This is a genomic window from Actinomyces sp. AC-20-1 (genome assembly GCF_023369555.1).
In the GTDB taxonomy this organism is placed as follows: Bacteria; Actinomycetota; Actinomycetes; order Actinomycetales; family Actinomycetaceae; genus Actinomyces.
The window spans coordinates 1-57,671 of sequence record NZ_JACJVC010000007.1; the positions used below are offsets into that span (position 1 = coordinate 1).

47 protein-coding genes are annotated in these 57,671 nt (G+C 71.0%); 22 read left to right on the plus strand and 25 right to left on the minus strand.

Going from position 1 to position 57,671, the window contains the following annotated elements; all coding sequences use genetic code 11:
• Positions 1-267: 267 nt before the first annotated feature.
• A complete protein-coding gene (locus tag H6X67_RS05535; protein WP_249367341.1) occupies positions 268-1,452 on the minus strand; it encodes an acetate/propionate family kinase in 1,185 nt (394 codons plus the stop codon).
• Positions 1,453-1,553: 101 nt separating this feature from the next.
• Positions 1,554-3,608 carry a phosphate acetyltransferase gene (pta, locus tag H6X67_RS05540; RefSeq protein WP_249367340.1) on the minus strand — a complete coding sequence of 685 codons (2,055 nt, stop codon included), beginning with the start codon at positions 3,606-3,608 and terminating at the stop codon, positions 1,554-1,556.
• A 256-nt stretch (positions 3,609-3,864) separates the two neighbouring features.
• On the opposite strand from pta, the gene H6X67_RS05545 reads away from it, so the two are divergent.
• Positions 3,865-4,881: a LacI family DNA-binding transcriptional regulator gene (locus tag H6X67_RS05545; protein WP_249367339.1), complete on the plus strand. Its 1,017-nt coding sequence runs from the start codon at positions 3,865-3,867 to the stop codon at positions 4,879-4,881.
• A 111-nt stretch (positions 4,882-4,992) separates the two neighbouring features.
• Here H6X67_RS05545 and H6X67_RS05550 read toward each other — a convergent pair whose 3' ends face one another.
• A complete protein-coding gene (locus tag H6X67_RS05550; protein ID WP_249367338.1) occupies positions 4,993-5,991 on the minus strand; it encodes a sugar phosphate isomerase/epimerase family protein in 999 nt (332 codons plus the stop codon).
• A gap of 43 nt (positions 5,992-6,034) precedes the next feature.
• Entirely contained in the window at positions 6,035-7,240 is a 1,206-nt protein-coding gene (locus H6X67_RS05555) for a Gfo/Idh/MocA family protein (RefSeq protein WP_249367337.1), read from the minus strand.
• 240 nt (positions 7,241-7,480) lie between these two features.
• Here H6X67_RS05555 and H6X67_RS05560 point away from each other — a divergent pair, with 240 nt between their 5' ends.
• Positions 7,481-8,500, plus strand: a complete 1,020-nt coding sequence (locus H6X67_RS05560) for a LacI family DNA-binding transcriptional regulator (protein ID WP_249367336.1) — start codon at positions 7,481-7,483, stop codon at positions 8,498-8,500.
• A gap of 67 nt (positions 8,501-8,567) precedes the next feature.
• Here H6X67_RS05560 and iolG read toward each other — a convergent pair whose 3' ends face one another.
• The 3 genes from iolG to H6X67_RS05575 all read right to left on the minus strand — a co-directional run bounded on the left by iolG (position 8,568) and on the right by H6X67_RS05575 (position 11,611).
• Complete coding sequence (gene iolG, locus H6X67_RS05565) at positions 8,568-9,557, minus strand: inositol 2-dehydrogenase (RefSeq protein WP_249367335.1); 990 nt, start codon at positions 9,555-9,557, stop codon at positions 8,568-8,570.
• Between the two features lie 68 nt (positions 9,558-9,625).
• A complete protein-coding gene (locus H6X67_RS05570) occupies positions 9,626-10,702 on the minus strand; it encodes a transaldolase family protein (RefSeq protein ID WP_249367334.1) in 1,077 nt (358 codons plus the stop codon).
• A gap of 132 nt (positions 10,703-10,834) precedes the next feature.
• Positions 10,835-11,611, minus strand: a complete 777-nt coding sequence (locus H6X67_RS05575; protein ID WP_249367333.1) for a GntR family transcriptional regulator — start codon at positions 11,609-11,611, stop codon at positions 10,835-10,837.
• A 229-nt stretch (positions 11,612-11,840) separates the two neighbouring features.
• Between H6X67_RS05575 and iolC the strand changes: the two genes are divergently transcribed.
• The 9 genes from iolC (at position 11,841) to H6X67_RS05620 (ending at position 23,349) form a co-directional block, all read left to right on the plus strand.
• Positions 11,841-12,830 carry a 5-dehydro-2-deoxygluconokinase gene (iolC, locus tag H6X67_RS05580; RefSeq protein ID WP_249367332.1) on the plus strand — a complete coding sequence of 330 codons (990 nt, stop codon included), beginning with the start codon at positions 11,841-11,843 and terminating at the stop codon, positions 12,828-12,830.
• 6 nt (positions 12,831-12,836) lie between these two features.
• A complete protein-coding gene (locus H6X67_RS05585; RefSeq protein WP_249375306.1) occupies positions 12,837-13,715 on the plus strand; it encodes a Cgl0159 family (beta/alpha)8-fold protein in 879 nt (292 codons plus the stop codon).
• Positions 13,712-14,581 (plus strand): 5-deoxy-glucuronate isomerase, encoded by an 870-nt coding sequence (iolB, locus tag H6X67_RS05590; RefSeq protein ID WP_249367330.1) that lies wholly within the window; start codon positions 13,712-13,714, stop codon positions 14,579-14,581. The genes H6X67_RS05585 and iolB overlap by 4 nt, the downstream gene beginning before the upstream one ends.
• A 109-nt stretch (positions 14,582-14,690) precedes the next feature.
• Positions 14,691-16,598, plus strand: coding sequence for a 3D-(3,5/4)-trihydroxycyclohexane-1,2-dione acylhydrolase (decyclizing) (gene iolD / locus H6X67_RS05595; protein WP_249367329.1), 1,908 nt, complete (start codon positions 14,691-14,693; stop codon positions 16,596-16,598).
• A gap of 291 nt (positions 16,599-16,889) precedes the next feature.
• Entirely contained in the window at positions 16,890-18,383 is a 1,494-nt protein-coding gene (locus H6X67_RS05600) for a CoA-acylating methylmalonate-semialdehyde dehydrogenase (RefSeq protein ID WP_249367327.1), read from the plus strand.
• Positions 18,384-18,588: 205 nt separating this feature from the next.
• The gene (locus H6X67_RS05605) at positions 18,589-19,518 is read left to right on the plus strand and encodes a sugar phosphate isomerase/epimerase family protein (RefSeq protein WP_249367325.1); all 930 of its coding nucleotides are present in this window, start codon (positions 18,589-18,591) and stop codon (positions 19,516-19,518) included.
• 34 nt (positions 19,519-19,552) lie between these two features.
• Positions 19,553-20,560 carry a Gfo/Idh/MocA family protein gene (locus tag H6X67_RS05610; RefSeq protein ID WP_249367324.1) on the plus strand — a complete coding sequence of 336 codons (1,008 nt, stop codon included), beginning with the start codon at positions 19,553-19,555 and terminating at the stop codon, positions 20,558-20,560.
• Between the two features lie 183 nt (positions 20,561-20,743).
• The gene (locus tag H6X67_RS05615) at positions 20,744-21,616 is read left to right on the plus strand and encodes a sugar phosphate isomerase/epimerase family protein (protein WP_249367323.1); all 873 of its coding nucleotides are present in this window, start codon (positions 20,744-20,746) and stop codon (positions 21,614-21,616) included.
• A 146-nt stretch (positions 21,617-21,762) separates the two neighbouring features.
• On the plus strand, positions 21,763-23,349 hold the full coding sequence (locus tag H6X67_RS05620) for an MFS transporter (protein WP_249367321.1): 1,587 nt from the start codon (positions 21,763-21,765) through the stop codon (positions 23,347-23,349).
• A 241-nt stretch (positions 23,350-23,590) separates the two neighbouring features.
• On the opposite strand, the gene H6X67_RS05625 is transcribed toward H6X67_RS05620, so the two are convergent.
• Positions 23,591-25,228 carry an MFS transporter gene (locus H6X67_RS05625; RefSeq protein WP_249367319.1) on the minus strand — a complete coding sequence of 546 codons (1,638 nt, stop codon included), beginning with the start codon at positions 25,226-25,228 and terminating at the stop codon, positions 23,591-23,593.
• A 304-nt stretch (positions 25,229-25,532) separates the two neighbouring features.
• On the opposite strand from H6X67_RS05625, the gene H6X67_RS05630 reads away from it, so the two are divergent.
• Entirely contained in the window at positions 25,533-26,678 is a 1,146-nt protein-coding gene (locus tag H6X67_RS05630; RefSeq protein ID WP_249367317.1) for a zinc-binding dehydrogenase, read from the plus strand.
• A 175-nt stretch (positions 26,679-26,853) separates the two neighbouring features.
• Here the strand turns inward: H6X67_RS05630 and iolE are convergent, their stop codons facing one another.
• The 4 genes from iolE to H6X67_RS05650 form a co-directional block, all read right to left on the minus strand.
• The gene (gene iolE, locus H6X67_RS05635) at positions 26,854-27,780 is read right to left on the minus strand and encodes a myo-inosose-2 dehydratase (protein ID WP_249367316.1); all 927 of its coding nucleotides are present in this window, start codon (positions 27,778-27,780) and stop codon (positions 26,854-26,856) included.
• 165 nt (positions 27,781-27,945) lie between these two features.
• A complete protein-coding gene (locus H6X67_RS05640) occupies positions 27,946-29,601 on the minus strand; it encodes an MFS transporter (RefSeq protein ID WP_249367315.1) in 1,656 nt (551 codons plus the stop codon).
• 47 nt (positions 29,602-29,648) lie between these two features.
• Positions 29,649-30,845, minus strand: coding sequence for a Gfo/Idh/MocA family protein (locus tag H6X67_RS05645; protein WP_249367314.1), 1,197 nt, complete (start codon positions 30,843-30,845; stop codon positions 29,649-29,651).
• Positions 30,846-31,129: 284 nt separating this feature from the next.
• A complete protein-coding gene (locus H6X67_RS05650) occupies positions 31,130-32,131 on the minus strand; it encodes a LacI family DNA-binding transcriptional regulator (RefSeq protein ID WP_249367313.1) in 1,002 nt (333 codons plus the stop codon).
• A 310-nt stretch (positions 32,132-32,441) separates the two neighbouring features.
• Here H6X67_RS05650 and H6X67_RS05655 point away from each other — a divergent pair, with 310 nt between their 5' ends.
• Complete coding sequence (locus tag H6X67_RS05655) at positions 32,442-33,803, plus strand: MFS transporter (protein WP_249367312.1); 1,362 nt, start codon at positions 32,442-32,444, stop codon at positions 33,801-33,803.
• Positions 33,804-33,979: 176 nt separating this feature from the next.
• On the opposite strand, the gene H6X67_RS05660 is transcribed toward H6X67_RS05655, so the two are convergent.
• Positions 33,980-34,231: a mandelate racemase gene (locus H6X67_RS05660; protein WP_249367311.1), complete on the minus strand. Its 252-nt coding sequence runs from the start codon at positions 34,229-34,231 to the stop codon at positions 33,980-33,982.
• A 296-nt stretch (positions 34,232-34,527) separates the two neighbouring features.
• Here H6X67_RS05660 and guaA (H6X67_RS05665) point away from each other — a divergent pair, with 296 nt between their 5' ends.
• Positions 34,528-36,147: a glutamine-hydrolyzing GMP synthase gene (gene guaA, locus H6X67_RS05665; protein ID WP_368736110.1), complete on the plus strand. Its 1,620-nt coding sequence runs from the start codon at positions 34,528-34,530 to the stop codon at positions 36,145-36,147.
• On the opposite strand, the gene H6X67_RS05670 is transcribed toward guaA (H6X67_RS05665), so the two are convergent.
• The 4 genes from H6X67_RS05670 to H6X67_RS05685 form a co-directional block, all read right to left on the minus strand.
• A complete protein-coding gene (locus H6X67_RS05670) occupies positions 36,110-36,598 on the minus strand; it encodes a hypothetical protein (RefSeq protein WP_249375308.1) in 489 nt (162 codons plus the stop codon). The genes guaA (H6X67_RS05665) and H6X67_RS05670 overlap by 38 nt on opposite strands.
• A 154-nt stretch (positions 36,599-36,752) precedes the next feature.
• Positions 36,753-37,601: an SDR family oxidoreductase gene (locus H6X67_RS05675; RefSeq protein WP_249367309.1), complete on the minus strand. Its 849-nt coding sequence runs from the start codon at positions 37,599-37,601 to the stop codon at positions 36,753-36,755.
• Between the two features lie 170 nt (positions 37,602-37,771).
• Positions 37,772-38,644, minus strand: coding sequence for an aldo/keto reductase (locus H6X67_RS05680; protein WP_249367308.1), 873 nt, complete (start codon positions 38,642-38,644; stop codon positions 37,772-37,774).
• 51 nt (positions 38,645-38,695) lie between these two features.
• A complete protein-coding gene (locus H6X67_RS05685) occupies positions 38,696-39,901 on the minus strand; it encodes an MFS transporter (RefSeq protein WP_249367307.1) in 1,206 nt (401 codons plus the stop codon).
• A gap of 174 nt (positions 39,902-40,075) precedes the next feature.
• Here H6X67_RS05685 and H6X67_RS05690 point away from each other — a divergent pair, with 174 nt between their 5' ends.
• The 5 genes from H6X67_RS05690 to H6X67_RS05710 all read left to right on the plus strand — a co-directional run bounded on the left by H6X67_RS05690 (position 40,076) and on the right by H6X67_RS05710 (position 45,607).
• On the plus strand, positions 40,076-40,645 hold the full coding sequence (locus H6X67_RS05690) for a TetR/AcrR family transcriptional regulator (protein ID WP_249367306.1): 570 nt from the start codon (positions 40,076-40,078) through the stop codon (positions 40,643-40,645).
• Positions 40,646-40,918: 273 nt separating this feature from the next.
• Positions 40,919-41,521 carry a helix-turn-helix transcriptional regulator gene (locus tag H6X67_RS05695; protein ID WP_249367305.1) on the plus strand — a complete coding sequence of 201 codons (603 nt, stop codon included), beginning with the start codon at positions 40,919-40,921 and terminating at the stop codon, positions 41,519-41,521.
• A 239-nt stretch (positions 41,522-41,760) separates the two neighbouring features.
• Positions 41,761-43,017 (plus strand): ATP-binding protein, encoded by a 1,257-nt coding sequence (locus tag H6X67_RS05700; RefSeq protein WP_249367304.1) that lies wholly within the window; start codon positions 41,761-41,763, stop codon positions 43,015-43,017.
• 472 nt (positions 43,018-43,489) lie between these two features.
• The gene (gene guaA / locus H6X67_RS05705) at positions 43,490-44,473 is read left to right on the plus strand and encodes a glutamine-hydrolyzing GMP synthase (protein WP_249367303.1); all 984 of its coding nucleotides are present in this window, start codon (positions 43,490-43,492) and stop codon (positions 44,471-44,473) included.
• Positions 44,474-44,632: 159 nt separating this feature from the next.
• Positions 44,633-45,607, plus strand: a complete 975-nt coding sequence (locus H6X67_RS05710; protein ID WP_249367302.1) for an aldo/keto reductase — start codon at positions 44,633-44,635, stop codon at positions 45,605-45,607.
• 128 nt (positions 45,608-45,735) lie between these two features.
• On the opposite strand, the gene H6X67_RS05715 is transcribed toward H6X67_RS05710, so the two are convergent.
• Genes H6X67_RS05715 through H6X67_RS05725 form a run of 3 tightly spaced genes read right to left on the minus strand, consistent with a single transcriptional unit; the run spans position 45,736 to position 49,242 of the window.
• The gene (locus H6X67_RS05715; protein ID WP_249367301.1) at positions 45,736-46,920 is read right to left on the minus strand and encodes an ABC transporter permease; all 1,185 of its coding nucleotides are present in this window, start codon (positions 46,918-46,920) and stop codon (positions 45,736-45,738) included.
• Entirely contained in the window at positions 46,917-48,158 is a 1,242-nt protein-coding gene (locus tag H6X67_RS05720) for an ABC transporter permease (protein ID WP_249367300.1), read from the minus strand. Before H6X67_RS05720 ends, H6X67_RS05715 begins: the two co-directional genes overlap by 4 nt.
• 1 nt (position 48,159) lies before the next feature.
• A complete protein-coding gene (locus tag H6X67_RS05725; RefSeq protein ID WP_249375310.1) occupies positions 48,160-49,242 on the minus strand; it encodes an ABC transporter ATP-binding protein in 1,083 nt (360 codons plus the stop codon).
• A 159-nt stretch (positions 49,243-49,401) separates the two neighbouring features.
• Between H6X67_RS05725 and H6X67_RS05730 the strand changes: the two genes are divergently transcribed.
• Both H6X67_RS05730 and H6X67_RS05735 read left to right on the plus strand, forming a co-directional pair.
• Positions 49,402-50,667: a sensor histidine kinase gene (locus H6X67_RS05730; protein ID WP_249369954.1), complete on the plus strand. Its 1,266-nt coding sequence runs from the start codon at positions 49,402-49,404 to the stop codon at positions 50,665-50,667.
• The gene (locus H6X67_RS05735; RefSeq protein ID WP_249369956.1) at positions 50,664-51,338 is read left to right on the plus strand and encodes a response regulator transcription factor; all 675 of its coding nucleotides are present in this window, start codon (positions 50,664-50,666) and stop codon (positions 51,336-51,338) included. The genes H6X67_RS05730 and H6X67_RS05735 overlap by 4 nt, the downstream gene beginning before the upstream one ends.
• A gap of 336 nt (positions 51,339-51,674) precedes the next feature.
• On the opposite strand, the gene H6X67_RS05740 is transcribed toward H6X67_RS05735, so the two are convergent.
• From H6X67_RS05740 to H6X67_RS05760, 5 genes are all read right to left on the minus strand, one after another.
• On the minus strand, positions 51,675-52,388 hold the full coding sequence (locus H6X67_RS05740) for a flavodoxin (RefSeq protein ID WP_249369881.1): 714 nt from the start codon (positions 52,386-52,388) through the stop codon (positions 51,675-51,677).
• 92 nt (positions 52,389-52,480) lie between these two features.
• Positions 52,481-53,479 carry an alpha/beta hydrolase gene (locus H6X67_RS05745; protein WP_249375403.1) on the minus strand — a complete coding sequence of 333 codons (999 nt, stop codon included), beginning with the start codon at positions 53,477-53,479 and terminating at the stop codon, positions 52,481-52,483.
• Between the two features lie 19 nt (positions 53,480-53,498).
• Positions 53,499-54,419, minus strand: a complete 921-nt coding sequence (locus H6X67_RS05750) for an alpha/beta hydrolase (protein WP_249369884.1) — start codon at positions 54,417-54,419, stop codon at positions 53,499-53,501.
• Between the two features lie 310 nt (positions 54,420-54,729).
• A complete protein-coding gene (locus tag H6X67_RS05755) occupies positions 54,730-55,617 on the minus strand; it encodes an aldo/keto reductase (RefSeq protein ID WP_249368799.1) in 888 nt (295 codons plus the stop codon).
• Positions 55,618-55,661: 44 nt separating this feature from the next.
• Complete coding sequence (locus H6X67_RS05760; RefSeq protein ID WP_249368800.1) at positions 55,662-56,531, minus strand: aldo/keto reductase; 870 nt, start codon at positions 56,529-56,531, stop codon at positions 55,662-55,664.
• A gap of 156 nt (positions 56,532-56,687) precedes the next feature.
• Here H6X67_RS05760 and H6X67_RS05765 point away from each other — a divergent pair, with 156 nt between their 5' ends.
• A complete protein-coding gene (locus H6X67_RS05765; protein WP_249368801.1) occupies positions 56,688-57,530 on the plus strand; it encodes a LysR family transcriptional regulator in 843 nt (280 codons plus the stop codon).
• The last annotated feature ends 141 nt before the right edge of the window (positions 57,531-57,671 follow it).

Here is a 57,671-nt window from a genome sequence, read left to right on the forward strand (position 1 = left end):
GGCCGGCGTCGTGCCTGGAGCCACCGCCGCCCGCCGCGCCCGCCTGCGCGCCCAGCAGGAGGCCGGCGGCACGCTCTTCTGAGCCCACACGTCCCTCGGCGCCTGGGCAACCCCGAGCACCACGAAGGCCTGCGTGCCACGTGGGCCGCGCGGCCCCACCGACCGGGGACAGCCCCCCCCGGACCGGGGACAGCACGAGCGGCGCCGCCCGCCCCACCAGGGACGGACGGCGCCGCTCGTGCACCCGGCCCACGCGGGCCGGCCGGCTCAGATGAGGCTCAGCGCCTGGCGGGCGATGGCCAGCTCCTCGTTCGTCGGCAGCACCGTCACCACGACGGAGGACTCCGGCGTCGAGATCGTCACCGGCTCCTCCGAGCGGCGCGCGTTGGCCTCGGCGTCGATCCTGACGCCGAGGTAGGCCAGGCGCTCGCACAGGGCCGCGCGCAGGCGCCCGTCGTTCTCGCCGATGCCGGCGGTGAAGGTGATGGCGTCCAGGCCTCCCATGACCGCCGTGTAGGCGCCCACGTACTTGGTCAGGCGGTGCAGGTAGATGTTCATCGCGTCGATGGCGTCCTGGTTGCCCTCGTCCATCATGCGCGTGACCTCGCGCATGTCCGACTCGCCGGTCAGGCCCTTCATGCCGGACTCGCGGTTGAACAGGTGGTCGATCTCGTCGACCGACAAGCCCGCCACGCGCACGAGGTGGAAGACGGCTGCCGGGTCGATGTCCCCGGTGCGCCCGCCCATGACCAGGCCCTCCAGCGGCGTCAGGCCCATGGAGGTCTCCACCGCGTGGGCGCCGACGACGGCGGACACGGAGGCGCCGTTGCCCAGGTGCAGGACGATCTGCTTGAGGTCGTCGCGCCCCAGGCGCTTGGAGATCTCCCCCGAGACGTACTGGTGGCTCGTGCCGTGGGCGCCGTAGCGGCGGATGGAGTAGCGGTCCGCGACCTCGCGGTTGAGACCGTAGCGGGCGGCCTCCTCCGGCAGGTCCTGGAAGAAGGCGGTGTCGAAGACGGCGACCTGGGGGATGTCGCTCATGAGCTTGCGGGCCACCTCGATGCCCTTGAGGTGCGCCGGGTTGTGCAGCGGGCCGAGCGGCACCAGCTCCTCGATCGTGGCGACGACCTCGTCGGTGAGCAGGGCCGGGCCGTTGAAGAACTTGCCGCCCTGGACCACGCGGTGGCCCACGGCCACGATGTTCGCCTCGGACAGGCGCGGCCCGTGCTCGTCGAAGAGGCGCAGGACCTCGGACAGGCCGAAGCCGTGGTCCGGCACCGGCTCCTCGACGACGTGCTTGGCGCCGTCGACCTTGTGGACGATCGCGCCCTGGACGTCGCCGATGCGCTCGACGAGGCCGGAGGCGAGCGCCGCACCGGAGTCGGGGTCGACCAGCTGGTACTTGATGGAGGAGGAGCCGGAGTTGATGACGAGGACGGTGCGGGAGGTCATGAGGGTCTTTCTACGAGAGCGTCGGTCAGGGGAGGGGGAACGAGGGCACCGGGGCAGGCGGCGGGGCGCCGTCGGACACGGCCGACGGCGCCCCGCGAGCCTCAGCCCTGGGCCTGGACGGCCGTGATGGCGACGGTGTTGACGATGTCCTCGACCAGCGCGCCGCGCGACAGGTCATTGACGGGCTTGTTGAGGCCCTGCAGGACCGGGCCGATGGCGACGGCGCCCGAGGAGCGCTGCACGGCCTTGTAGCCGATGTTGCCGCTGGACAGGTCCGGGAAGATGAAGACGTTCGCGCGCCCGGCCACGGCCGAGCCCGGGGCCTTCTTCGCGGCCACGGTCGGGTCGATGGCGGCGTCGTACTGGATGGGGCCCTCGACGGCGAGCTCGGGGGCCTTGGCGCGCACGAGCTCGGTGGCCTGACGGACCTTGTCCACGTCCGCGCCCTTGCCGGAGTCGCCGGTGGAGAAGGACAGCATGGCCACGCGCGGCTCGACGCCGAACTGGCGGGCCGTCTGCGCCGAGGAGATCGCGATGTCTGCCAGCTCCTCCGCGGTGGGCTCGGGGTTGACGGCGCAGTCACCGTAGACGAGCACACGGTCCTCCAGCAGCATGAGGAAGACGGAGGAGACGATGGAGGTGCCTGGGCGGGTCTTGATGATCTGGAAGGAGGGCACGATCGTGTGGGCGGTGGTGTGGGCCGCGCCGGAGACCATGCCGTCGGCGTCGCCCATGTGGACCATCATCGTGCCGAAGTAGGACACGTCCTGGACCTTCTCGCGGGCCTGCTCCAGGGTCACGCCCTTCTTGGCGCGCAGGCGGGCGAACTCGGCGGCGTACTTGTCCAGCAGGTCGGGGTCGTCGGTGGCGACCACGCGCGCGGCGGACACGTCCAGGCCCAGCTCGGCGGCGCGGGCGCGCACGGTGGCCTCGTCACCCAGGAGGACGACGTCGGAGATGCCACGGCGCAGGATCGCGTCGGTGGCGTGCAGGATGCGGTCGTCGTCGGGCTCGGGCAGGACGATGGTGCGGCGCTGGGACCGGGCGCGCTCGACGAGCTCGGCCTGGAACATGACGGGGGTGACCACCTCGCTGGGCTCGACCTCGAGGGCAGCCAGCAGCGCCTCGACGTCGGTCTCCTGCTCGAAGGTGGTGACGGCGACGTCGATCTTGCGCTGCGAGGCCTTGCCCAGGTCCCCAGTGACCGCGCCGGCCGCCTGGGCGGCCTCGAAGGTGTCCAACGGCGTCGTGATGACCGGCAGGGCCTGGTCCAGACCCTTCATGAGCGACAGGGCGTAAGGGGCCGGGGTGAAGCCGCCATTGAGGATGAGGGCGGCCAGGGCGGGGAAGCTCGCCGAGGCGTGGGCGGCCGCCAGGGAGACGACGACGGCGGATCGGTCCGCCGGGACGATGACGGCCTGGCCCTCGGCGAGGCGGTCCACGACGTGCGAGACGTCCATGGCACCGATGAGCACGCCCTCGGCCTCGCGGTCCATGAGCGCCTCGTCACCCAGGATGAGCGTGCCGCCCAGGGCGTCGGAGATCTCCCGCACGGTGGGGGCCGACAGCAGGGCCACCTCGGGCATCGTCGTCGAGGTCACCCCCGGGATCCCGGTGAGGGCGGCCGCGACGGCGCCGCGCGTGGCCGGCTCGCAGCGGTTGGCGACGACGGCGACCGTGCGCGCGTGGTGCTCGGTGACCTCGGCGATGGCCACCTCCACGGAGGAGCGCACGTCCTCCGGGCTCTGGGCGCCGGAGACGACGAGCATGACGGGCACGCCCATGTTGGCGGCCACGCGGGCGTTGAGGGCCAGCCGGGGGGTGCCCGCCGTGTCCTCGCCGTCGGAGCCGTCGATGACGACGACGTCGTGCTCGCGGGCGACGGCGCGGTAGGCGTCGACGATGCGCGACAGGGCCTCCTCCGGGTCGGCGTGGAACTCGTCCCAGGTGACGCCCACGGCCTGCGCGGCCGGCGTCGTGGAGCCGGCGCGGGCCAGCAGGAGGTCCAGGGAGGGGTCGCCGTACCGCGAGACGACGAAGGGCCGGAAGACACCGACCTTCGCGACGACCTTCGTCAGCGACGAGATGAGACCGAGAGTGATCGTGGACTTGCCGGTTCCGGCAGTGGGTGAGGCGATGTAGATGCTGCGCGCCACGTTGAGCTTTCCTTTGCGGTTCCTCGTTGTCGAGCAGGGCGGCCTGGTCGGGTCGTCGCTCCACGGCGATTCTGCCTTGAAACGGGCCCCGTATGCGACCAAAGGCCCGCATGGGGGCCGGAGGGTGCGTGTGGGGACGCGCACAGAGGTGCGCGCAGAGGCGCGCGCTGCGCTTGCCGACCTGGGATAGCGTGCGACCACGTGCCCGGGCGCCGGCAGCCGCCCGGGGACCGGCAGCCGGCACGAGGGAGGGAACATGGGGCAGATGGTGACGCAGGCGGACGTGGCGCGCGCGGCCGGCGTCTCCCGGGGCCTGGTCTCCCTGGCGCTCAACGGCTCGCCCAGTGTGGCCTCCTCCACACGGGAGCGGATCCTCGCGACCGCGGAGCAGCTCGGCTACCGCCCCAACGCGACGGCCGCCTCCCTGGCCTCGGGGCGCTCGGGACTCATCGGCCTGCTCCTGCCGGACCTGCGCAACCCCTTCTTCGACTTCGTCGCCCACGCGCTGCAGGAGGCCGTCGCCCAGCGGGGCATGACGCTGCTGGTGACCGTCGGCGCCGGGGCCCGGGCCTCGCGCCGCCCGGTGGACGCCCTGCTGGCGCTGCGGGTCGAGGGCCTGGTCCTGGTCTCCCCCGCCCTGTCGGACGAGGAGCTGCGGGGGCTGGGCGAGGCCTGCCCGGTCTGCCTCATCGGGCGCTGCGGCCCGGGCGGGCGCGTGGACACCATCCGCCTGGACGAGAGGGCCGCCGCGGAGGCCGTCATCTCCCACCTGGTGCGGGCCGGCGCCGGGCGCCTGGTGTACGTGTGCCCGGACCCCGAGGAGGACCCCAACGCCACCGAGCGGGGCCAGGCGCTCGCGGCCGCCGCCCGGCAGCGGGGGCTGCGGCTGGACACGGTGGTGGACGACGTCTCGGGCGTGCCCGGCCTGCGCGAGCAGCTGGTGCTCGCCGGCGCACCGGGTGTCGTGGCCCACAACGACATCGTCGCCCTGGACGCGCTCAGCGTCATCCGCTCCAGCGGTCGGGGCGGGCCCTCGGGCGTCGCGCCCCTCGTGTCCTACGACGACACCTACCTGGCCAGCCGTGAGGAGTTCTCGCTCACGAGCGTGGAGCAGCCGGTCGGGACGATGGCCCGCGACGCGGTGCGCTTCGTGTGCGAGCGCTCGGGCCGTGAGGGCGACGGTGAGGTCGGAGGGGCCCGCAACGTCACGGTGGCGCCGGTGCTGGCGGTGCGGCGATCCTCCTCGCCCGGGGCGGGCCCGTCCGGGGCCTGAGACGGCCCCGGCGCCGCCCTGAGAGCCCGGCGGTGCCCTGAGACCGCTCATGGGGGCGTTCTCAGGGCACCGCGCGGTGCCGGCCCCGGCGTCCGGCCGGGGCGCGGCGCTTCACAGCGCGGCGGCCGCCGCGAGCAGGTTGGTGGCGGAGATGGTCAGGCCCTCGACGTTGCCGTACTCGGCGTCCTCGTGCTCGATGTTGACGTTCATGTCGGGGTCGGCCTGCTGGATCGCCGCGAGGAACTCGGTCCAGTAGGCGGTGTCGTGCCCCAGGCCGAAGGCGACGAAGCGCCAGGCGGGGTCCTGGGGCCAGGCGTTGCACCAGTAGCCGTAGGCCACCGGGACCTTGCCCTCGGCCTCGGCCGGGACGTGGCCGAAGTCGGTGTCGAGCACGCCGCGGTAGGCGACGCCCGGGAAGATCTTCGTGTCCTTGGCGTGGACGTGGCCGATGAGGCCCCCCAGGCGCTTGGTGGCGGCGATGGGGTCCATCTGCTGCCAGAACAGGTGGGACGGGTCCATGTTGACGCGGATGTTGGTCGCGCCGGTCTCCTCCACGAGGCGCTCGAAGGAGGGGATGTTGAAGACGAGGTTGCGCGGGTGCAGCTCGAGGCAGACCTTGACGTCGTTGTCGCGGGCGAGGGCGTCGACCTCCTTGAAGAAGGGCACGACGACGCTCCACTGGTAGTCGAGGATCTCCATGTCGATGCCGTTCCAGGGGTTGACGACCCAGGTGGGGTACTTCGCCGTCGGGTCCGTGCCGGGCGTGCCGGACATCGTGACGATCTCCTTGACGCCGAGCAGGCCGGCCAGCTCGATGGCCTTGCGGATGTCCTCGGCGTGCTTGAGGCCCTCGTGGGGCAGCGGGGAGGTCGGGTTGCCGGAGGTGTTGAGGCCGGACAGGACCATGCCCTTGTCCTGGAAGACGCCCAGGTAGTCCTCGCGGGCGGTGGCGGAGGCGAGCAGGGAGTCGACGGGGCAGTGGGGCGAGGGGATGAAGCCGCCGACGTTGACCTCGGCCCCGGTCAGGCCCGCGGACTTGAGGGTGTCGAGGGCCTGGGGCAGGGTCTGGTCGCCGAGGCAGGCGGTGTAGGCGCCGTAGGTGAGTGCCATGGTGTTCTCCTGTGGTTGTGATGGGTGAGGTGGGGGTGGTGGGTCAGAAGGTGGACACGTCCACGGTGGCGCCGCCGTTGGCGGCGGACTCGGCGACGGCGGCGGCGATGCGCATCTCGCGGTAGCCGTCGGCGAAGGTCGCGCAGCGGGGCAGGGCCTCGGCCTCGCTCACGCCGGCGACCTGCTGGAGGAAGGCGTGGGCCTGGTAGGTGAACTGCTCGATCTGGGTGGCGCCGACGCCGCCGAAGGCCATGGAGGACCCGCGCTCGAAGTAGGGGAAGGTCGGGTTGACGAGGACCTGGCGGGGGCCGGCCAGGCCGGCGGGGGCGCTGGCGTCGTCGACGAGGATCTCGCCGGTGCGGGCAAGGTCCCAGTAGGCGCGGCCGCGTGAGCCGTGGATGTCGATCATCATGGCGTTGGGCATGTTCCACGCGATGCGGGAGGCGGAGAAGGAGCCGATGGCCCCGTTGGCGAAGTGGCCGGTGAAGGCGGCGACGTCGTCGTTGGTGACCTCGGCCATCTCGGCGTCGGCGACGTCGAGGGCGGTGCCGCGGGTGACGTGGCCGGCGGCGACGGGGCGCTGGGTGATGAGGGTGGCCAGGGCGCCGCCGGAGACGGAGACGAGAGGCCCGCAGATCGTCTCGGCGGTGTCGATGAGGTGGGAGCCGACGTCGCCCAGGGCGCCGGAGCCCATGGGGCCCGAGTAGCGCCAGGCCATCGGCGTGCTCGGGTCGCAGCCGTAGTCGCACCAGTAGCGGGCGTTGATGTGGCTGACATCGCCCAGGTGGCCGGTCTCGACGAGCTTCTTGATCTCGGCGACGGCGGCGTTGCGGCGGTAGGTGAAGCCGGTGGAGGTGACGACGCCGGGGCTGGCGGCCTCGGCCTCGGCCATGGCCCTGGCGTTCTCGAGGGTGTCGGCCAGGGGCTTCTCGCACAGGACGTGCTTGCCGGCGCGGATCATGGCCTCGGCGATCTCGCGGTGCAGGGCGTTGCCGACGACGATGGAGACGATGTCGATGCTCGGGTCGTCGGCGATGTCGCGCCAGTCGGTGACGGCCCTCTCGTAGCCGTAGCGCTCGGCGGCGTCGGTGGCGAAGGGCTCGTAGGCGTCGGTGATGGCGGCCAGGCGGACCTTGGGCAGGCCGAGGTCGAAGACGGTGCCGACCTGACGCCAGGCGTTGGCGTGGGTGGTGCCGGCCATGCCGGCGCCGATGACGGCGACTGCCAGGGGTGCGGGGGTGGTGCTCATGGTGGTGTGCTGTCCTGTCCTCGTTGACGTGGATGGCATTGGATTAACGCGCGTTAATCGCGTATGAGAAGTCTCTCCCCGCCTTCGGCGCATGTCAAGACGTGACGTGCACGATCCTGCCCTCCTCCCGCCGTGTGGGCGCGGCCCCGGTGGACGTGAGACGATGCGCCCGCGCCGGCCCTCGCCTGCGCACGAGGACCGAGTGTGCGGAGGACGGCGACGGTGGGCTCCCAGGGGCGTGTGACGATCTCGACCGTGGCGCGCCGCGCCGGCCGCTCCATCTCGACGGTCTCCGCCGCCCTCAACGGCGGCCCCGGCGTCTCCGAGGCCACTCGCGGCGAGATCCTCGCCATCGCCCACGAGCTCGGCTACGTCGCCGACCCCGCCGCACGCCTCCTGCGCGCCCGGCGCACCGGGGTCATCGGGGTCAGCTACATGCCCGGCCAGGCCTTCCAGGTCGCCCTCGTGGACGGCCTCTACGCCGCCGCGGCCCGCCACTCGCACACCCTCAGCCTCGCGGCCGCCACCCCCCGCCACGGGGAGCGCCAGGGCGTCGAGGAGCTGGTGCGCGGGCGCTGCGAGGGCATCGTCGTCGTCGACTCGCGCATCGGCGTCACCGAGCTCACCCAGGCCTCCGGCGGCCTGCCACTGCTGGCCCTGTGCCGTGAGTCCCGGGCCCCCGGCGTGGACATCGTGCGCTCGGACGACGCCCACGGCGTCACCGCGCTCGTCGACCACCTGGTGTCGGGGGGCCGCAGCGACCTGGTCTACGTCGACGGCGCCGACGCCCCCTCCTCGGACATCCGCGTCGCCGCCTTCCGCCGCGCGGCGGCCGGGCCGGGCGCGGCCGGGCGGGTCGTGCCCGGCGGCGACGACGAGGCCGCCGGCGTCGCCGCCGTGGAGGGACTGGCCCGGGCCGGGGACCTGCCACAGGCCCTGCTGTGCTTCAACGACCACGTGGCCATCGGGGCCGTGCTCGAGCTGCGCAGGCGGGGCCTGCGCGTGCCCGAGGACGTCGCCGTCGCGGGCTTCGACGGCATCGCGCTCGCCGGGCTCAGCGCCCTCGACCTCACCACCGTGCGCCAGGAGGTCGACGTCATCACCGAGCTGGCCGTGCGCCACCTGGCCGGCCGCCTGGCCTGCGGCACCGGGGCCCCCGTCACCGGGCTGCCGCCGGGCGTGCGCCGCGAGGAGCGCGCCGGCGGCGCCTCGGCCTTCATCGTCCTGCCCCGCCTGGTCGTGCGCGGCTCGACCGCCTGACCCGCCACGCGGGCCGCGGCCGGCCCCCGTGGGGAAGCCAGCCGCGGCCCGCGCGGCGTGAGCGACGTCAGTCGAGCGTGATGACCGCACCCGTCCGGGCGGACTCGGTGGCCGCCTCGGCGATGCGCAGGGCGGCGACGGCGTCGTCGATCGTCGTCGGGGTGGGGGTGCCCTTCTCGACGGCCTCGATGAAGGCGGACAGCTCGATGCGGTAGGCGTCGGCGTAGCGCTCGAGGAAGAAGTCGAGGTAGGGCTCCTGGGCGTCCGTCACCTCGGCGTTGGACAGGCGCACCGTCGTGGCGCGCACGTTCTCGGCGAACAGCGCCCCGTCGCGGCCGGAGGCCTCCAGGCGCTGGTCGTAGCCGGAGGCGCAGTGACGGTTGTTGATGATCGTGGCGACGGCCCCGGAGGCGGCGCGCAGGGTGACGACGGCGGCGTCGAAGTCGCCGGTCTCCTTGATGGCCTCGTCGAGGTTCTGCCCGACGGCGTGGACCTCGACGATGTCGCCGAGGAGGAAGCGGGCCGTGTCGAAGTCGTGGATCGTCATGTCGCGGAAGATGCCCCCCGAGACCTTGACGTACTCCACCGGCGGGGCCGCGGGGTCGCGCGAGATGATCGTCAGCTGCTCCAGGTCGCCGATGCGGCCGGCAGCCACGGCCTCGCGCACGGCGGCGAAGCTGGGGTCGAAGCGGCGGTTGAAGCCGAACATCACCGGGGTCGTGATCGCGTCGAGCTCGGCCCTGGCGTCCTCGACGTCCCTCATGTCCAGGGCGATGGGCTTCTCGCACAGGACCGCCTTGCCGGCCTTGGCGGCGGCGAGCAGGTGCGGGATGTGCAGCGGGGTCGGCGAGCCGATGACGACGGCGTCGACCTCGGGGTCGCTGAAGACCTCCTCGGCGTCCTTGCAGGAGCGGGCGCCGTACTCGGCGGCGAGGCTCTGGGCGGCGTCGCCGAAGGGGTCGCAGACGAGGGCCAGGCGCGCCTGGGGGTGGGCGGCGACGGTGCGGGCGTGGACGTGGCCGATGCGGCCGGCGCCGATGATGGCGATGTTGAGCATGTGATCGCTTCCTTGCGTGTCGTGGGTGTGCGGTGGTGCCGTGTGGTTCGACGTCGGTGCCCGGTGCCTCAGGGCTGGGGCATGATGACGTCGCGCACGAGGGCGTCGAGGTCGGCGTCGGCCTGCATGAAGCCGCGCAGGGTGCGGCGCGTGGCGCCGAAGGACTCGAACTCGTCGACGCTCAGGCCGTCGGGCTCGTAGGCGCGCACGAACTCCGGCACGCGCAGCAGCGCGTCCATGACCTTCTGGTCCACGGGGCGGTCGATCCTCGGCTCGACCTTGTAGCCGGAGTCGTTGATGCGCTTCTGCCAGGCGAAGGGCGGGGAGACGACGAGGTCGCCGCCGACGAGCTCGGACCAGTGCATGACGTTGCGGAAGGCGGCGGACAGGACGCGGGCGCGCAGGCCGCGGTCCTGGAACTCGCGGTAGGCGCGCTTGAGGGCGGCCACGCCGGCCCACTCGAAGACGCCCGGGTCGATGAAGAGCCGGTCGCGGGCGGCGACGATCTTGAGCCAGTCGTCCAGGCGCCCGCCCATGAGGGTGACGACCGGTCCCATGGTGGAGGTGTCCTTGCCCTCGGCCTCGCGGCGCTTGAGGCCGCGCTCGATGGCCTCGCCGGCGGCGACGGCCTGGGCCACGGTGAAGGAGACGGTGACGTTGACGGACACGCCCCGCCAGGTGGCGTCCTCGATGGCCTCGATGCCGGTCTTGGTGGCGGGGATCTTGACGATGATGTTCTTGGCGAGGCGGGAGAACTCCTCGGCCTGGTCGGCCAGGGCCTTGGCGCTGCGGGCCAGGCGCGGGTCGGTCTGGACGGACAGGCGGCCGTTGCGCCCGTGGTGCTCCTCGAAGACGTCCTCGTAGAGGCGGGCGCCCTCGATGGACAGCTCGCGCACGACCTGCCAGCCGATCTCGGACTCGCTGGCCCCCGGCATCTCCTCGGCGAGCTCGGCGATGCGGGGCAGCCAGCGCTCCTTCTTCTGGTTGATGCAGGTGTAGGCGATGGTCGGGTTGCAGGTGGCGCCGACGCCGCCGAAGGCGATGGACTGGCGGATCTCGTCGGGGTCGGCCGAGTCGTTCCACAGGACGGTGGGGGTGGTCCTGGACGCCTCGAGAAGCGGCCCGGGGGTGTACTCAATGCTCATCAGCGTGTGCTCCTGGAGTCGGATCAGCCGGGTGGCGCCGTCGCCGCTCGGCCCGTGCCCCTATTGATACGGGGTCACCGGTCCACTGTCAAGCAAATGTACGGACAAAGCGCGCCGGAGTGGCGCGCGGCCTCAGCCCGCGAAGAGCGTCGTCTCGAAGGAGTAGCGCGAGGCGCGGTAGATGTGCGTGCCGTACTCGACGACCCGTCCGTTGCCGTCGTAGGCGGTGCGCGTCATCGTCAGCAGGGCGGCACGACGGCTCTCCGACAGGGCCTGCGCCTCCTTCGTCGTCGCGTTGCGGGCGCCGATGGTCTGGGTGGCGGTGACCGGGACGGTGCCGTGCGCCCGGAGGTGGTCGTACAGGCCGGTGGTCTCGACCTGCTCGCGCGAGGGGGCCAGGTCCGCGGGCAGGAGGTTGCGCATGAGGGCGATGGGCTCGCCGTCGGCCAGGCGCAGGCGCTCGATGGTCACCGCCTCGCTGCCGGGCTCGACCTCCAGCCAGGCGGCCTGCTCCGGGGTCGTTGGTGCGCACTCGTAAGCCAGGACCCGGGTCTCGACCTCGTGGCCCGCGTCGGTGAGGTCGGACAGCAGGCTCGACAGGTGCATCGGGCGGTGCACGTGCGAGGAGGTGACCACCGTGCCCGCACCGCGGCGCCGGGACAGCAGGCCGCGGTCGACGAGGTGCTGGAGGGCCTGGCGGGCGGTGGGTCTCGAGACCTTGAGGCGCTTGGCCATGGAGACCTCGTCCTCGAGGCGCGTGCCGGGAGGCAGTGTCCCGTCGAGGATGAGCCCCGCCAGCGGCGTCGAGATCTGGGTGTGCAGCGGCGTGGGGGAGGAGCGGTCGATCGTCACGTCGAGCCGGTACGGGTCGGACGGGGGAGCGGGGGGCTGGGGGGCGGAGTCGGCCATGTCGGAGGTGCTGTCGATTCGTCGAGGGTGGTGGCGCCCCATGATATAGGGGAGGCTTGGCCGGTCGGGGCGCACGTGGCGTCACCATCTGGGCCGGTCGGACGTCGTCGGACACGAAATGTTCGGACAAAGACTTGACTGTGCTCCTCCGGTGGGGCAGTCTCGTCCCTGTGAGGGCCGCCACGGCCCCCTGACAGACCCGCCCCGACGACGTGGAAGGGACCCCACGATGACCGCCTCCACCACCCCGCCGCTCGACGTCCTCACCATCGGTCGCTGCGGCATCGACGTCTACCCCCTCCAGACCGGCGTCGGCCTCGAGGACGTCGAGACCTTCGGCAAGTTCCTGGGCGGCAGCCCGACGAACGTCGCCGTCGCCGCCGCCCGCTACCGCCACCGCTCCGCCGTCATCACCGGCGTCGGCGACGACCCCTTCGGCCGCTTCGTGTGCCGCGAGATGCGCCAGCTGGGCGTCTACGACGACTACGTCGTCACCAAGCCCGACTTCAACACCCCGCTCACCTTCTGCGAGATCTTCCCCCCGAACAACTTCCCCCTCTACTTCTACCGCGAGCCCTCCGCCCCGGACCTGGAGCTCACCGTCGACGACATCCCCATGGACGCCGTCCGCGACGCCCGGATCTTCTGGATCTCCGCCACCGGACTGAGCAAGGACCCCTCGCGCCAGGCCCACCACGCCGCCCTGGCGGCCCGCGCCCGCAAGCCCTTCACCATCGTCGACCTCGACTACCGGGCCAACTTCTGGGCCGACGAGGAGGAGGCCCACCGGCACGTGAGCGAGATCCTTCCCCAGGTCACCGTCGCCATCGGCAACCGGGAGGAGTGCCGCGTCGCCGTCGGGGAGACCGAGCCCGAGAGGGCCGCCGACGCCCTGCTCGAGGCCGGCGTCGAGATCGCCATCGTCAAGCAGGGCCTGCACGGCACCCTCGCCAAGACCCGCGACGAGCGCGTCGAGCTGCCCGTCACCCCCGCCACCACCCTCAACGGGCTCGGCGCCGGCGACGCCTTCGGCGGGGCCGTCTGCCACGGCCTGCTGTCGGGCTGGTCCCTGGAGAAGACCATCTACGCCGCCTCCACCGCCGGCGCCATCGTCTGCGCCCGCCTCGAGTGCTCCACCGCCATGCCGACCGAGCCCGAGCTCCTGGCCGAGATGCGCACCTACCGCGACGAGATCGCCCCGAACGTGAAGGACCTCTGAGCCACGATGACCGCCACACCCCTGACTGACCGCATCATCGAGACCCGGGTCCACGACCCCGGCCGCATCGCCGAGGTCCTGGCCGCCCGCCCCCGCGGGACGGTGCCCGAGGGTGACGGCAAGCTCATGATCATCGCCTGCGACCACCCCGCCCGGGGCGCGCTCGCGGCCGGAAGCGACCCCATGGCCATGGCCTCGCGCGAGGACACCCTCGCCCGCTGCGTCGAGGCCCTCTCGCGCCCCGGCGTCAACGGCTTCCTCGGCACCGCCGACCTCATCGAGGACCTCGCCCTCCTGGGCGCCCTGGACGGCAAGCTCGTCTACGGCTCGATGAACCGCGGCGGCCTGGCGGGCGCCACCTTCGAGATGAACGACCGCATGACCGGCTACGACGCCCGGGGCGTGGCGGACTCCGGCCTCGACGGCGGCAAGATGCTGCTGCGCGTCAACTACGAGGACCCCCGCACCGTCGACACCCTCGCCGCCTGCGCCGAGGCCGTCAACGAGCTCGCCGAGCGCCGGGTCATGGCCATGGTCGAGCCCTTCATCTCCGCCTGGAGCAAGGGGCGCGTGGTCAACGACCTCAGCCCCGAGGCCGTCATCGCCTCCATGCACATCGCCTCCGGCCTGGGGCGCACGAGCGCCTACACCTGGCTCAAGCTCCCGGCCGTGGCCGACATGGAGCGCGTCATGGAGGCATCCACCCTGCCCGCCCTCATCCTCGGCGGCGCCGTGAGCCAGGACGCCGAGGCCGCGCGCGAGTCCTGGGCCAGGGCCCTGGACCTGCCCACCGTCAAGGGCCTGGTCATCGGCCGGTCCCTGCTCTTCCCGCCCGACGACGACGTCGCCGGGGCCGTCGACCAGACTGTAGGACTGCTCTCATGACACTCGACCACTACGTGCCGGCCGGCAGCACCGGCCACGACTGCCTCACCGTCGACATCACGCCCGCCGACGCCGGCTGGGGGTTCTCCGGCCTGCGCGTGGCGGTCCTCGCCCCCGGCGGGTCGGTGACCCTCGAGACCGGTGACAGCGAGCTGCTCGTCCTGCCGCTCCAGGGCGGCTGCACCGTCGAGGTCGACGGCCACTCCTACGAGATCGCGGGCCGCACCGGCGTCCTCGAGCAGGTCACCGACTACCTCTACGTCCCGCGCGCCACGACCCTCGCCGTGACCTCGGCGGCCGGCGGGCGCTTCGCCTTCCCCTCCGCCGTCGCCGAGAAGGACCTGCCCGTGCGCCACCTGGGCCGCGAGCAGGCCACCACCGGTATCCGCGGTGCGGGCGACTGCTCGCGCCAGGTGACCAACTACGCCCTCAACAACGGCGTGGAGACCTCCCACCTGCTCGTCACCGAGGTCATCACCCCGGGCGGCAACTGGTCCTCCTACCCGGCGCACAAGCACGAGGAGAACACCGACGACGAGCGCGAGCTCGAGGAGGTCTACTACTTCGAGATCGCGGCCTCGCCCACCGGCGAGCCGGGCTTCGGCCTGCACCGCACCTACGGCTCGACGCCGGACAAGCCCATCAACCTGTGCCTGGAGGTCCACGACGGCGACGTCGTGCTCGTGCCCCACGGCTACCACGGGCCCTGCGTCGCCGCCCCCGGCTACGACATGTACTACCTCAACGTCATGGCCGGGCCGCAGACGGACCTCGTGTGGCTCGCCCCCGACGACCCGTCCCACCACTGGATCCGGCAGAGCTGGGAGGGCCAGCTGCCCGACCCGCGCCTGCCCATGGCCTACTGACGCCGTCAGCGCCGCCGCCCGGGCCCCCGCGGTCCCGGGCACCGGCTGCCGGGTCCCTCGGGGCCCGGCGACCGTCCCCCGACCACACCCACGCAGAGAGAAGACACTCGTGAGCAACGAAGCCTACGCGGGCACCATCCGCCTGACCGTCGCCCAGGCGACGATCCGGTTCCTCACCAACCAGTACTCCGAGCGCGACGGCGTCGAGCAGCGGCTCATCGAGGGCGCCTTCGGCATCTTCGGGCACGGCAACGTCGCCGGCCTGGGCCAGGCGCTCCTCCAGAACGAGATCGCCCCCGACGAGGGCGAGGGCGAGATGCCCTACATCATGGCCCGCAACGAGCAGAGCGCCGTCCACGCCTCCGCCGCCTTCGCCAAGGTCAGGAACCGCCTGTCGACCTGGATGACCACGGCCTCCATCGGCCCCGGCTCGCTCAACATGGTCACCGGTGCGGCCCTGGCCACCACCAACCGCGTCCCGGTCCTCCTCCTCCCCTCCGACCAGTTCGCCACCCGCGTTCCGGACCCGGTGCTCCAACAGCTCGAGGACCCGACGACGCTCGACATCACCGTCAACGACGCCTTCCGCCCCGTCTCGCGCTTCTTCGACCGCATCAACCGCCCCGAGCAGCTCATCCCCTCGCTGCTGAACGCCATGCGCGTGCTCACCGACCCGGCCGAGACCGGCGCCGTCGTCATCGCGATGCCGCAGGACGTCCAGGCCGAGGTGCACGACTGGCCGGTCGAGCTCTTCCGCAAGCGCGTGTGGCACGTGCGCCGCCCACCGGCCGAGCCCGCCGCCCTGGCGCGCGCCGTCGCCATGATCAAGGCGGCCAAGCGCCCGATGGTCATCGCCGGCGGCGGGACCATCTACTCCGAGGCCAGCGAGGAGCTGCGCGCCTTCGCCACCGCCACCGGCATCCCCGTGGCGGACACCCAGGCCGGCAAGGGCGCCATCAACTACGACCACCCCTGCGCCATCGGCGGGGTGGGCTCCACCGGCGGCGACTCCGGCAACCACATCGCCGACAAGGCGGACCTGGTCATCGGCATCGGTACCCGCTACTCGGACTTCACCACGGCCTCCAAGACCCAGTTCAAGGACCCGGGCGTCACCTTCGTCAACATCAACGTCTGCGCCTTCGACGCGGCCAAGGAGTCGGCCGAGATGGTCGTCGCCGACGCCCGCGAGGCCCTCGTGGCCCTCACCGAGGCCCTGGACGGCTACCACGTGAGCGAGGAGTACGCCGCCGAGATCATGGCCGAGCGCGAGGCCTGGCACGAGCGCACCCGCGACTGCTACCACCTGGGCCACGGCCCGCTGCCCGCCCAGACCGAGGTCTTCGGAGTCCTCAACGAGATGATGGGCGACGAGGACATCGTCATCAACGCCGCCGGCTCCATGCCCGGTGACCTGCAGGCCCTGTGGCAGGCGCGCACGCCCGTCCAGTACCACGTCGAGTACGCCTTCTCCTGCATGGGCTACGAGGTCCCCGCCGGCCTGGGCTGCAAGCTCGCCCGTCCGGAGTCGGAGGTCGTGTCCATCATCGGTGACGGCACCTACCAGATGCTGCCCATGGAGCTGGCCACGGTGGTCCAGGAGGGCGTCAAGGTCATCTACGTCCTCCTGCAGAACTACGGCTTCGCCTCCATCGGGGCCCTGTCGGAGTCGCGCGGCTCGCAGCGCTTCGGCACGAAGTACCGCCGGCGCGGCGCGGGCAGCCACCTGGCGGACACCGAGAGGATCCCGGGCGTCGACATCGCCGCGAACGCCGAGTCCTGGGGCCTGAAGGTCTACCGCGTGTCCTCCATCGAGGAGCTCCGTGAGGCCTACGCCCAGGCGCACGCCGACGACCGCGCCTCGATGATCCACATCGAGACCGACCTCATGGGCCCCAACCCGCCCAGCTCCTCCTGGTGGGACGTGCCGGTCTCGGGCGTCTCCCGCCTGGAGTCCACGCAGCAGGCCTACGAGCGCTACCTCGAGGACCGCAGGCCGCAGCGTCACTACCTGTGACGACGACGGCGCCGGGTCCCGCGGGTACGGGGCCCGGCGACGGTGGTGCGACGGGGCCGCAGACGGAGGACTGCGGCCCCGTCGTCGTGCTGCGGGCCGTCCCGCGGGGCGGACCCCGGCGGTGCGGCGGGCCCCGGTGTCGGGCGCAGCGCAGATCCTTCGATTTTTGTATGGACAAATCCCTTGACCGGACGCCGTGTCGAATTAGAGTGGGACCTAAGACCAGGGTGCCTCGCCCGAGCGTCCCGGCAGGGGCGCCCGAGGGCCCGTGAGACTCAGGAGTCATCAACGATGAAGACGATCCCGCACTGGATTGACGGCCAGGAGTACGAGGGCAGCCCCGTTGGCCGCTTCCCCGTCGAGAACCCGGGCACCGGCGAGGTCGAGGCCGAGCTGCTCCAGGCCTCGCCCGAGGACCTCGATCACGCCGTCGCCGTCGCCCGCCGGGCCCAGAAGGAGTGGGCGAAGGTCTCCCTGGCCAAGCGCACCGCCATCATGTTCAGGATGCGCCAGCTCGTCCTCGACCACCAGGACGAGATGGCCCGCCTCATCGTCGCCGAGCACGGCAAGAACTACTCCGACGCCATCGGCGAGATCCAGCGCGGGCGCGAGACCCTCGACTTCGCCACCTCCATCAACGTTGCCCTTAAGGGCGAGTGCTCCTCCGACATCTCCACCGGGGTCGACATCCACACCCTGCGCCAGCCGGTCGGCGTCGTCGGCGGCATCTGCCCCTTCAACTTCCCCGCCATGGTGCCGATGTGGATGCACCCCCTGGCCATCGCCACCGGCAACGCCGTGGTGATGAAGCCGGCCTCGGCCACGCCGTCGGCCATGCTGCTCACCGCCCGCCTCTACAAGGAGGCGGGGCTTCCCGACGGCGTCTTCAACGTCGTCTCCGGCAACCGCTCCATCGTCTCGGGCATCCTCGAGCACCCCGGCATCGACGCCATCTCCTTCGTCGGCTCCACGCCGGTGGCCCACATCGTCCAGAACATCGGCGTCACCCACGGCAAGCGCGTCCAGGCGCTGGGCGGGGCGAACAACCACGCCATCGTCATGCCCGACTGCGACCTCGACTTCGCCGCCCAGCATCTGTCCGCCGCGGCCTTCGGTGCCGCGGGCGAGCGCTGCATGGCCCTGCCGGTCGTCGTCGCGGTCGGCGGCTGCGGGCCCGAGCTCGCCCGCAAGGTCAAGGCCCACGCCGAGAGGATCAAGGTCGGCTACGGCATGGATGAGGGCGTCGAGATGGGGCCCGTCATCGACGCCAAGGCCAAGGAGTTCATCGTCGGCCTGGTCAACGAGGGTGAGGCCGACGGCGGTGAGGTCGTCCTCGACGGCCGCGGCCTCGTGGTCCCCGGGCACGAGAAGGGCCACTTCGTGGGCCCGACCATCGTCGACAACGTCCCGGTGACCTCGCGCCTGTACAGGGAGGAGGTCTTCGGGCCGGTCCTCACCATCGTCCACGCGGACACCTACGAGGAGGCCATCGCCATCGTCAACGCCTCCGAGTTCGGCAACGGCTCGGCGATCTTCACCAACGACGGCGGTGTGGCCCGCCGCTTCACCCTCGACGTCGAGGCGGGCATGGTCGGGGTCAACGTCCCGATCCCGACGCCGGTGGCCTACTACTCGTTCGGCGGCTGGAAGGAGTCGCTGCTGGGCGACCACCACATCCACGGCCCGGAGGGCGTGCGGTTCTACACCAGGGCCAAGGCCGTCACGACCCGCTGGCCGTCCGAGAAGACCTACGCCGCCACCATGTCCTTCCAGCGCGAGGAGTGAGGCGGGTCCCCGCGCCGCTCCCGAGCGTGCCCCCGCACCGGTCCCGGTGCGGGGGCACGCTGCTGCCCGGGAGCTGAGGGCTCCGAAACTGAAGTCAATTTGTTCGCACAAAAGGCTGGCGTGACGGCTGGAGGGGGCGTATCCTGGAGCGTGAGACCGAAACGATTCGGTCTCGACAACACTCCGCGACCCAGGAGAGACAACGATGTCCAAGGCTGTCAACACCCTCGACCCCACCTACTCCAAGCTCACCATCGGCGTGTGCCCCGACCAGTGGGGCGTCTGGTTCCCCGAGGACCCCAAGCAGATGGACCCCCGCCAGGCCTGGGAGGAGATGGCCGAGGCCGGCTTCGAGGTCATCGAGACCGGCCCCTACGGCTACTTCCCAACTGACCCTAAGGAGCTGCAGAAGTGGTGCGACGACTACGGCATGCGCGTGGTCGCCGGCACCGGCTGGGGCGTCCTCCACAAGGCCGAGGCCTGGGAGCAGACCCTCGCCACCTTCCGCGCCATCGCCGAGACCCACGCCGCCGTCGGCGCCGAGTACATCGTCCACCTGCCCCCGCTCTACCGCGACGACAAGACCTGGGAGTGGACGGACGACCGCGTCCTGTCCGACGACGCCTGGAAGCTCTACGTCGAGCACGCCAACGCCCTGGGTCAGATGCTCCTCGACGAGTACGGCCTCAAGATGGTCCTGCACCCCCACGGCGACTCCCACATCGAGACCCCCGAGGAGATCGGGCGCATCTTCGACGCCACCGACCCGACCTACGTCAACCTCTGCCTCGACTCCGGCCACGTCGTCTACGGCGGAGGCGACCCGGTCGAGCTGTGCAAGAAGTACCCCGAGCGCATCACCTACGTCCACATCAAGGCCTTCGACGAGGACATCACCCGCGAGGCCCACGAGAAGGACTGGCCCTTCGGTGAGGCCGTGACCAAGGGCGCCTCCGTCTGCCCGCCCGCCGGGCTGCCCGAGATGCACGAGTTCGTCAACGCCCTGGCCGCGCTCGACAAGCCGATCTACTGCATCTGCGAGCAGGACTGCTACCCCTGCGACCCGTCCTTCCCCAAGCAGAACGCCATCAACATGCGCACCTACCTGGCCGAGTGCGGACTCGGCCTCGCCTGACCCCCACCCACGCTCTCAAGGAGGAGACACCATCATGACCATCCGTATCGGACTCATCGGCGCCGGCGGCATGGGCCGCGCCCACCTCGCCCGTATCGCCAATGACCTCTCCGGCGCCGTCATCACGGCGGTGGCCGACATCAACCACGCCGCCGCCGTCTCGGCCGCCGAGCCCTACGGCGCCAAGGCCTACGACAGCTCCGACGCCCTCATCAACGACCCCGAGGTCGACGCCGTCGTCATCGCCACCTTCGGCAAGGTCCACGCCCCCGACGTCATCAAGTGCGTCGCGGCCGGCAAGTACGTCCTGTGCGAGAAGCCGTTGGCCACCACGGCCGAGGACTGCCTGCGGATCATGGAGACCGAGCAGAGGGCGGGCAAGAGGCTCGTCACGGTCGGCTTCATGCGCCGCTTCGACGCCGGCTACCAGGAGATGAAGGCCCTGCTCGACTCCGGCGAGCACGGCTACGCCACCCTGGTGCACTGCCGCCACCGCAACCCCTCGGTCCCCGAGAACTACACCACCCGCAACATGATCGACGACACCGCGATCCACGAGATCGACGTCTGCCGCTTCCTGCTGGGCGAGGAGATCACCTCGGTGCGCGTCGACACCCCGCGTGCGACCTCCCACCGCTTCGAGCACCTGCAGGACCCGCTGGTCCTCGTGGCCAGGACCGCCTCCGGCGTCCTCATCGACGACGAGGTCAACGTCAACATCCAGTTCGGCTACTCCATCGAGTGCGAGCTGGTCATGGAGACCGGCACCGTGCGCCTGGGGGACCAGGAGAAGGTCCACGTCCGCGACCTGAGCGGCAACCGCAACGCCATGTGCCAGTCCCACATCGACCGCTTCCAGACCGCCTTCAACACCGAGTTCCAGTCCTGGATCAACGCCGTGGCCAGGGATGAGCACACCGGCTCGACCTCCTGGGACGGCTACGCCGCCACCTGCGTCGTCGACGCCGGCCTGGAGTCGCTGGAGAACGGCGGCCGCGAGGTGGCCGTGTCCATGATCGACAAGCCGGCTTTCTACGCCTGAGCGGCCCGAGCGTGAGGGGCGGCCCGCACTCGCGGGCGCGGGCCGCCCCGGCACTCCTGGCGCGCACGAGGGTGCGCGGACCCGGCCCGGCGGACCACCGCAAACGCCTTCTGGCGCGCGTCAAAATGTCGTGACATACTGACTTCCATCGACAATGTCGTCGAGCGACCGAGAGGAATCCCCATGGTTGACATCGCCCTCGACCCGAACATGTACTACATGACCATGTCCACCGCGGACACGCTCCGCAAGGCGGCCGAGCTGGGCTTCCGTCACGTGGAGCTCTCACCCAACAACGAGTTCCACCTCTGGCACCACTACCCGAAGGCGGACAGGGCCTTCATCGACGAGCTCAAGAAGGCCGAGAAGGACACGGGCGTCACGGTCCGCACCCTCAACCCCGTCTTCAACTGGTCCTCGCCCGACGAGACCGAGCGCCAGGCCCAGGTGCGCAACTGGCGGCGCCTGCTCGAGCTCGCCGACGCCCTCGACGTGCGCGAGATCGTCTCCGAGTTCTCCGGGGACCGCAACCGGGCCTCGCGCTCCGAGCAGCAGTGGTACAAGTCCATGGAGGAGCTGGCCCCCGACTTCGAGAGGTACGGCATCCGCCTCAACATGGAGGCCCACCCCTACGACTTCGTCGAGCTGCACGACCGCGCCCTCGAGCTCGTGCGCTCCATCGACAAGGACTGGATCGGCTACGAGTACTGCTGCCCCCACACCTTCCACCTCTCCGACGGCGCCGGCGACGCCGGGCGCATGATCCGCACCGCCGCCCAGGCCGGCAAGCTGCGCGAGGTCCACGTCTCCGACGGCTTCAACCACCGCGTCAACGACGGCAACCGCTACATCATCAACCCCCCGGGCGCCGACGTCACCGTGCACCAGCACAACGCCATCGGCCTCGGCGAGGTCCCGTGGGACGAGGTCTTCCAGACCCTGCGCGACGTCGCCTTCGACGGCGTCCTGTCCGTGTGCATCTTCGGCTGGCACGAGAAGGCCGACGAGTACAACAAGGCCGCGCTCGCCCGGCTCACCGAGGAGCTGGGCGCCTGAGCCTCCTGGCGCTCCCGCGACGGCCGCCGCAGGAGCGCCCCCCTCACGCCGGCCACCCGCGCTCGCGGGCGGTCAGGACCAGTGCGGCCACCTCCTCCCGCCCCCGACCACCTGCCAACGGCGGCAGGTGACACAAGGAGACACGAATGTCCTCATCCCCGCAGCCGGCTGCTGACCTCAGCCGGGACGAGCTCACCGCGCTCGTCGACACCACCCCGCCCTCCGGCAAGAAGAGGTCCCTGGGCCTCATCGCCTTCGTCGCCTGCCTGGGCTCGCTGCTCTTCGGCTACGACACCGGCGTCATCTCCGGTGCCCTTCCCTACATGTACCTGCCCACCGACGCCCACGGCCTGGCCCTGACCACCGCCGAGGAGGGCTGGATCGGCGCGCTGCTGGCCCTGGGCGCAGCGGTCGGCGCCTCCGTGGGAGGCAAGCTCTCCGACGTGTACGGCCGCCGCCACAACATCAGCCTCCTGGCCCTCGTGTTCTTCATCGGCGCGCTCGGCTGCACCCTGTCGCCCAACATCTGGGTGCTGTACATCTTCCGCGTCATCCTGGGCTTCGCCGTCGGCGGCGCCTCCGTGACCGTCCCGGTCTTCCTCGGTGAGACCGCGCCCAAGCGCATCCGCGGCACGCTCGTGGCCGTGGACCAGATGATGATCGTCTTCGGCCAGTTCGTCGCCTTCTCCATGAACGCGGCCCTGGCCCGCATGCACGGCGGCCCGCACGTGGAGTCGGGCGGCGAGGTCATCGAGTGGACCAACAGCGTCGCCCACCAGGTGGCCAGCGGCGCCCTCATGGTCGACGACGGCAACGGCTTGACCTGGCGCTACATGCTCGTCATCGCCTCGCTGCCCGCCATCGCCCTGTGGATCGGCATCCGCCTCATGCCCGAGTCCTCGCGCTGGTACATCGCCAACCAGCGCATCCCCGAGGCCGTCGGCGCCCTCAAGCGGATCCGCGACGAGGAGAAGGACGGCCCCATCGCCGACGAGATCGACGAGATGCTGGAGAACCAGCGTCAGGAGGCCAGCCAGGAGAAGTGGCGCCTGTCCCAGATCTGGAGCACGCGGTGGACCCGCCGCCTGCTCATCATCGGCATCATCCTGGGCGTCGCCGACCAGCTCACCGGCATCAACACGGCGATGTACTACACGCCCAAGATCCTCTCCGCCGCGGGCCTGCCCCTGGACGACGCCATCACCCTCAACGTCATCTCGGGCGGGGTGTCCTTCATCGGCTCGGCCACGGGCCTGTGGCTCGTCCACCGCTTCGCCCGCCGGCACGTGGGCATCTACCAGGAGACCTCCATCGTCATCTCCCTGGGCCTGCTCGCCGCGGTGTTCTACTTCCTCATCGAGCCCTTCCAGAACGCCGACGGCGACATCATCGGCGCCGCCAGCTGGGCCCCCTACCTCGTGCTGCTCATCGTCAGCATCTTCGTCTTCGCCAAGCAGTCCGGCACGGTGACCTGGGTGCTCGTCGCCGAGATCTTCCCCAGCAAGATCCGCGGCACCAGCATGGGCCTGGCGGTGGGCGCCCTGTGGATCGCCAACGCCTTCGTGGCCTGGGTCTTCCCCATCATCATGAAGAGCCTGGGAGGGTCCCTGACCTACCTCATCTTCGCCCTCATCAACGTCGGGTCGCTGATCTTCTACATCAAGCTCGTCCCCGAGACGAAGTACCACTCCCTCGAGGAGCTCGAGCGGCGCTTCGAGAAGGAGTACAGCTGAGCTGAGCCCGGCCCCCGGGCCCGACCCGCACGCCCGCCCCGTCGGCGCACCGCCGACGGGGCGGGCGCTGTGCCCGGAGGTTGCGCGCCCGCGTGCGCCGCCACCGGTGTTGCTGAGCCCTTGAGCCCTCGCGCTGAGACCTGACGCCTGTGATCAGGTCTCAGCGCGAGGGCTCAGGGGGCGCGCTCGTGGGGCCGCCCTCCGAGCGGAGAGCGGCCCCGCAGCCGGGTGGTGAGGGGGCTCAGGAGAACTGCTTCTCCAGGCGCTCCTCGAGCTCCTCGAGGGAGTGGTACTTCGTCTCGGGGACCTTGCGCCACATGTAGATGATCGCGATGACGTTGACAACCGCGAAGATCATGTAGGTGAGGACCGGGCCGAGGGCGCTCATCATCGTCGGGAAGACGAAGGTGATGACGGCGTTCATGATCCACAGGCACAGCACCGCGAAGCCCATGGCGGCGCCACGGATCTTGGCGGGGAAGAGCTCGCCCATGAGCACCCAGGTCGCCGGGGCGTTGCCGGCCTGCATGAAGAGCATGTAGACGACGATGACGACGATGACGAGGTAGGGCACGAGGGCGGGCATGCTCTCCAGGACGTCGCCGCTGGCGCTCAGGTGCGGGTTGATCCCGAAGAGGAAGACGCAGGTCATCACCCACAGCATGACCGTCAGGCCGATGGTGCCGCCCAGGAGGACGGCGCGCCGGGAGAACCTCGCCAGGAGCCAGAGGCCGCAGGCGGAGCCGATGACGGAGGCCAACCCTGTCAGGACGTTGAGGGTGATGGCGGCCTGGGTGCCGAATCCGGCGGTCTGCAGGACCTTGGGGGCGTAGTACATCATCGTGTTGACCCCGGTGGTCTGGTTGAAGACGCCGATGAGCACGCCGATGACGAGGATCCTGCGCGTCCACCGGGTCCGGAAGGTCTGGGACAGGGTCCAGCGCTCCGAGGTGGTCTCACGGCGGTTGACCTCGATCATCTCGTCGATCTCGCCGGCGACGTCGTCGGTGGGCCTGCGGACCCGCTGAAGGTCGGCGACGGCCTCGACGTAGCGCCTGTTGGCGGCGTGCCAGCGCGAGGACTCCGGCATGGCGCGCATCCCGAGCCACAGCGCGACGGCGGGCAGGGTGCAGATGACGAGCATGTAGCGCCAGGTGTCGCCGTTGCCGTCGGAGACCATGAGGCCGGCTGTCTCGCTCACGGACCTGAGCACGTCCCAGTCATAGGTCTGACCGGCCTGGACAGCGGTCTCGACGCCGTCGACGAGCACCGTGGTGCCCTCGGCGACGGAGGTGACGGTCACGTGCGGGCCGCCCTGGATGTTGGCGATGAGGGCGTTCATCGCGAAGGCGAGGAACTGGCCGGTGACGATCATGAGCTGGTCGATGCCGACGAGCGTTCCCCGGATGGACTTCGGCGCGGTCTCGGCGAGGTAGACCGGTACGGTGGCGCTGGCCCCGCCGACGGCGCAGCCGAGGATGAAGCGGAAGACGTAGAGGACCCAGATGCTGGGGGAGACGGTGCACCCCAGGGCGCCGAGGAAGAAGATGACCGCCAGGAGCATGATGTTGTGACGGCGGCCGTAGCGGTCTGAGAGCTGTCCTCCGAAGAAGGCGCCCAGGGCGCAGCCGATGAGCAGGGTCCCGCCGACGAGGCCCTCCTCCAGGGAGTTGAGGTGGAGGCCGCCGCCGTCGTGGGGCAGGTACATGTAGGGCAGGGCCCCGGAGATGACGCCGGTGTCGTAGCCGAAGAGCAGGGAGCCCAGGGTGGCGACGAGGGCGACGAAGCCGACGGAGCGGCGCTTGCCCGATGGTGGGGTGGTGGCGACGAGGTCGTCGATCTCGGCCCGGGTGAGCTCGGTGGAGGGGGAGGGTGACATGGGGTTCCCTTCTGGTCCCGGCCGTTGGCGTTGACGGCCGTTGTGTCCGCACGACGATGTGCGGCACCACCATATTGACGCGCGTTAAATTGAGGTGTCAAGGGTTCTCGGCGAGGAAATTAACGCGCGTTATGCCATGTGTGGAGCGGCATGTCCGGTTGTGATGCCGCGATGGTGCCTCGGTGGCGGTGTGACGGGCGGTCCTGGATGGCGGCGCTTATTGTCCTGACAAATCAGCCTTCATTCGCTAGGCTGGTGCTGTCAGACGAGTCAGGGGCGCGCGCCCACTGAGAGAGGTTGAGACATGACGAGCAACGACGCTTTCCCCATCCCCGAGACCATGCGGGCGGCCGTGCTGCGCGACCACAGCGTGGGCCTGCAGGTCGAGACCATCCGCACCCCGCACCCCAAGGCCGGCGAGGTCCTCATCAAGGTGGCCGCCTGCGGCCTGTGCCACTCCGACCTGCACGTCATCGGCGGCGCCATCGCCTTCCCCCTGCCCGCCGTCCTGGGTCACGAGGTCACCGGCACCATCGTCGAGCTCGGCCCCGGCAACGAGCACACCGGCCTCAAGGTCGGCGACAACGTCGCGGGCGGCTTCCTCATGCCCTGCGGCCAGTGCGACGCCTGCGCCGCCGGCCGCGACGAGCTGTGCGGCCCCTTCTTCGACCTCAACCGGCTCAAGGGCGTCCTCTACGACGGCACCACCCGTCTCGCGACCCTCGACGGGGAGCCCGTCTACATGTACTCCATGGGCGGGCTCGCCGAGTACGCCGTCGTGCCCGCCACCTCCGTGGCCGTGGCCCCCGCCTCCATCGACCTCGTCCCCGCCGCCATCCTGGGCTGCGCCGCGATGACCGGCTACGGCGCCGTGCGCCGCGGAGCCGACCTGCGCTTCGGCGAGACCGTCGCCGTCGTCGCCACCGGGGGAGTGGGCACCAACATCGTCCAGATCGCCGCCGCCTTCGGCGCCTCCCAGGTCATCGCCATCGACGTCTCGGACGACAAGCTCGCCCCCATGCTCGGCTACGGTGCCACCGCCGTCGTCAACTCCGTCACCCAGGACGCCCGCGAGGAGGTCTTCCGCCTCACCGGCGGCAAGGGCGTCGACGTCGCCTTCGAGGCCCTGGGCATCCCCGCCACGTGGAGGACCGCCCTCGACGTCCTGGCCGACGGCGGCCGCATGGTCCCCATCGGCCTGGGCGCAGGCGTCCAGACCGCCGAGGTGGAGATCAACCGCACCGTGCGCCGCTCGCAGTCGATCCTCGGCTCCTACGGCGCCCGCACCCGCCAGGACCTGCCCGCCGTCGTCGACCTCGCCGCCCGCGGCGTCATCAACTACACGGACGTCGTCTCCCGCCGCTTCCCGCTCGAGGAGGCCGGCACCGGCTACACCGCGCTCAAGAACCGCGAGATCCAGGGCCGCGCCGTCGTCGACATGAGCCTGTGAGACGGTCTGGCTGACGTCGGCGTCGGGTTTCCCCCGACGCCCATAGCAGGGCCCCGGAGCACGTGCTCCGGGGCCCCGTGTGGTGTGGAGCGCGGGCGCAGTCGGGCCCCCGGTCCAGGAGGCCGGGGGCCCGACTGCCGGAGTCTCGCCGGTGCCGCAGAAGCGGCACCGCGGCTCAGATGGTGAACAGCGTCGACTCGATGTAGGCGCGGGCCTTGGCGCCGTACTCGTGCGGGTTGGCGATGGCCGGGTCCTGCTCGGCCTCCACCAGGACCCACTTGTCGTAGCCGTGCTCGACGAGGAGGCGGTAGGGCTCGGTGAAGTCGATCATGCCGTCGCCGGGCACGGTGAACATCCCCGCCATGAAGGAGTCGAGGAAGGAGCGCCCCAGCTCCTTGGACTCGGCCAGCTTCTCCGGCCGCACGTCCTTGAAGTGGACGTGCTTGACGCGGTCGATCGTCGCCTCGAGCAGGCCCATGACGTCGCCGTCGCCGACGAAGGCGTGGCCCGTGTCGAACAGGAGGGAGACCTTGGTCGGGTCGGTCAGGTCCATGAGCCTGATTGTCTCCTCCTTGGTCTGGACGACCGTGCCCAGGTGGTGGTGGTAGACGAGGTCGAGGCCGTGCTCGAGCGCGATCTCGCCCAGGCGGTTGAGGCCCTCGGCCAGCACCGGCCACTGCTCCTCGGTGAGCACCGGCTTGTCCGTGAAGATGCAGATGTCGCGCACGCCCTGCACCGAGCCGGTCTGCTCCGAGACGACGACGCGGGTCGCGCCCAGGTGCTGCAGGTACTCGCAGGTCTCGGTGAACTCGGGAATGACGGCCTCGACGCCGTCGCGCACGATGAAGGAGGAGAACCACTGGGCCACGATGGCGATGCCGCGGGCGTCGATGCGCTCCTTGGTGACCTCCTTGGAGGGGAACCAGCCGGCCACCTCCGTGCCGTGGTAGCCGAGGTCGGCCAGGTCGAGCAGCATGTCCTCCAGGGTGTTGAAGGCGCCGACCTCCTTGATGTCGTCGTTGCGCCAGGCGATGGGGTGCATGCCCCAGCTGATGCCGTGCGGGTCGGTGATGGCGGTGGTGGGGTCGAGCCGGAAGGCCATGGTCGATCTCCTTTGATCTGTGATCTGTGATCTGTGCTGATCCGTGGGCGCGCCGTGCCCTCTGCGGGCGGCGTCGCCGTCGAAAATAATGGTAAATGTCAGGACTAAGTGTGGTCCAGGGGGGTGTGGGGCCCGGTGAGCGCCACCGGGCCCCACACCGCCGGGTCAGGAGAAGCGCTCCTGCATGTCGCGCTCGATCTGCTCCAGGGAGCGGTTGTGCGTCTCGGGCATGATCTTGAACAGGACCACCGCGATGACGAGGTTGAGCAGGCCGTAGAAGGTGTAGGTGAGCCCGCCGCCCAGGCCCTCCATCATCTTGGGGAAGGTCCAGGTGATGGCCGCGTTCGCGATCCACATGCAGAAGATGGCCGTGCCGTTCATGACGCCGCGCACGTTGGACGGGAAGATCTCGCCCATCATCGTCCACACGACCGTGCCGTTGGAGGACTGCACGATGAGCATGAACACGCCCATGAGGGCGAGGATGAGGTAGGCGGCCCAGGCCGGGGGAGTGGTGCCTGCGGTGATGTGCGGGGCGATGGTGAAGTGGAAGGTCGCCGCGATGCCCAGCAGGGTCACGCCGACGCCGGTGACGTCGGCGATGAGGATCTGACGACGGCGGAAGCGCCCGATGAGCCAGATGCCCAGGGCCGATCCGACGACGGAGAAGGCGCCGTTGGCGACCTGCGAGGTGATGGCCGCGGAGGTGCCCATGCCCGCGTAGGACAGGACCTTCGGGGCGTAGTACATGACGGTGTTGACGCCGGTGGTCTGGTTGATGACCGCCAGGAAGATGCCGACCAGGAGGAGCTTGCGCAGCCAGGGGACCGACCAGACGTAGGTCAGGCCGCGCTTGCTGGCCTCCTCCTCCAGCTCGTGCTGGCGGGCCTCGACCATCTCCATGAGCTCGTCCTCGACGGGGCCGTCCTTGGACTCGTCTCGCACCCGCTTGAGCGAGCCGATGGCCTCGTACAGGCGCTCCTTGGCGATGTACCAGCGCGAGGACTCGGGCATGAGGCGGATGCCGATCCACAGGGCGATGGCGGGCACCGAGCACAGGACGAGCATGTAGCGCCAGGCCTGGCCGTTGCCCGAGCTGACGACGAGCTGGTCGAGGAAGGCGTGGAAGGCGGCCTCGTCCAGGCTGCCGCCGTTGGCGGCGGACAGGGCGGTGATGTCGTCGTAGGCGTAGGAGCCCGCGGTGAGGGTCCCCGACGGGTCGGACTCGATGGTGAGGTGGGGCCCGCCGTTGGCGGCGGAGATGGCCGCGTTCATCGTGAAGGCGAGCATCTGGCCGGTGACGATCATGAGCTGGTCGACGGCGACGATGGAGCCGCGGATGCGCTTGGGCGCGGACTCCGCCAGGTAGACCGGCACGGTGGCGCTCGCGCCACCGACGGCCAGGCCCAGGATGAAGCGGAAGGGGTACATCACCCACACGTTCGGCGCGACGGTGGTGCCCAGGGCGCCGATGAGGAAGATGATGGCCAGCATCGTGATGTTGTGGCGGCGTCCGTAGCGGTCGGACAGGCGGCCGCCGAAGAGCGCGCCGAAGGCGGCGCCGACGAGCAGGAAGCCTCCGACGGCGCCCTCCTCCAGGGCGGTCAGCTGCAGGCCGTCGGCGCCGTGGGGCATGTACATGTAGGGCAGCGCACCGGAGATGACGCCGGTGTCATAGCCGAAGAGCAGGGAGCCGATGGTGGCGACGGCGGCCACGGCGACGATGCCGCGGCGCTTGCCCGAGGGGGGCGTGGCGGCCACGGCCTCCTTCATCTGGGCCGGGGTGATCCCCTTGAGGGAGATCGGGGCAGGGGTGCTCATGGTGAGGGTGTCTCCTGAGGGTTGGGATGGATGGACAAGTCTGAGGGTCAGGCGTCGAAGGTCGTGGTGCCGGTGACACGGGCGACGTCGTGCCACCGGCCGTCGGCCGCCGAGGCGACGACCGCCTCGTCGACCTCGGCCGCGCACCAGGCGTCGGCCGCGGAGGGGGCGAGCTGCTCGCCGGTGAGGACGGAGCGGATGAGCTGCGCGGCCTCGATGGACTTGAGGTCGTCGAAGCCCATCGAGGTGCCGATGGCCGGCTGGTAGCGCGACCACTCTCCCCAGGAGGGGTTGGCCCAGGCGCGCTGGTAGCCGTGGGTGGGGCCGCCGTCGACGCTCGTGCAGACCTCGAGCTCGTTGAGGGAGGCGAAGTCCCAGCGGGCCGAGCCCTCGGTGCCGTAGACCTCGACGACGTACTCGGCGCGGGGGCCGACGCTCGCCCGGGAGGACTCCATGGTGGCCAGGGCCCCGTTGTCGAAGCGCACGAGCATGCCGACGTAGTCCTCGTTCTCGACCGGGCCGACCTCGTCGCCGATCTCGAAGCCCGAGTGGCCGAAGCCTGTCTTGGTGGGGATGGGCCGCTCGGTGATGAAGGTGCCGGTCATGGCGGAGACGGAGGCGATGCGGCCGATAATGTACTGGGCGAGGTCCGCGCCGTGGCTCATGAGGTCGGGCACCACCCCGGCGCCGGCCTTGGCGCGCGAGCTGCGCCAGGTGAGCGGCCCCCGGGGCGAGGAGGCGTAGTCCGCGATGAACCAGACGCGGGCGTTGGTGACGCGCCCGAGCCTGCCGCTGCGCACCATCTCGCGCATGTACTCGATGGCGGGGACGTGGCGGTAGTTGAAGCCGACGGCGTTGACGAGCCCGGCGGCTGCGGCGGCCTCGGCGATCTCGCGCGACTCGGCGGCGCTGACGCCCATGGGCTTCTCGATCCAGAAGGGCTTGCCGGCGGTGATGGCGGCCAGCGCGATCTCCTTGTGGAGGTAGTTGGGCGAGGCGATGGAGACGACCTCGACCTCGGGGTCGGCAAGGAGGTCACGGTAGTCGGCGTAGGCCCGCTCGAAGCCCAGGTCCTCGGTGGCGGCTCGCTGGGCCTGCTCCACGGGGTCGGCCGCGGCGACGAGGCGGGCCTCGACACCGAGCTCGGGGAAGCGCTCCGACAGGGAGTGGTAGCTGCGGGCGTGCAGGCGGCCCATCCACCCCAGGGAGATGACACCGACGCCGATCTGCTTCTTGCTGCTCATGGCCCCTTTAGTCTCCTCACGGCCTCCGTCGGCCTGCTGGCGGCGACGGGTCCTCGTCGGCCCATCGTCGGTAACGCGCGTCATCATTGGCGCAGGGGCGACGGTAGAGCATCGCCAGGTCGACGGTCAAGGACCTCATTGTCTGGACTTTTCGATGGGTGTGCGCGCGACCGAACGGTCGTTTCCAGGGGTTTTGCGCGAGTGGCGCCGGACTCCGTGCGACTCCTCCGGTGTGCCGGATGGCCTGGCGCGGCTGCGGCCCCCGGACTCGCGGTGGGCCCGTCTCAGCCTCGTCGCATGGTGCTGCCCCGGGGGACCAGCCCCGCCGGGACCGTCCGGTCGGCGGGGGCGTCCTCGGGGCCGAGGGCGGCCGACAGCGCGTAGGCCATGAGCTGCTCCGGGTGCTGGTTGACGCTCGTCACGCGCAGCTCGGAGCGCTCGGCCAGGGCGGAGTCGTCGTAGGACGACACCCCCAGGTCCTCGGGGACCGCGATCCCCAGCGCCAGCCCCGCCGCGACGACGTCGATGGCGAGCAGGTCGTTGTAGGCGATGACGCCCAGGGGGCCGCTCCCCTCTCCCGCCGCTGCGGCGAGCGCGTCGCGCACCCCGCCGTCGGCGCTCACCTCGGTCAGGGCCAGCCCCTGACGGGCGGCCTCCGCGCGGTTGGCCTCGAGCCGCTCGAGGACCAGGGGCTCGCGGCGCGCCCTCGCGGGGGAGAAGAAGGCGAGGCGCTGGTAGCCCTGCTCCCTGAGGTGGGTGACCGTCAGCCGCGCGGCGTGCGCCTCGTCCAGGCGCACCGTCGGGACCCCCGACTCCCGCGGCAGCGTGCGGTCCACGACGCACAGGGGGACGAGGCGGTTGAGGTCGACGAGCTCGTCCACCCGCAGCGTCGTGCCCGGGAGGATGAGGCCCGCCGGGCGCAGCGACAGCACGTCGTCAACCGTCGAGTGCTCCGCCTGGTCCTCCAGGTCGGACAGGAAGGCCACCAGCGTGTACCCGCTCTGGCGCGCACGACGTCGCAGCGCGCGCAGCAGCCGGTCGAAGAAGGGGTTGTCCAGGTAGGGCACGATGATCGCCACCCGGTGGGAGCGGCGCGCGGCCAGCTCCGCGGCCGCGGCGTTGGTCCGGTAGCCCAGGGCGTGGGCGGCGTCGAGGACCCGGCGGCGGGTCTCCTCCGACATCCGCCCCTCGCCCTTGAGCGCCAGGGAGACGAGACCGCGTGAGACGCCGGCGGCGTCGGCCACGTCCTGCTGGGTGGCAGGGGTGCTGCGGGCTGACCGGGCCATGCGGTGCTCCTCGGTGCTCCAGAGGGTCAGGCCCGCCCAGGATATCGGCTGCCCGCGCGCCGTACCTGGCGACGGCGGGCGTCGCGGCCCCGGGCAGCGCGGTCTTGGTGATGCCGGTCGCGGCCGCGGCGATGACGAGGGCCAGCCACGCGGAGGCTGGGGGAGAAGGGGTGTGGACGAGGCCACTGGACAACAATGTCAGAACAAATGCATCCTAGTGGGTACCCGGGGCCCTTGACGGGCCCCTCCGCCCGGGGCGCCGGCCCTGGGTGCCCTGCGCGCACCGACGCGCCGCACAGGAAGGCCGCCGATGACGCCTGCGCCCCGCCCCGCCGCGCAGCTGCGCCTGCGCGCCCTGCTCGTCTTCGCCGGATCGGCCCACGGAGCGGCCTGGGGCGCCCTCGGCATGACGCTCCTGGACGACGACGCCGCGCCCGCCCTCCTGGCCCTCGCCGGCCCGCGGACGGCGACGGACGCCGACCTGCTCACCTGCCTGCTGCTCGTCGCGGCCCTCCCCCTCGGCTCCCTCATGGGCGCCCCCGCGCTCGACCGCCTCTCCCACGCCCTGGGACGGCGCCCCGCCGTCATGACCGCGGCCGCCCTCATCGCCGTCGGCGCCCTGCTGCCCGCCCTCGACGGGCCGCTCCCGGCGCTCGCGGGGGCGCTCGCCGTCGGCCTCGGGCTGGGCGGCCTCACCATCGTCCTGCCCAAGGTCGCCCACGAGCTCGCCGCCCGGGGCCACCGCCGGCTCATGCCGCGCACGTGGGCCGTGGCCCCGGCAGGTGCCGCCGGGGCCACGGCGGCCGGCGCCCTCGCCTCGCTCGCCGAGCCCCGCGGCGCTGTCACCGGGGCCTGGGCCGTGCCCGCCGTCCTCGCCCTGCTCGTGCTCCTGCTCGCCACGACACTGCCCGAGACCCCGCACTGGTACGCGGCCCAGAACCGGCTCGAGCCCGCCCACGCCTCACTCAAGCGCATGCACGGCGCCCTTGAGGCCGCCGTCGGCATCGACTGGGTCGTCCTGGACGCGGGCACCCGTGGCGACCAGGCCCGGCTCGGCCGTTGCGACCTCGCGATCCGCCGCGTGCGCCAGGTCGTGGTCGCGGGCCTGCTGCTCGAGCTCGTCCAGGCCCTCCCAATGGGGCTGGCGGCCCTCGTGCTCACACCGCTGCTCCTGGCCGCCCGGGTCCCCGGGGGCCGCTCCGCCGCCGGGCCCCTCATCGTGCTCGCCCTGCTCTGGGGCGCCGTCGGGGCCTGCGGCCTGCTGCGCCGTCGCACCCACCGCCTCGCCTACGCGTGGATCATGGCCGGGACCGGGGTGTCGGCCTGCGGGAGCGTCCTGCTGGCCCTGCTCGGCTCCTTCGGCCGGGTCAGCGACGTCGTCGTGCTGCTCCTCGCCTCCACCCTCATGGTCGCCGGGCAGTACCTGGCCGTCGTGCCCGCCTGCGCCGGAGCGGTCGACCCTCTCGTGCCGCCCTGGCTGCTGCGCTCGCAGAGGCGCGCCGTGGCCGCGCTGCGGCCCCTCGTCCAGCTGCTCTGCGTCGGGGGCGCGGTGCTGCTCCTCGCGCTCGCGCCGTCGTCGGACGTCATGCTGGGGCTCGTGCTGGGCGGCCAGCTCCTCAGCATGATCCTGGCCCTGCTCGCGCTGCCTCGGGCTGTTGCGGCCCTGCGGTGAGGGTGCGGTGAGGGCTGGGGCCGACGGGGCCCGGTGACGCGAAAGAGCGCTGACCGCAGGGTCAGCGCTCATGCTGGGTGGCCCCGAGGGCCCGGTGGCAGCGCGGTCCGCGTTGGCCGCGCTGCGCGGGAGGGTGGGGCGTGTCGCCGTCCTCCGGTTCGTGCCCGACGGGCAGGTCAGGCGGCGATGATGTTGATGCCGGTGTAGACGCCCACCATCGTGGCGACGCTGCCCGTCAGGCCTGCGGTGACGACCAGGAGCGGGGAGCCGACGACGACGCCCACGACGGCCATGAGGGTGAGGACGACGGCGACCATGGTCATGCCGACCTTGAAGGTCAGCAGGTCGGCGGCCCTGGCCTCGTCCCTGTCGGAGGCGGCCCGGGCGGGGGCGGTGGTGGTGACGGTGTCGATGACGGGAGCGCTCATGTCGTGTTCCTCTCGGTTCCTGCGCGGAACCGTCCGGAACGGAGAGGCTCCGCACGGCGGTGTGCCCGGCTCGAGGCCGGTGCCAGCCCGGTGGGCTGACGGGACGAGCGTAGGCGCCTCGCCCTCAACATGTCCAGACAAAGAGTCGATAAGTGGGTCACGTTCCGCAGAACGGGTCCATGAGGTGGCGGTGATGAGTGGAGCGGCGGTGGACCGGACCTCGCAGGCCCCGCCCCGCCGTCGGCCTCAGCCGGGGGACGGACAGGGCGGGTGCGCGACCCCGCTATCCTGTGCCGGTGACGACCCCACCCGCAGCGCACTCCGACACCACCTCCGGCACGACCTCCCAGGGAGCCCAGACCGGACCGGTCCTCGTCGTCGACTTCGGCGCCCAGTACGCCCAGCTCATCGCACGGCGCGTGCGCGAGGCCAGCGTCTACTCCGAGATCGTGCCCCACACCATGGCGGTGGCGGACATGCTCGCCAAGGGGCCCGCCGCCGTCATCCTCTCCGGCGGCCCCTCCTCCGTCTACGAGGACGGCGCCCCCACCATCGACCCGGCCCTCTTCGACGTCGGCGTGCCGGTGCTCGGCATCTGCTACGGCTTCCAGACCATGGCGCAGGCCCTCGGCGGCACCGTCGGACGCACCGGTACCCGCGAGTACGGACGCACCCCCGCCACCGTCGACGCCGCCTCCTGCCTCTTCTCCGGCACCCCCCTTGAGCAGGCCGTGTGGATGAGCCACGGCGATGCCGTCCAGGCCGCCCCCGCCGGCTTCACCGTCACCGCCTCCACCGGCCAGACGCCCGTCGCCGCCTTCGAGGACCGCTCACGCCGCCTCTTCGGCCTCCAGTGGCACCCGGAGGTCCTGCACTCCGAGCACGGGCAGAGGGCCCTGGAGAACTTCCTCCACGTCGGCGCGGGCATCGGCGCCACCTGGACCTCCGGCAGCATCATCGACGAGCAGGTCGAGGCCATCCGCGCCCGGGTCGGCGACGCCCACGTCATCTGCGGCCTGTCCGGCGGCGTCGACTCCTCCGTGGCCGCCGCCCTCGTGCACCGCGCCGTCGGGGACCAGCTCACCTGCATCTTCGTCGACCACGGCCTGCTGCGCGCCGGCGAGCGCGAGCAGGTGGAGACCGACTACGCCCAGGGCATGGGCATCCGCGTCATCACCGTCGACGAGTCCGAGCGCTTCCTCACCGCGCTCGCCGGCGTCACCGAGCCCGAGGCCAAGCGCAAGATCATCGGGCGCGAGTTCATCCGCTCCTTCGAGGACGCCCAGCGGCGCGTCATCGAGGAGGTGGGTGCCCAGGGCGGCGAGATCCGCTTCCTCGTCCAGGGCACCCTCTACCCCGACGTCGTCGAGTCCGGCGGCGGCGAGGGCACGGCCAACATCAAGAGCCACCACAACGTCGGCGGGCTTCCCGAGGACCTCGACTTCGAGCTCATCGAGCCGCTGCGCGCCCTGTTCAAGGACGAGGTGCGCACCATCGGGCGCGAGCTCGGCGTGCCGGAGAAGATCGTCGCCCGCCAGCCCTTCCCCGGGCCCGGCCTGGGCATCCGCGTCATCGGTGAGGTCACCCGCGAGAACCTCGAGGTCCTGCGCGCCGCCGACGCCATCGCCCGCGAGGAGCTGAGCGCAGCCGGGCTGGACGGGGAGATCTGGCAGTGCCCGGTGGTCCTGCTCGCCGACGTGCGCAGCGTCGGCGTCCAGGGCGATAGGCGCACCTACGGCCACCCGGTGGTCCTGCGGCCGGTCAGCTCGGAGGACGCGATGACGGCGGACTGGACGCGCCTGCCCTACGACGTGCTCGCCCGCATCTCCACGCGCATCACGAACACCGTCCCGGAGGTCACCCGCGTGGTCCTCGACGTCACCTCCAAGCCGCCCGCCACCATCGAGTGGGAGTGAGGCCACCGACCCTGGCGCACGGATCACATGAGCGCCGACGGATCACCTGTTGTCGGCACATGGGCGATCCGTCCGAGTGCAGGTGAGCCGGTCGCGAGCGCGGCTCGTCCGTTACCGAGTACTCGACCATGACGTCCCGCACGTAGCGCTCAAGGTCGATGAGCGACGACACCAGCCACGCGTGCTGGAACGTCCCGGGGGGGGCGTCGCACAGGGATACATAGGCGCCGATGCCGATGGCGAGCAGACCGACCTCGGTCGACTGGCTGTGGGCGATCCGAGCGAGCTCCTTCACCTCACGACTGGCCGCGGCGGCGCTGAACGCTGTGCCGTCCCGGCGCTCGCCGTGGGCGGGAAGATCGAAGGCGATGAGATGGTCGCCGTGCGAGGCGATGACCTCGGCGCACCGAGACATGACGGGATCCCGCTTGTCGCCGAACTGGCCGTGCACACCGATGACCGTGCGCCCGCCCGGCCCTCCCCACCTCAGAGCAGAGACTCCGTTGAGAACAAGAGCCTCAGGCTGGATGCCCATGTGCGCCCCCTGATGGTCGTGCTGGGTGGTTCGCGGCGACGGGGCGGCGACGATGCCGCTTCATGCGGCCTCAGCCTCCCAGCGTGTAGCGACCCGCCCCGATGGCGGCGATGACGCCACCATCGATGAGCAGATCCGTGCCGGTGATGAAGGAGGCCTCGTCGCTGAGCAGGAAGGCGGCCGCGGCGGCGATCTCGTCCGAGCTGCCGACACGGCGCGCCGGAGAGGCGTCGATCATCGCCTGGTAGCCCTCGCCGGCCGCCCGGAACTCGTCGTAGGCCAGCGGGGTGACCACGATCCCCGGGCTGATGGAGTTGATCCGTGCGCCCCTGTCGCCCCAGGTCGTGGCGGCCGCCGTGCGCACCCGAAGGTGGTTGGCGCGCTTGGACACCATGTAGGCCATGCCGGAGCTCGTCACGGCGTCGTGCTTGACGACATCGAGGTCGGCGAGCTCATCGGTGGGGGTGAGCGCCAGCTGCTGCTCGACCTCGTCGCTCAGGCGCATCATGTGACCCGCCTGACTGGAGATGATGAGCCCGGCACCGCCGGGGGCGATGACCTCGGCGAAGATGTCGATCGCCATGGCCGTGGCAACCAGGTCGAGGGCGACGATGTGCTCGGGAGAGGACTGGTTGGGGGAGGTCCCCGCCGTGTCGATGAGGTAGCGGACCTCGCCCAGCGAGGCGGCGCGGGCCGCGAAGGCGGTGACGGAGGCGCGGTCCAGCGCGTCGACCTGCTGGGTCTCGACGGCGTAGCCGGAGGCAGTCAGGTCGCGGGCGGCGCTCTCCAGGCTCGCCTCGGAGATGTCGCCCAGGAGGATGCGCTTGCCGTTCGCGATGCGTCGCACGATGGCTGTGCCCATCGAGCCGGCGCCGAGCAGGGCGATGACGGGGAGGTTGTCGTTGCGGTTGAAGATCATGGTGTGAGCGGTCCTATAAGGTTCGGAATGGTGCGGTTCGGTGGTGCTGCGGTCCGGGCGGTGGCCGGGCGACAGAGCCGGGTGGCAGCCGGATGGTGACGGTGTGAGGGGGACGCCGGTGGCGGCGCCGCGCCGCCACCGGCCGGGTGCGCCAGTGCGCAACCCTGCGGTCAGTCCTCGGGGGCCCAGGCGCCCAGCCGCTTCTCCTGGTCGGCCAGCGACAGGGTGTAGAAGCGCCGGCCGCTGGCGAGCCGGGCCACCTCCTGCATCTCCTGGGCGGTGAGGGCGAAGTCGAAGATGTCCATGTTGGCGGCGATGTGCTCGTGATTCGACGACTTGGGGAAGATGATGTTGCCCCTCTGGATGTGCCAGCGCAGGATCACCTGGGCGGGCGTCTTGCCGTAGGCGGCGCCGAGACTGGCGAACAGGGGCTCGTTGAGCAGCCCCGAGTCCCCGTGCCCCAGCGGGTACCAGCTCTCGATGAGCGTGCCATAGGGGGCGAGGTGCTCGCGCAGCTCGTCCTGAGGGAAGTAGGGGTGGCACTCGACCTGGTTGACCGACGGCTTGATGGTGGCGCGCCCCAGGAGATCCTCAAGATTGGACGACTCGAAGTTGGACACTCCGATCGAGCGCACGGTTCCGGCGGCGACGGCGCGCTCCATGTCCCTCCAGGCGCCCGTGTAGTCGCCGAACTGCTGGTGGAGCAGGAGAAGGTCGATGTAGTCGCTGTCCAGTCGTTCGAGCATCCTGTCGATGGCGGCCGCCGTCGTGCCCTCGCCGTACTCGCTGGGCCACAGCTTGGTGGTGATCCAGACCTCGCTGCGCTCCAGGCTGCTCGCCTTGACCGCTCGCCCCACCGACCGCTCGTTCTGATATGCGTGGGCCGTGTCGATGTGCCGGTAGCCCTGCCGCAGTGCCTGCGAGACAGCGGCCTCGGTGGGTTCGCCGTCGGGCACGAGGTACACGCCGATGCCGAGCTGGGGAATGCGGTTGCCGTCGTTGAGCGTGAGATAGCTCTGGTTGCTCACGGGGGAGGAGGTCATGGCAGGTCCTTTCATGGTGCCGTCATGCGCTGTGGTCGGAGTGGTCACGGGTCAGATGGTCGCCGGTTCCAGAGCCTCGGCCGTCGGCCGGACCAGGGCGGGGCACCGGTTGCCGCCGCGTGTCGCCAGCACGGTGGAGGCGGCGCCGACGGCGATGAGGACGATGGCGGCGAGGCACAGGTTGCGGGTGGAGCCCAGGGTGATGACCGCCCCACCGGCACCGGATCCGATCGCGTACGCGAGCTGGGTGAAGGAGTTGTTGAGGGACAGCATGACATCCGAGGCGTCGGGCGCGGCCTGGATGACAGCCATGTTGATGATGGGGGAGGGGATCCAGGACACGAGGCCCCAGACGATGACGCTGGCGATAATGAGCCAGACCGGCCCGTCGAGCAGGAACATCGCGGTGAGCATGACGGCTTGCGCGCCGATGGCGGGAACGATGACCTTGCGGATGCCGAAGCGGTCGGCGAGCGCTCCGCCCAGCTTGTTGCCCACCAGCGTGGCCAGGCCGTAGCCGAGGAGCACGCCAGACAGGATGGTGGCGGTCAGTGCCGCGGAGTCCTGCAGGTACGGCGTGATGTAGGAGTACATCGTCGCGTAGCCACTGGTCCAGAAGAGTGTGATGCCGAAGGTGAACAGGACGCGGGGGCGTGCCAGCAGCGCCAGCTGACGCGTCAGGGGCAGGGGCTGCACCCCTGTGGCGCGCGACGGCGGGACGGCCAGCCACACGGCGGGGATAAGCAACGCGCTGGCGGCTCCGACGAACCAGAACACCGCCGTCCACGGCAGCACCTCGGTGAGGAGGCGCCCGATCGGCAGACCGAGCACGAGCGCCCCGTTGAAGCCGAGGGTGACGGTTGCGATGGCGCTCGTCTCGCGGCCGGGCCTCGCCAGCCCCGGTGCGGCGGCGAAGGACGAGACGGCGAGGATACCGCAACCGATCGCCATGAGTGCGCGCGAGACCATCATGAGCGCCAGGCTGCCGACGACCGACACGAATCCGCATCCGACGGCGACGAGGGCGAGGGCGATGGCCATGACGGTGCGCCGCTCGAAGCGCGACAGGGCCATGACCGTCAGTGGCACGCCGATGCCCCCTGAGAGGGCGAAGGCGGTGAGCAGCTGCCCCGCTGCCGAGATGCTGACTCCCAGGTCGGCGGCAATGATGTCGACGACTCCGACGATGGCGAACTCGGAGATGCTGGTGGCGAAGCACGCGAAGGTCAGCAGCAGGATCGTGAAGGATCTGGACATGTGGTTCCTTCCATCGGTTGTTCCTCCTCCACGCTATGAGCGCCCCGGTGCGGCGTCGACGGCCTCTCCTGCCACGAGTGGGGGGATATGCCACCCGGAGCGCCCTGATGTACCGTTATCCCTCCGACCGGCTGAGAGGTGTGTGCGGTGAGTGATCGGCCGAAGGACCTTCGCGTGGTCAAGACCCTCGACGCCATCGGCGTCGCCTTCAGGACGCTGGTCCTGGAGAGGGGTTTCGCGGGGGTCACCGTCAAGGAGCTGTGCGAGCGGGCCCGTATCAACAAGAAGACCTTCTACCGCTACTACCCGGCCGTCGAGTACCTGCTGGCCGAGGTGCAGGCTCAGTACTCCCAGCCTTACATCGACAGGATTCGGGGGCTGTCCTTCCCCGGGGACACCGCGGAGATCACCCGCGCCTTCTTCGAGTTCAGCGTCGCGCAGGACGAGTTCTATGAGGCTGTCACCGTGCGGGGCGCGCATGATGCGATCCGCGAGCCGATGATCGCCGAGGTCGAGGGCGCCACCGGCGGCTACGCGGTGCCCGACGGGTGGGACGCGGCCGAGTGGGAGCTGTACCTGGCCCACGTCACCTCCGCCCCGCTGCACGTCTACCAGGCCTGGGTCGAAGGCGGCAAGACGATGCCCGCCCAGCGGCTGGTGGAGGTCGGTGTCGCGCTGGTGCTGGGGGGAGCCCGTGCTCTGGAGCCGGAGGCGGTCATGCGCCGGCCCCGGGGCGGAGGCTGACGGCAGCGGGACGGGCGGCGACGGATCCGGGGTCGTCGGCGCGGGCGGATGCGGTTGGGACGGGCGCGTTCGGGTGCGGGACGAGCCGTCGCCCAGCCCGCAACTATTGGTTGCGGCCAACGATTGCAAGGCAAAGGTGGCGGCGCCGGGGCCTTCGGGCACCCCAGTATGGAGACGCGTCGGGCGTGCTGGGCGACGGGCGGATCCCACGACGGCTCGGCACGGCAAGCCGCACCCACGGTCTGCGAGACCAACCAGACGAGAGGAACACACGTGAAGATCGAGATCGCCAAGAGGCTCTACCACTACCGGACGGCGGCCGGACTGTCCCAGGAGCAGGTCGCCGCTCGGGTCGGGGTCTCGCGCCAGGCCGTCTCCAAGTGGGAGTGCGCCGAGTCCTCACCCGACACCGACAACCTCATCGCGCTCGCCGTCCTCTACGAGGTCACGGTGGATGAGCTTCTCTTCGCCGACCCGGAGCAGGGCCCCGGTGCTCGGGGCGCCGCCGGCTCCGGCAGCCATGCCCAGGCGCCGGCTGAATCGGTGACTGAGCGCGTGGCGGAGAGCACCCGCGAGGCTGTCGACGAGGAGGTCGCCGACGTCCTTGCCGGTGCCGTGCCCGACGCCGCCGCATCGCCCGGCACCGACCGGTTCGCGCGCTGGGGCGGAGTCGACGGCGACGGTGCCGCCGACGACGGCCGTGACTATGTCAACGTCAGCTTCGAGAACGGCATCCACGTGCACGACAGGAGGAAGGGCGAGGAGGTGCATGTGGACTGGGACGGCGTCCACGTCGACACCCCGACCGAGCATGTCCGTGTCGACTTCGCGGGCCTCGCGCGAGCGATCCGCGAGATGCGCAAGCGGCAGCGCTGAGACGAGCCGCCGACGAGGCGGGCCGCGCCCTCGCACGGCCCGCCTCGCTCGCCGTGCCGCCGCCCTCGGCCGGCATTGTCGGTCCGGGGCCTGCGCCCCCGAGCCGGCGGACGGCGCCAACTGCCGGGTTGGGACGGCGCCACATGACCGGTTGTCATGGCGCCAACTGCCGGGTTAGTGTGGCGCCACATGACCGGTTGGGGCCCTACTGCGTTCGTCGACAGGGGAGAACGGTGGGAGTGACGGACTATCGGACTCGCGTCGTCGACGCCCTTGTCGACGACGTCCTGGGGTACTCGGGCGGCATCCTCATCGAGGGCGTGCGCGCCTGCGGCAAGACGATGACCGGGCGGCAGCACGCGGCCTCGGAGGTGGCTCTGGACTCTGGCCTGCCGCAGGTCCGTGCCGCCTTGGACCTCGACCCCGCGCTGCTGCTGGAGGGCGACACCCCCCGGCTGATCGACGAGTGGCAGCTCGCGCCGGTCCTGTGGAACACGGCTCGCCGGGAGATCGCCGTCAGGCGGCGGCCCGGGCAGTTCATCCTCACTGGCTCCTGCGTGCCCGCCGAGGATGCGACGCGGCACTCGGGCGCTCACCGTATCTCCAAGGTGCGGATGCGCCCCATGACCTTGTTCGAACGCGGTCTGGGCGACGGGCGCGTCTCGCTGGAGGCACTGTTCGACGGCGAGGAGCCCGCCGTCGTTCTCGACTCCGGCACGAGTGTCCGTCAGGCCCTGGATGCGCTGGTGCACGGCGGCTGGCCGGGCGACCTCGGCGCGTCCACGGCTCAAGCGCAGCGGCACCTGCGCGACTACGTCGAGGACATCGCCAGTGTCGACGTAGGGCGGCTGGACGGGGAGCCGCGCCGCGACCCGATGAGGTTGCATGCGCTGCTGCGCTCACTGGCTCGCCATATCGCCACCGAGGCATCCTTCGCCACCATCGCAAGGGACGTGACGACACGAACACTGAGTGCAGAGACCGCCGTCGGCTACGTCAACGCGCTCAAGAGGCTCTTCGTCATCGAGGAGCAGCCCGCCTGGGCGCCGCACTTGCGCTCGCGCTACGCCGTGCGCACCTCATCCAAGCTCCACTTCGTGGACCCCGCCCTGGCGGCGGCCATCACCGCGACCTCGGTGGAGCGCCTCATGCAGGACCTGAACACGGCGGGCCTGTGGTTCGAGTCCCAGGTCATCCAGCATCTGCGGATCTTCGCCGAGCTGCTGGGCGGACGCGTCTACCACTACCGCGACAAGTCCGGCAAGGAGGTCGACGCCGTCGTCGAGCTCGACGACGGACGCTGGGCCGCCTTCGAGGTCAAGCTCGGTCAGCGGCAGATCCCGGCGGCTCAGGCATCCCTGTCCGCCTTCGTCGTGGACATCGACGTCGAACGCACCCCGGCGCCGGTCTTTACCGCCGTCGTGACAGCGGACGGGCCGACCATGCGGCTGCCCGACGGCGCCCTGACCTTCCCCCTGAGCGCGCTGCGCCCCTAGCGGCACCGTCCTCCGGTCCAACTGACGCAACGAAACCCGGCCAACTGACGCAACAGATTCGGTCCAACTGACGCAGTGATAACCGGTCGACTCGCGCCATTGGCTGGACTGCCGCCTCTCCGCAGCCGGCCGACAGCGTCGTCTACATGCCGGTCCCCAGCCGTAGCCATTCCTGCCTCGCGCTCGTCACCGCCGGGGCCACGGTCGACCGCCGTGACGATGTCGTCCTGGTCATCCCTCTGGGCTGTCTGCGGCACTGAGGGCGTGGCGCCAGTTGGATCACCTGCTGCCGGTTGGATCACTTCCCGCCGGTTGGATCACCTGAGGGACGCATGGAGGTGATCCGTCGGGAGACAGGTGATCCATGTGGCGGCGCCCGCGCCCCGGCTTCCCGCCGCAAGGCCGAGGCGGCACACTTGCCCCTGGGCAGCGCGGCAGCACCCGCCCGCACCCCACCGACCAAGGAGACCTCATGGACCTCACCTCCAACACCCGCCCCGCCGACATGGAGCGCATCACCACCCCCGAGCTCGCCGACGCCTTCATCGCCGAGGCGGTCGAGGCCGTGCGCGCGCAGGTCGGCGACGGCAAGGTCCTGCTGGCCCTGTCCGGCGGCGTCGACTCCTCCGTCGTCGCCGCCCTGCTCATCAAGGCCATCGGCAAGCAGCTGGTCAACGTCCACGTCAACCACGGCCTCATGCGCAAGGGCGAGTCCGAGCAGGTCGTCGAGGTCTTCGCCACCGGCATGGACGCCAACCTCGTCTACGTCGACGCCTCCGACCGCTTCCTCACCCTGCTCGAGGGCGTCGAGGAGCCCGAGACCAAGCGCAAGATCATCGGCGGCGAGTTCGTCGCCGTCTTCGCCGAGGAGGCCGCCAAGCTCGACGGCGTGAGCTTCCTGGCCCAGGGCACCATCTACCCCGACATCCTCGAGTCCGAGGAGGGCGTCAAGGCCCACCACAACGTCGGCGGCCTGCCCGAGGACATGGACTTCGAGCTCGTCGAGCCCGTCAAGCTGCTCTACAAGGACGAGGTGCGCGTCGTCGGCCGCCGGCTCGGCCTGCCCGCCTCCATGGTGGACCGCCAGCCCTTCCCCGGCCCCGGCCTGGGCGTGCGCTGCCTGGGCGCCATCACCCGCGACCGCCTGACGGCACTGCGCGAGGCCGACGCCATCGTCCGCGAGGAGATCGAGGCCGCCGGCCTCGACATCTGGCAGTACTTCTGCGTCGTGCCCGACGTGCGCGCCACCGGCGTGCGCGAGGGCAGGCGCGCCTTCGACTGGCCCGTCATCATCCGCTGCGTCAACACGGTCGACGCCATGACCGCCGAGGTCCCCGACCTCGACTGGCCGCTGCTGAGGCGCATCACCGCCCGGATCCTCGCCGAGGTCCCCGGCGTGTGCCGCGTCGCCTACGACCTGACCCCCAAGCCCGTCGGCACCATCGAGTGGGAGTGAGACCGCCCGGGGCCTGAGTTCGACTCCGGCCCGCTCCTCCGCCTGTGGCCCACGTACCCGCCGCCGTGCAAGGGCCGGTGGTCCCTGGCTCGCGCCCCGTCGGCGGGCCACCCTGGGCACGGCGACGGCGCCCCGCCGTCGGAGCACCTCGGAGGAACCATGCAGTACACGACCCTCGGCACCACCGGAATCCGCATCCCGCGCCTGTGCGTGGGAGGCATGAGCTTCGGCGAGCCCTTCCCGGACTTCCACCAGTGGGTCATCGACCAGCCCGCCACCCAGGCCGTCATCGCCCGGGCCCTCGAGCTCGGCGTCAACTTCATCGACACCGCCAACGTCTACGCCCACGGCACCTCCGAGCAGTTCATCGGCCAGTCGCTGCGCAACCTCGGTGTCCCGCGCGAGGACGTCGTCCTGGCCTCGAAGGTCTTCTTCAACGAGGGCGGCCTGTCCGCCCAGGCCATCGAGCGGGAGATCACCGGCACCCTGGAGCGTCTGGGAACCGACTACCTCGACCTCTACATCATCCACCGCTTCGACTACAACACCCCGGTGGAGGAGACGATGCAGGCCCTGCACCGCCTCGTGGTCGACGGGCGTGTGCGCGCCCTGGGGGCCAGCGCCATGTACGGATACCAGCTGCACACCATGCAGGTCGTCGCCGACGCGCACGGCTGGACGCGGTTCGCCAGCATGCAGAATCACTACAACCTCCTGTACCGCGAGGACGAGCGCGACCTCATCCCCGTGTGCGAGCAGTACGGCATGAGCCTGACGCCCTACAGCCCGCTCGCCTCCGGCCACCTCACCCGCCCCCAGTGGGACTCCGACTCCGTGCGCTCGACGACGGACAGCACGATGAAGGCCAAGTACGACCACGCCCGCGAGCTCGACATGCCCGTCATCGAGCGGGTCGCGAAGGTCGCCGCGGACCACGACGTGCCCATGGCGGACGTGGCGCTCGCCTGGCACTGGGCCAAGGGCGTCGCCGCTCCCCTCGTCGGCTGCTCGCGGCCCGGCCGCGTCGACGACGCCGTGCGTGCGCTCGACCTGGAGCTGAGCGGTGAGGAGGTTGCCTTCCTCGAGGAGCCCTACCGGGCGCACGACGTCGTCGGGGCACTGCCGCGCCCCTGACACGCGCGAGCTCGAGGGTTGTGCACCGAGTACGAGGGCTGGATCCTCGAACTCGACACACAACCCTCGAACTCGGTGATGGGGACGTGGCGTCGCGGGTGCGTGGGGCAGCGGCGTCCGTCCCCGCCTCAGATGGTGGCGCGCGCCCTCGTGCGTCCCACCACCATGGCCACGACGGTGATCGCCACCGCGAACATCAGGCACAGCCCGCAGTCCGCCAGCAACGGGGCCAGGTGCTCCCGCGACATCGACTCGGCGGTGGCCGCCCCGGTGATCGCCTCCTGCGCCCAGTAGCCGGGGGTGAGGCGGGCCACCGCGGTCATGGCGTCGGGCAGGAGCGTGAGCGGTACCCACGCGCCGGCGAGGAAGGACATCGCCATGCCTCCGATGTTGCCGATCGCGTCGGCCCACTGCGTGCTCAGACCGAGCTGGCCGATGAGGAAGCCGATCGAGACCGCCACCGCCGTGTACACCAGCACGGCCAAGGCCACGACCGCCAACCGCGGGGCGGCGCCGATGACGTCGTCGGGCGTGAACACGTTCAGCCCCAGGCTCATGATCCACACCCAGTCGAGCAGACCCAGCACGCCGCAGGCCGCCAGCAGCCCCAGGCTGCGCGAGTGCGAGGGCGTCGGTGACGCCGTCGTGCGCGCCAGCACCGGCCGTGCCCGCAGGGAGGACATGAGGATCGAGATGGCGACTACCGCGTACACCAGGATCGGGTAGGTGGAGAACCGGATGAAGAGCGGGAAGCTCTCGGGAAGAGGCGCCGCGGTGGGGGCGATGAGCTCGGCGGAACCCCGGGCCGTCATCGACTCGGCGGCCAGGGCGACGGCCTCGGCCGGGTCGTCGGCGAGTACCTTGAGGTAGTCCGCCACCTGACCCAGGTACGTGCCCGTGCGCTCATCCATGAGGGAACCGGCCACCGAGGAGTAGGAGATGACGGTCTCCAGCGTCGGCGGTGCCTCGCCGCTCTCGACAGCCCGCACCAGCTGGGCCTCGTAGCCCTCGGGGATGATGACGATGTACTCGACCCGGCCGTTAGCGGTGGCGTCCTGGATGGCCCGGCGCGAGTCCTCCACCGAGGTCGGGTTGCCGACCTGCTCGAGGTAGGCGGTCAGCCCCTCGGAGACGGCGGAGTGGTCCCGGTCGATGACGGCGACCCTGGCGGTGGCCGTCGTCAGCTCGGCCGCGCTCGGCTGCTGGACCGACAGGCCCGTGATCACGCCGATCATGGACAGCATGATGAGGTAAATGAGGATGTGGAGCCGGTGCCCCAGCACGATCCTCAACGCAGTCCTGAACGTGCTCATGAGCTCATCCTCCTCAGGCGCAGCAGGGCCACGACGCCGAGGACGGCCGCCATGGCGAGCATGGTGAGGCAGCCCTGGACGAAGGGTCCGAGAGTGTCGTAGTAGATCAGTGAGTGGAAGGTGCGGGTGCACTGCCACAGCGGGTTGAGCCTGGCCAGCACGGGCACGGTGTCCTCGACCGCCCGGCTCAGCTCCTGGGTCGCCTGCCCGAACAGCCCGGTGAACAGGGACAGCAGGGCGGTCAGGCCCGCGACGCTGCCCGAGCTCACCTTGGTCGTGCCCAGCACGGCCCCGCCCATGCACGCCATGAGGGCGCCGACGGCGATGACCACCACCCCGAGTGCGAAACGGGGACCGAAGTTCACCCCGACGACCCAGCGCATGAAGGCGTAGGCGACCACCAGGCACACGAAGATGCAGACCCAGGCGGCCGCAAGGATGCCGGCCAGGACCCGCCAGCGCGGCAATGCGGCGAGCGTGCGTCGTGCCCCCAGAGCCCCCGAGGAGACCGTGACGGCGCGGGCGGCCAGCAGGGACAGGTTCATCCCCATGCCGCAGGCGAAGGCCAACAGCGACAGGTAGTAGGGCGTGTCCAGCGCCCCGGGCACCTGGGACACGACCAGCTCGGTGGTCCAGGTGCGCGACTGGCCCAGCGTGCCCGCGCTGGCGGCCACGTTCTCCAGGAGGGCCAGATCCTCGGGGTCGGGCTGCTCGCCGGCGCTCGCGGCCGCGGCGACCCGGTCACCAGCGGCGGTCGCCTCCGTCTCGATGGCCCTGCCCTCGGCCTGGCCCTGCGCGAAGGAGTCCATCACCGCGCGCAGGATGGTGGAGGAGGCGATGGAGGAGGCGTCGGAGCCACCCTTGGCGGTGAGCCTGAGGACGGGCTCACCGTCCTGGACGACGATGTAGCCGACGGTGTCGCCGTTGAGGGCAGCGGCCTCGGCCTGGGCCTCCGTGGATGTGGCGACCGGGTCGATGAGGTGCAGGCCCTCGCCGTCGGAGCGCTCACCGGAGGCGGTGGACACGGAGTCGATGAGCGCGTCGAGCCCGGTGACCTGCTCGTAGGCGGCGTCCTCGACGACCCCCAGCCGCAGCGGGTTGATCGCTTCGGAGTTGTGAATGCTGGAGAACATGCCCATGAAGATGAGCGACATGATGACGGGGAAGGCCAGGGTCCACAGCAGGAGCACGGGGTCGCGCAGGTAGGCCAGGACCTGGTAGCGGAAGACGGAGCCCATCTCAGGCCTCGTCCCCGCCCAGGTCGCGCAGCTCGCGGCCGGTGATCTCCAGGAACACGTCGTTGAGAGTGGGGGGCTGGCTCGTGACGTGCCCGATGGTGACGTCGGCCTCGGCCAGCAGCGCCAGGACGTCGGAGGTGTTGTGGGCGCCCCTGGTGCACTCGACGGTGAGGACGCCGTCCTCATAGGTGACGGTGCGGGCGTGCTCAAGACACCGCAGGCGCTCAAGCAGCTCCTCGCCCAGCGCCGGGGCGCCGGTGGAGCCCGCGGCCTTCTGCGCCGCCTCGGCCTCCCCAGTGCCGGCGGCCCCGGGGGCGCCGACGGCGACCACCTGGATGCGGATGCGCTCGCCGGTGCCGATCATCGCCTTGAGCTCATCGGCGGTGCCGGCGGCGACCTGCTGCCCGCGGTCGATGATGACGATGCGGTGGCACAGCTGCTCGACCTCCTCCATGTAGTGGCTCGTGTAGATGATCGTCGTGCCGGCCTCGTTGAGACGGCGGATCCCGTCGAGGATCGAGTCGCGGCTCTGCGGGTCGACGGCGACCGTCGGCTCGTCGAGGATGAGGATCTCGGGGCGGTGGGCGATGCCGCAGGCGATGTTGAGGCGCCGCAGCAGGCCCCCGGACAGCTTCTTGGGGCGGAAGCGCCGGAACTTCTCCAGGCCGACGAAGGCGATGGTCTCCTCGACGAGACGGCGTCGCGTCGCACCGTCGGAGACGTACAGGGCGCAGAAGGCGTCGATGTTCTCGGCCACGGTGAGCTCGTCGTAGACGGCCACCTCCTGGGGGACGATGCCGATGCGGCGCTTGAGACCGTAGGAGGTGGCGGACATCGGCTCGCCCAGGACCTCGATCTCGCCCTTGTCGTAGGTCAGCAGCTGCAGCAGGCAGTTGATCGTCGTCGTCTTGCCCGAGCCGTTGGGGCCCAGGAGCCCGAGGATCTCACCACGGGGGATCGTCAGGCTCAGGCCGTCGACGGCGACGAGCTCGCCGTAGCGCTTGACCAGGCCAGTGATGGCGACGGCGGGCGCGGCGCCGGCGGGTGGGGACGGGCGGGCCCCGGAGGCAGCGGTGTCAGTCATGGCAGACATGCTCCCGGCCGGGGCTCGGGCGGCGGAAGTGCCTGCTGTCATGAGCGGGCGGGACGCACCCATGACGGTTGTCATGGGTCCCCTCCGACGAGCAGTGCCGCCGGGCGCCGTCGTTGTACCAGCGCGTCCGGATCACGGATCATCGGCCCCGTGAGAGTGCTCGGGGACCAGGCGGTGCTGCTGGCCGTGTGCACCGGCCTCATGCTGCTGGGACACACGGCTGACGCCGACGGCGCTGTGGCCCTGGCCTGGCTGCTCGCCGCCGTCATCGCCGCCGGGACGCACCGCCTCGTCGAGACGGGGCGCGGCCCGGGGCCGGCTGCGAGCCGGGACGCGGCGGTGGGGGCGCCAGTGGCGCTGGCCTGGGAGCGGCCCGTGCTCGCCCTGGTGCCCTGTGTGCTGTACCTCCTCGTCGGCTGCCTGAGCCCCGCCTCGCTGGCGGGTGCCTCGCTGGTCGTCTACGGGCCCGCCCGGGTGCAGGTGAGGGGGCCGGCGGGAACCCGGGGACGCAGGGCCGCGCGCCTCCTCGGGCTGCTGGCCACCGCCTGCCTCGCCGTCGGCCTGGCCCGTGCGGCTGCCCTCGCGGGCGGCGGGGCCTGGGCGCCTGCCGCCCTCGTCCTCGGGCCGCTCACCACCGCCGTCCTGGCCGCGCTGCTGGCCGTGCGCACGGCCCAGGCCGATGCCACCCTGTCGGATCTGCACTGCCTGCGCGACGACCTCCTGGAGAAGATCACGGCCCTGTCGACATCCCGCGCCCGCCTGCGCTCCGCCCAGGACGCCGAGAACCGGGCCGCGGTGCTCGACGAGCGCACCCGCATCGCCCGCGACATCCACGACGGCGTCGGTCACCAGCTCACGCGGCTGCTCTTCCAGGTCCGGGCCCTTGAGGTCACCCACCGCGACGAGCCCGCCGTCGTCAGCGAGCTGGAGACCATCGGGGCGGGCGTCGGGCAGGCCCTGGACACCATGCGCTCCTCCGTCCACGCGCTCGCCGACGACGCCGAGGACCTGGCCACCGGGCTGCACGTGCTGGCCGTGCGCGGCCCGGTGCCGAATGTCGCGGTGACGTGCCAGGTGGGGCCGGAGCTGCCCGCGCAGGTCTCACGCTGTCTCGTCGCCGTCGTGCGCGAGGCCTTGACGAACGCGGCCCGGCACGGGCAGGCCCGCCAGGCGATCGTGAGCGTCGTCGAGTACCCGGGGTTCTGGCAGGCCCAGGTCACCAACGACGGCCTGCCGCCCATGCCGTCGGGCGTGGTCGACGGGCGCGCCCGGGAGGGGATGGGCCTGCGTTCGATGCGTGAGCGCGTCGAGGCCCTGGGCGGCACCCTGCGGATCATCCCCTCCCCACGCTTCAAGGTCCTGGCCACCGTCCCCAGGCCCAGCAGTTCCGCCACCACCCCGAAGGAGCCCCGTTGAAGGTCCTCATCGTCGACGACGACGCCCTCGTCGCCCAGTCCCTCGCCACGATCCTGTCCGCGGAGCAGGACGTCGACGTCGTCGGGACGGGGTCGAGCGGCCCGCAGGCCGTCGCACGGTACCGCGAGCTCGCGCCCGACGTGCTCCTCATGGACATCCGGATGCCCGGGGGCGACGGGCTGAGCGCCGCCGAGGAGGTGCTCGGCGAGGACCCCTCCGCCAAGATCGTGTTCCTCACCACCTTCTCCGACGACGAGTACATCGCCCGGGCCCTGGCCATGGGCGCGCGCGGCTACCTCATCAAGCAGGACATCGCCCAGATCGCCCCGGCGTTGCGCGGTGTCATGGCGGGCATGAGCGTCCTGGAGGGGCAGGTGCTCGCCCGCGGCGTGGCTGCCCGCGGTGGCGCCGGTGCAGCCGGGAACGCGGGGGCGGACCCGGCGGCCGCCGTGCGCCACGCGCTGCGCACGGGTGTCTTCGCGGCCCTGACGGAGCGCGAGTTCGAGGTCGTCGAGGCCGTCGCCGAGGGGCTGGGCAACACCGAGGTCGCCGACCGGCTCGCCATGAGTGAGGGAACCGTGCGCAACCACATCTCCTCGTGCCTGGCGAAGTTGGGGCTGCGCAACCGCACCCAGCTCGCCGTCGCCTGGTACCGCGCCGGCCGCGCCTGAGCGCCCCGCCCCCTCCGCCGTCGCCCCGCCCCCCCTCCGCCGTCGTCGAACTTATCGGGTTGCGCTCGAAAGTACGGCAGAACGCCGTACGCTCGCGCGCAAAACGATGAGGTGGGCGGGGCGGCGTGGATCGGGCGGGCGGGGGACGACGAGGGCGCCTCCGGCGAGGTCTGGAACACCCCGTAGCCGAGCACCGGCATCTCGACGCCGGTGGTGAGGGTGCGTGTGGGGACGGTCGGTGCGGTGGACACGTGCGTTGTGCTCCCGGCTCGGTGCTGGCTCGAGTGGGTCAGCAGGACATGCCTGAGGACATGCCGGTACCGGAGATGAGGTTGGTCAGGGGCGCAGTCCCGCCGCCCAGGCGGCGACCTCAGAGGCGCTCACGTTCTCAGCGAACCGCTTCCCCTCCTGCCAGTCCCCAGTGCCGGCCAGCTCAGCGAGCTCTGTCGCGCTCGCACCGATGGGGGAGGACTGCGACGTGCAGAACGGGATCACGGTCTTTCCCGCGAAGTCGTTGCCGGTCACGAATCCGGTCATGGCCCAGGATGCACCGCCCCACCAGATCGGGTAGCCGATGACGACGGTGTCGTAGCTCGCCCAGCTCTCCGGAGTGGTGCGCACCAGTGTGTTGCTGCGCCGGTCGGGGTTGTCATGCTCGGTGGTGACGCGACTGCTGTCGTTCCTCCAGTCGAGGTCATCCTCGGTGTAGGCACTGGTGGGCGTGATGACGAAGACCTCGGCTCCGAGCGCCTGCGCGATGGCTTCGGCGACGGTCCGAGTGTGCCCCTGAGCGGAGTAGTAGGCGACCAGGACGGAACCGCCTGGCGAAGCTGCGGTTGTCGCCTCACTGCCGGAGGTCGTGGGGGATGTCGTCGCTGCGGCCGCCGTCGTGCTGGATGTCGATCCGGCGGAGTCCGAGCGTTCCACGCCGCAGGCAGCGAGCACGGCTCCTGTCACGGTGGTGGCCAGAGCGCCCGCCGTCACCACGAAGGTCCTTCGAGTGGAGTCCGGCTTGGGCGCGGGGCTCAGGTGTGAAGACTGGTTCAGCATGAGGTGTTCTTTCTCGTTCGCGGATGTTGACAACGTGGGACGCCCCGACGTGCGGTTCAGGTGACGAGGCGGGTGGCACGGCGATACGGGCATCAGACGGCGGACAGGGCCTCCTGGATGAAGGCGTCGTACTCCTCGACCCAGCCGCCCTCGGCACCGAAACCGTGCGGCCACCCGTCGAGCACACGGGCGTGGATCGTGGTGCCACGTCCGGCCATGACCTCGACCTGCGCCTCGAACTGGTTGTAGAAGGGGTCGCGGGTGCCGTAGCAGTAGTAGGTCGGCACCGCCCCGGACAGACGCTCCGGGTCGACCTCGGCCACCGACAGACGGCCGTAGAAGGAGTAGATCATCGCGGTGGCGGCGACGTCGGCGCTGACCCGGTCCAGCACGTCGGGCGCGTAAGCCGGGTCCAGGCTGGAGGGGGAGGTGGTGCCCGCCCAGTGCAGGACGGCCTCGCCGCACAGGATGCCTCCGGCCGAGTAACCGCCCAGCGCGATGTGCTCCGGGCTCGGCAGGCCGTAGCCACTGGCGTGAGCACGCACGAAACGAATGGCGCGGGCCAAGTCTGTGCCCGCCTCGGCCTGCGTGTACGGCCGCACCCGGTAGTCGACGACGAAGCACTGGTAGCCGAGCGCCGACAAGCGCTCCGCCGTCGGGAAGCAGTCGGAGTTGTCCCCGCGCAGGGCGAAGGCCCCGCCCGCGCACAGCAGCACCGCGCCCCTGACCGTGGCGCCGGACGCGGGCACGCTCGTGATGGTCGGGCGGAAACCCGCAGGGTCGTACCCGCTGGACGTCGCCGTCGTGACGGATGGAACGTCGCCCTCGTCCCACAGGAAGAGGCACTGGCGCCGTCCGGGGTCCACGTCCGCCGCCGCGACTGTCCCCTCAACCTGCGCGGAGCCGGGGCTGACGTGGCGGAAGTCGACGTCGTCGAAGGAGGGGACCTCGAGATCGGTGACCAGCTCGCGCACCCCCGACATGGGGCTCGGGGAGACGACGGTGCTGGTCTCCGGCCCGTTCGCGCAGGCCCCCAGCGCGCTGGCCGCAGCCCACGCGCCGGCCCCGCGGCCGAGTGCTCGACGGCTCATCATGCGTGTGAGTCCTCTCTCATCGAGTGCGTCCTGGGTTGTCGATCTGCGCCTGCCAGAATCCGGCGGCGTCCTCGATCCACCCCTGTGCGATGGTTCCGACCCCGAGGCCGAAACCGTGGGGCAGACCGTCGTAGGCGTGGAACTCGGTGGGTGTGCCCGTCGCTGAGATGGCGTCCATGCGTGCCCGCATGGTCCGCCAGGAGGCGATCCCGTCCGCGGTCCCGACGCAGGCGTAGGTGGGAGGCTCTGCGCCGGACACGTCCGAGTGCCCCGTGTACTGCAGGACGACGGCGGCGGGGCCGGGCAGGTCGTCGCCCCCGAACCGGGCGGGACCGTAGGAGCCCAGGTAGGCGGCCAGGCGCGCACCCGCGGACCCGCCCCACAGTGAGTAGTACTCGGGGTCGACACCAAGCTCATCGGCGCGGGCGTGGATGAAGGACACGGCGCGGGCAAGGTCCTCACAGCCGCTCCGGGCATCAGGCCGGTACTGCAGCGCGAAGGCGGTGTACCCGTGGCGCGAGAGCCACAGGGCGTGCGGCATGGAGTCGTGGATGGAGGCCACGTAGGCGAATCCGCCACCGGCGCAGCAGATGGCCGCACGCGCCCTGCTGCCCTCCGGCATGCCCTGGGCGGGGAAGACGAACAGGCCGGTGTCGGCCAGTGCGGGGTACGCGGTCTTCTCAGCGTCGGTGTAGATGGAGTGGAAGACCGTCTGGCCGGACTCGCGGCGGGCCAGGAGGTCACGGATGATGTCCACCGTGGTGGAGGTGTCGACGTGCGAGTACCACGGGAGCAGGTCGGCGACGTCGGCGAGAGTGTCGTCCTCGCCGGGCGAACGCATGATGGTGGGGAACAGGAACTGGCCGTAGTCCTCCAGCAGGGGGCTGGCGGCGACGTCGGCGATCAGGGTGTCGGCGCCGATGCTCTCAGAGCCCATCGTTGTCCTTCCCGTTGTGCGCTCGGACCCGGGGGACGGTGCTGCGGGGCTCGTAGGAGTGGGGGAGCAGCCGAGGACCGCAAGCGCTGCCACTGGTGCGCAGGCGAGGAGGCTGCGTCTGGTTGGGCGCACCATGGGGCTCCTCTCATCTGCGGTTCTGTTGCGGCGGCGGTGCCTCGCCGCCGCCCCGCCCGTCCCTGCCCCCTCGAACTCATCGTTCTACGCTCGAAAGTACGGTGAAGCACCGTACGTTCGCGCGCAAAACGATGAGATGGAGGTGAAGGCGGGCGGGCAGGGGCGGGGCGGGCACTCAGTAGAGCGCGGCACCGCCCAGCTGCTGCTTCTTGACCAGCTCGCCCAGCAGCCACCGGACCGTCGTCGGGTCGTAGTGGTCAAAGATGCGCGGGAAGGACGGGTCATCGAGCGCGGCGAAGGCTGCCTTGTCGGCGTCCGTCAGCTCGAAGTCGAAGACGTCGAGGTTCTCCTCCATGCGCTCGCGGCGCACCGTCTTGGGAATGACGATGACGTCCTTGTCCATGAGGGCGCGCAGGATGACCTGACCGGCCGTCTTGCCGTGCCGGGCGCCGATCTCGGTCAGGACCGGGTTGGCGAAGATGTTGTTCTGGCCCTCGGCGAAGGGTGCCCAGGCCTCGTGTGCGATACCCAGGTCGGACAGGACCCGGTGCGCCTCGTCCTGCTGCCGGAAGGGGTGCGTCTCGATCTGGTTGACGGCCGGCGGCACCTCGGCCAGCAGGGCGACGTCGATGACCCGCTCGAGGTAGAAGTTGGACACGCCGATGGCTCGGAGCCTGCCGTCCGCGTAAGCCTCCTCCAGGGCGCGCCAGGCGCCCGGGTAGTCCCCCCAGGCCTGGTGCAGCAGCATGAGGTCGAGGTAGTCGGTGCCCAGCAGACGCAGGGACTCGTCGATGGAGGCGCGGGCGCGCTCATAGCTCATGTTTGACACCCAGATCTTGGAGGTGATGAACACGTCCTCGCGGGCCACGCCCGAGTCGCGCACGCCCTGACCGACACCCTCCTCATTACCGTAGGCCTGGGCGGTGTCGATGAGCCGGTAGCCGACCTCGAGGGCTTCGCGCACGTGGGTGGCGGTCTGCTGGAGCGGGGTCTGGAAGACGCCGTAGCCGAGCACCGGCATCTCGACGCCGTTGTTGAGGGTTGTGGTGGGGATGGTGGTCATGGTGCCTCCGGTATGGTCGGTCAGGGGCCGCGACGGCGCGGCGCTCAGCGCTGCTGGGAGTAGTCGTTGTGGGTGAGGACGAAGGCCGGCGCCTCGTCGGGGACCTCGTAGTAGGGGGCCTGCTCGATGGCGCTGATCGCGGCGATCTCCTCGTCGGTCAGCGCGACGTTGAGGGCGGCCAGGTTCTCGGCCATGTGGGTCGGGTTGAGGGTCTTGGGGAAGACGACGACGCCCTCGGCGACCTCCCACGCGAGCACGACCTGTGCGGGGGACGCGCCCGCGCGCTCAGCGGCGGCGACGATCGCGGGCTCCTCAAGAAGGGTCTTGTCGCCGTGGCCCAGCGGGTACCAGCCCTCGTAGACGATGCCCGTGTCAGCCAGCTTGGTGCGGATCTCGTGCTGGTTCTGGCGCGGGTTGATGAGAATCTGGTTGACCGCCGGGGTGATGGTGGCGACGTCGAGGATCTGACGGACCTTGGCGGCGTTGAAGTTCGACAGGCCGATGGAGCGGACCTTGCCCGCCTCGACGGCCTCCTCCATCGCCCTCCAGCCGGAGACGTACTCGCCGTAGGGCTGGTGGAAGAGCAGCAGGTCGAGATAGTCCAGGCCCAGGCGCTCCAGGGTGGCGTCGATGTCCGCGCCGCACTGGGCGTAGGGGTAGGACTGGGGGAAGAGCTTGGAGGTGATGAACAGCTCCTCGCGGGTGACGACGCCGTCGGCGATGGCCTCGCGCACGACCTCGCCGACGGCGACCTCGTTGAAGTAGGCGTTGGCGGTGTCGATGTGGCGGTAGCCGAGGTCGATGGCCTGGCGCAGGTGGGTACGGACCTCGTCGGAGGTCATCTGGAAGACGCCGTAACCGAGCGCGGGGATCGTCCTGCCGTTGTTCATGGTGAAGCTGGGAATCGTGGTCATGTCTTCTCCTGCGGGTCGGCCGGGCTGCTCATGCACCACCCGGCGTCGGGTGACGCTGTGGAGGTCTAGTCTGCCGCTGGACCCTGGGCCTGTTAAATGCCAGTATCGACGGCACTTATGCTTCAGGCGCATAAGAACGAGCCCGGGGAAGGTGCCGTGGACCTGGAGAGTCTCAGGCTGTTGGAGGCCGTTGCCCGGCTCGGCACCATCACGGCCGCGGCCGCCGAGCTGCACGTGTCCCAGCCGGCGCTCTCGCGCTCGCTCGCCCGGCTCGAGAGCGAGCTCGGCCACCCGCTCTTCGACCGTCCCGGCAGGCGCCTCGTGCTCAACGCGGCCGGCAGGGCCGCCCTGGTGCACGCCGAGGCGATCCTGCGCGAGGAGCGGGCCATGCGCCTGGCCGTCGACGACGTCGTGCGCCGCTCCAGCGCGCTCAGGGTCGGCACGGTGGCTCCGGCGCCCCTGTGGCGGTTGACCGCGCTCACGGTGGAGCGCTTTCCCGGGCGGCTGCTGACCTCCTCGTCGTTGACCGAGCTGGAGGTGGAGTCCGGGGTGCTCGACGGCTCCCTCGACCTGGGGATCGCGCTGCGTCCCCACACCTTGCCGACGGTCGGCTCCACCCGGCTCATGGTCGAGAACCTGTCCGTGTGCCTGCCGTCCGGCCACCCACTGGCCGGACGGGCCGGGCTCAGTGCCCGAGAGCTCGACGGCGAGACCTTCCTCCTGCTCGAGGGCATCGGCTTCTGGCGGGACGTGTGCGACGAGCTCTTCCCCTCCTCACAGCTCGTGGTCCAGCAGGACCGCAGCGTCTTCGAGCAGCTGGCGGCGACGAGCGACCTCGCCTTCTTCGTCACCGACGCGCCCTCCTTGTCCCTCGGTGGGGCAGACCGGGCGGTGGTGCCGATCCGGGACGCGGCCGCGCACGCGACCTTCTACCTCCTGTGCCGCGAGGGCGCGCGGGCGCAGGCGCGCGAGGTCTTCGAGTGGGTGCGCACGCGCTGAGCGGCACCGTCGTCGCCACTGTCTCCACTCTTGCCACTGTCGCCGCCGTCGTCGCAGCCACCGTCTGGCTCTTCTCGGGCTCCTCGAACTCCTCGGTTTGCGCGCGAGGTCCCTGGGAGTTTGCCGTACGTTCGAGAGCAA

Coding starts and splice junctions, on each gene's coding strand:
- H6X67_RS05535 (WP_249367341.1), bottom strand. CDS start 1,452: ATGACCTCCCGCACCGTCCTCGTCATCAACTCCGGCTCCTCCTCCATC.
- H6X67_RS05545 (WP_249367339.1), top strand. CDS start 3,865: ATGGGGCAGATGGTGACGCAGGCGGACGTGGCGCGCGCGGCCGGCGTC.
- H6X67_RS05550 (WP_249367338.1), bottom strand. CDS start 5,991: ATGGCACTCACCTACGGCGCCTACACCGCCTGCCTCGGCGACCAGACC.
- H6X67_RS05555 (WP_249367337.1), bottom strand. CDS start 7,240: ATGAGCACCACCCCCGCACCCCTGGCAGTCGCCGTCATCGGCGCCGGC.
- iolG (WP_249367335.1), bottom strand. CDS start 9,557: ATGCTCAACATCGCCATCATCGGCGCCGGCCGCATCGGCCACGTCCAC.
- H6X67_RS05570 (WP_249367334.1), bottom strand. CDS start 10,702: ATGAGCATTGAGTACACCCCCGGGCCGCTTCTCGAGGCGTCCAGGACC.
- H6X67_RS05575 (WP_249367333.1), bottom strand. CDS start 11,611: ATGGCCGACTCCGCCCCCCAGCCCCCCGCTCCCCCGTCCGACCCGTAC.
- iolC (WP_249367332.1), top strand. CDS start 11,841: ATGACCGCCTCCACCACCCCGCCGCTCGACGTCCTCACCATCGGTCGC.
- H6X67_RS05585 (WP_249375306.1), top strand. CDS start 12,837: ATGACCGCCACACCCCTGACTGACCGCATCATCGAGACCCGGGTCCAC.
- iolB (WP_249367330.1), top strand. CDS start 13,712: ATGACACTCGACCACTACGTGCCGGCCGGCAGCACCGGCCACGACTGC.
- H6X67_RS05600 (WP_249367327.1), top strand. CDS start 16,890: ATGAAGACGATCCCGCACTGGATTGACGGCCAGGAGTACGAGGGCAGC.
- H6X67_RS05605 (WP_249367325.1), top strand. CDS start 18,589: ATGTCCAAGGCTGTCAACACCCTCGACCCCACCTACTCCAAGCTCACC.
- H6X67_RS05610 (WP_249367324.1), top strand. CDS start 19,553: ATGACCATCCGTATCGGACTCATCGGCGCCGGCGGCATGGGCCGCGCC.
- H6X67_RS05615 (WP_249367323.1), top strand. CDS start 20,744: ATGGTTGACATCGCCCTCGACCCGAACATGTACTACATGACCATGTCC.
- H6X67_RS05620 (WP_249367321.1), top strand. CDS start 21,763: ATGTCCTCATCCCCGCAGCCGGCTGCTGACCTCAGCCGGGACGAGCTC.
- H6X67_RS05625 (WP_249367319.1), bottom strand. CDS start 25,228: ATGTCACCCTCCCCCTCCACCGAGCTCACCCGGGCCGAGATCGACGAC.
- H6X67_RS05630 (WP_249367317.1), top strand. CDS start 25,533: ATGACGAGCAACGACGCTTTCCCCATCCCCGAGACCATGCGGGCGGCC.
- iolE (WP_249367316.1), bottom strand. CDS start 27,780: ATGGCCTTCCGGCTCGACCCCACCACCGCCATCACCGACCCGCACGGC.
- H6X67_RS05640 (WP_249367315.1), bottom strand. CDS start 29,601: ATGAGCACCCCTGCCCCGATCTCCCTCAAGGGGATCACCCCGGCCCAG.
- H6X67_RS05645 (WP_249367314.1), bottom strand. CDS start 30,845: ATGAGCAGCAAGAAGCAGATCGGCGTCGGTGTCATCTCCCTGGGGTGG.
- H6X67_RS05650 (WP_249367313.1), bottom strand. CDS start 32,131: ATGGCCCGGTCAGCCCGCAGCACCCCTGCCACCCAGCAGGACGTGGCC.
- H6X67_RS05655 (WP_249367312.1), top strand. CDS start 32,442: ATGACGCCTGCGCCCCGCCCCGCCGCGCAGCTGCGCCTGCGCGCCCTG.
- H6X67_RS05660 (WP_249367311.1), bottom strand. CDS start 34,231: ATGAGCGCTCCCGTCATCGACACCGTCACCACCACCGCCCCCGCCCGG.
- H6X67_RS05675 (WP_249367309.1), bottom strand. CDS start 37,601: ATGATCTTCAACCGCAACGACAACCTCCCCGTCATCGCCCTGCTCGGC.
- H6X67_RS05680 (WP_249367308.1), bottom strand. CDS start 38,644: ATGACCTCCTCCCCCGTGAGCAACCAGAGCTATCTCACGCTCAACGAC.
- H6X67_RS05685 (WP_249367307.1), bottom strand. CDS start 39,901: ATGTCCAGATCCTTCACGATCCTGCTGCTGACCTTCGCGTGCTTCGCC.
- guaA (WP_249367303.1), top strand. CDS start 43,490: ATGGACCTCACCTCCAACACCCGCCCCGCCGACATGGAGCGCATCACC.
- H6X67_RS05710 (WP_249367302.1), top strand. CDS start 44,633: ATGCAGTACACGACCCTCGGCACCACCGGAATCCGCATCCCGCGCCTG.
- H6X67_RS05715 (WP_249367301.1), bottom strand. CDS start 46,920: ATGAGCACGTTCAGGACTGCGTTGAGGATCGTGCTGGGGCACCGGCTC.
- H6X67_RS05720 (WP_249367300.1), bottom strand. CDS start 48,158: ATGGGCTCCGTCTTCCGCTACCAGGTCCTGGCCTACCTGCGCGACCCC.
- H6X67_RS05725 (WP_249375310.1), bottom strand. CDS start 49,242: ATGACTGACACCGCTGCCTCCGGGGCCCGCCCGTCCCCACCCGCCGGC.
- H6X67_RS05740 (WP_249369881.1), bottom strand. CDS start 52,388: ATGCTGAACCAGTCTTCACACCTGAGCCCCGCGCCCAAGCCGGACTCC.
- H6X67_RS05745 (WP_249375403.1), bottom strand. CDS start 53,479: ATGAGCCGTCGAGCACTCGGCCGCGGGGCCGGCGCGTGGGCTGCGGCC.
- H6X67_RS05750 (WP_249369884.1), bottom strand. CDS start 54,419: ATGGGCTCTGAGAGCATCGGCGCCGACACCCTGATCGCCGACGTCGCC.
- H6X67_RS05755 (WP_249368799.1), bottom strand. CDS start 55,617: ATGACCACCATCCCCACCACAACCCTCAACAACGGCGTCGAGATGCCG.
- H6X67_RS05760 (WP_249368800.1), bottom strand. CDS start 56,531: ATGACCACGATTCCCAGCTTCACCATGAACAACGGCAGGACGATCCCC.